The sequence below is a fragment of the Arthrobacter sp. NPDC089319 genome (assembly GCF_040684925.1).
Taxonomy (GTDB): Bacteria; Actinomycetota; Actinomycetes; order Actinomycetales; family Micrococcaceae; genus Crystallibacter.
Map to the genome: position 1 here is coordinate 228,244 of NZ_JBFBGZ010000002.1, position 57,235 is coordinate 285,478.

At 65.0% G+C, this 57,235-nt stretch carries 50 protein-coding genes (2 of these 50 running past the window's edge); 22 read left to right on the plus strand and 28 right to left on the minus strand.

The genetic code is table 11. The features are described 5' to 3' along the window. From AB0N75_RS03870 to AB0N75_RS03890, 5 genes are all read right to left on the minus strand, one after another. A protein-coding gene (locus AB0N75_RS03870) for an iron-containing alcohol dehydrogenase (protein WP_364645366.1) crosses the window boundary here: on the minus strand, positions 1–493 show its 5' portion. It extends 668 nt beyond the left edge of the window; 493 of the gene's 1,161 nt are visible here — the first part of the coding sequence; it begins with the start codon at positions 491–493; the stop codon falls past the left edge of the window. A 242-nt stretch (positions 494–735) separates the two neighbouring features. Continuing rightward, on the minus strand, positions 736–1,350 hold the full coding sequence (locus AB0N75_RS03875) for a flavin reductase family protein (RefSeq protein ID WP_364645369.1): 615 nt from the start codon (positions 1,348–1,350) through the stop codon (positions 736–738). 155 nt (positions 1,351–1,505) lie between these two features. Next, complete coding sequence (locus AB0N75_RS03880) at positions 1,506–2,519, minus strand: ABC transporter substrate-binding protein (protein ID WP_364645372.1); 1,014 nt, start codon at positions 2,517–2,519, stop codon at positions 1,506–1,508. Between the two features lie 55 nt (positions 2,520–2,574). Then, a complete protein-coding gene (locus AB0N75_RS03885) occupies positions 2,575–3,387 on the minus strand; it encodes an ATP-binding cassette domain-containing protein (protein ID WP_364645375.1) in 813 nt (270 codons plus the stop codon). After that, the gene (locus AB0N75_RS03890) at positions 3,384–4,316 is read right to left on the minus strand and encodes an ABC transporter permease (RefSeq protein ID WP_364645378.1); all 933 of its coding nucleotides are present in this window, start codon (positions 4,314–4,316) and stop codon (positions 3,384–3,386) included. Before AB0N75_RS03890 ends, AB0N75_RS03885 begins: the two co-directional genes overlap by 4 nt. Positions 4,317–4,605: 289 nt before the next feature. Here AB0N75_RS03890 and AB0N75_RS03895 point away from each other — a divergent pair, with 289 nt between their 5' ends. The 4 genes from AB0N75_RS03895 to AB0N75_RS03910 are packed head-to-tail and all read left to right on the plus strand — an operon-like array spanning position 4,606 to position 9,914. Then, complete coding sequence (locus tag AB0N75_RS03895) at positions 4,606–6,693, plus strand: FCD domain-containing protein (RefSeq protein ID WP_364645381.1); 2,088 nt, start codon at positions 4,606–4,608, stop codon at positions 6,691–6,693. An 11-nt stretch (positions 6,694–6,704) separates the two neighbouring features. Next, on the plus strand, positions 6,705–7,925 hold the full coding sequence (locus AB0N75_RS03900) for a pyridoxal phosphate-dependent aminotransferase (protein WP_364645384.1): 1,221 nt from the start codon (positions 6,705–6,707) through the stop codon (positions 7,923–7,925). Positions 7,926–7,967: 42 nt separating this feature from the next. Next, positions 7,968–8,489, plus strand: coding sequence for a cupin domain-containing protein (locus AB0N75_RS03905; protein WP_364645387.1), 522 nt, complete (start codon positions 7,968–7,970; stop codon positions 8,487–8,489). 15 nt (positions 8,490–8,504) lie between these two features. Then, complete coding sequence (locus AB0N75_RS03910) at positions 8,505–9,914, plus strand: carboxylesterase family protein (RefSeq protein WP_364645390.1); 1,410 nt, start codon at positions 8,505–8,507, stop codon at positions 9,912–9,914. A gap of 455 nt (positions 9,915–10,369) precedes the next feature. Here AB0N75_RS03910 and AB0N75_RS03915 read toward each other — a convergent pair whose 3' ends face one another. Continuing rightward, positions 10,370–11,533 (minus strand): FAD-dependent oxidoreductase, encoded by a 1,164-nt coding sequence (locus AB0N75_RS03915; RefSeq protein WP_364645393.1) that lies wholly within the window; start codon positions 11,531–11,533, stop codon positions 10,370–10,372. Between the two features lie 8 nt (positions 11,534–11,541). Then, positions 11,542–11,730, minus strand: a complete 189-nt coding sequence (locus AB0N75_RS03920; protein ID WP_364645397.1) for a ferredoxin — start codon at positions 11,728–11,730, stop codon at positions 11,542–11,544. A gap of 183 nt (positions 11,731–11,913) precedes the next feature. Here AB0N75_RS03920 and AB0N75_RS03925 point away from each other — a divergent pair, with 183 nt between their 5' ends. Beyond that, positions 11,914–12,888, plus strand: coding sequence for a LysR family transcriptional regulator (locus tag AB0N75_RS03925; RefSeq protein ID WP_364645400.1), 975 nt, complete (start codon positions 11,914–11,916; stop codon positions 12,886–12,888). 178 nt (positions 12,889–13,066) lie between these two features. On the opposite strand, the gene AB0N75_RS03930 is transcribed toward AB0N75_RS03925, so the two are convergent. After that, positions 13,067–14,782 carry a CocE/NonD family hydrolase gene (locus tag AB0N75_RS03930; RefSeq protein WP_364645403.1) on the minus strand — a complete coding sequence of 572 codons (1,716 nt, stop codon included), beginning with the start codon at positions 14,780–14,782 and terminating at the stop codon, positions 13,067–13,069. Between the two features lie 162 nt (positions 14,783–14,944). Here AB0N75_RS03930 and AB0N75_RS03935 point away from each other — a divergent pair, with 162 nt between their 5' ends. Continuing rightward, a complete protein-coding gene (locus AB0N75_RS03935; protein ID WP_364645406.1) occupies positions 14,945–15,886 on the plus strand; it encodes an MBL fold metallo-hydrolase in 942 nt (313 codons plus the stop codon). 423 nt (positions 15,887–16,309) lie between these two features. On the opposite strand, the gene AB0N75_RS03940 is transcribed toward AB0N75_RS03935, so the two are convergent. The 5 genes from AB0N75_RS03940 to AB0N75_RS03960 all read right to left on the minus strand — a co-directional run bounded on the left by AB0N75_RS03940 (position 16,310) and on the right by AB0N75_RS03960 (position 21,945). After that, a complete protein-coding gene (locus AB0N75_RS03940) occupies positions 16,310–17,668 on the minus strand; it encodes an aromatic acid/H+ symport family MFS transporter (protein WP_364645409.1) in 1,359 nt (452 codons plus the stop codon). A gap of 124 nt (positions 17,669–17,792) precedes the next feature. Beyond that, a complete protein-coding gene (locus AB0N75_RS03945) occupies positions 17,793–18,719 on the minus strand; it encodes an alpha/beta hydrolase (protein ID WP_364645412.1) in 927 nt (308 codons plus the stop codon). Beyond that, the gene (locus AB0N75_RS03950; RefSeq protein ID WP_364645415.1) at positions 18,716–19,837 is read right to left on the minus strand and encodes an NAD(P)/FAD-dependent oxidoreductase; all 1,122 of its coding nucleotides are present in this window, start codon (positions 19,835–19,837) and stop codon (positions 18,716–18,718) included. Before AB0N75_RS03950 ends, AB0N75_RS03945 begins: the two co-directional genes overlap by 4 nt. 107 nt (positions 19,838–19,944) lie before the next feature. Then, positions 19,945–20,907, minus strand: a complete 963-nt coding sequence (locus tag AB0N75_RS03955; RefSeq protein WP_364645418.1) for a phosphotriesterase — start codon at positions 20,905–20,907, stop codon at positions 19,945–19,947. A 54-nt stretch (positions 20,908–20,961) separates the two neighbouring features. Next, positions 20,962–21,945, minus strand: a complete 984-nt coding sequence (locus AB0N75_RS03960; RefSeq protein WP_364645421.1) for a phosphotriesterase — start codon at positions 21,943–21,945, stop codon at positions 20,962–20,964. 334 nt (positions 21,946–22,279) lie between these two features. Between AB0N75_RS03960 and AB0N75_RS03965 the strand changes: the two genes are divergently transcribed. Further along, a complete protein-coding gene (locus AB0N75_RS03965) occupies positions 22,280–22,639 on the plus strand; it encodes a DUF1801 domain-containing protein (protein WP_364645424.1) in 360 nt (119 codons plus the stop codon). 104 nt (positions 22,640–22,743) lie between these two features. Here the strand turns inward: AB0N75_RS03965 and AB0N75_RS03970 are convergent, their stop codons facing one another. Together AB0N75_RS03970 and AB0N75_RS03975 are read right to left on the minus strand one after the other, a co-directional pair. Then, on the minus strand, positions 22,744–23,481 hold the full coding sequence (locus AB0N75_RS03970) for a GntR family transcriptional regulator (protein ID WP_364645427.1): 738 nt from the start codon (positions 23,479–23,481) through the stop codon (positions 22,744–22,746). Positions 23,482–23,583: 102 nt separating this feature from the next. Then, positions 23,584–25,659, minus strand: a complete 2,076-nt coding sequence (locus AB0N75_RS03975; RefSeq protein ID WP_364645430.1) for a transglycosylase domain-containing protein — start codon at positions 25,657–25,659, stop codon at positions 23,584–23,586. Between the two features lie 237 nt (positions 25,660–25,896). Between AB0N75_RS03975 and AB0N75_RS03980 the strand changes: the two genes are divergently transcribed. Further along, the gene (locus AB0N75_RS03980) at positions 25,897–26,778 is read left to right on the plus strand and encodes a DNA-formamidopyrimidine glycosylase family protein (RefSeq protein WP_364645433.1); all 882 of its coding nucleotides are present in this window, start codon (positions 25,897–25,899) and stop codon (positions 26,776–26,778) included. A gap of 108 nt (positions 26,779–26,886) precedes the next feature. Here AB0N75_RS03980 and AB0N75_RS03985 read toward each other — a convergent pair whose 3' ends face one another. The 4 genes from AB0N75_RS03985 to AB0N75_RS04000 all read right to left on the minus strand — a co-directional run bounded on the left by AB0N75_RS03985 (position 26,887) and on the right by AB0N75_RS04000 (position 30,702). Next, a complete protein-coding gene (locus AB0N75_RS03985) occupies positions 26,887–27,525 on the minus strand; it encodes a hypothetical protein (RefSeq protein ID WP_364645436.1) in 639 nt (212 codons plus the stop codon). Continuing rightward, entirely contained in the window at positions 27,522–29,519 is a 1,998-nt protein-coding gene (locus AB0N75_RS03990) for a hypothetical protein (RefSeq protein ID WP_364645439.1), read from the minus strand. Before AB0N75_RS03990 ends, AB0N75_RS03985 begins: the two co-directional genes overlap by 4 nt. Then, on the minus strand, positions 29,516–29,923 hold the full coding sequence (locus AB0N75_RS03995) for a hypothetical protein (protein ID WP_364645442.1): 408 nt from the start codon (positions 29,921–29,923) through the stop codon (positions 29,516–29,518). The genes AB0N75_RS03990 and AB0N75_RS03995 overlap by 4 nt, the downstream gene beginning before the upstream one ends. Before the next feature lie 164 nt (positions 29,924–30,087). After that, complete coding sequence (locus AB0N75_RS04000) at positions 30,088–30,702, minus strand: thymidylate kinase (RefSeq protein WP_364645445.1); 615 nt, start codon at positions 30,700–30,702, stop codon at positions 30,088–30,090. 192 nt (positions 30,703–30,894) lie between these two features. Between AB0N75_RS04000 and AB0N75_RS04005 the strand changes: the two genes are divergently transcribed. The 4 genes from AB0N75_RS04005 to AB0N75_RS04020 all read left to right on the plus strand — a co-directional run bounded on the left by AB0N75_RS04005 (position 30,895) and on the right by AB0N75_RS04020 (position 34,586). Next, a complete protein-coding gene (locus AB0N75_RS04005; protein ID WP_364645448.1) occupies positions 30,895–31,947 on the plus strand; it encodes an LLM class flavin-dependent oxidoreductase in 1,053 nt (350 codons plus the stop codon). 171 nt (positions 31,948–32,118) lie between these two features. Continuing rightward, positions 32,119–33,150 (plus strand): nuclease-related domain-containing protein, encoded by a 1,032-nt coding sequence (locus tag AB0N75_RS04010; RefSeq protein ID WP_364645451.1) that lies wholly within the window; start codon positions 32,119–32,121, stop codon positions 33,148–33,150. A 98-nt stretch (positions 33,151–33,248) separates the two neighbouring features. Beyond that, positions 33,249–33,917 (plus strand): DNA alkylation repair protein, encoded by a 669-nt coding sequence (locus AB0N75_RS04015; RefSeq protein WP_364645984.1) that lies wholly within the window; start codon positions 33,249–33,251, stop codon positions 33,915–33,917. Positions 33,918–34,013: 96 nt separating this feature from the next. Beyond that, positions 34,014–34,586 carry a GNAT family N-acetyltransferase gene (locus tag AB0N75_RS04020; protein WP_364645454.1) on the plus strand — a complete coding sequence of 191 codons (573 nt, stop codon included), beginning with the start codon at positions 34,014–34,016 and terminating at the stop codon, positions 34,584–34,586. A gap of 36 nt (positions 34,587–34,622) precedes the next feature. On the opposite strand, the gene AB0N75_RS04025 is transcribed toward AB0N75_RS04020, so the two are convergent. The 5 genes from AB0N75_RS04025 to AB0N75_RS04045 all read right to left on the minus strand — a co-directional run bounded on the left by AB0N75_RS04025 (position 34,623) and on the right by AB0N75_RS04045 (position 41,170). Continuing rightward, positions 34,623–35,198, minus strand: coding sequence for a CueP family metal-binding protein (locus tag AB0N75_RS04025; protein WP_364645457.1), 576 nt, complete (start codon positions 35,196–35,198; stop codon positions 34,623–34,625). A gap of 118 nt (positions 35,199–35,316) precedes the next feature. Beyond that, the gene (locus tag AB0N75_RS04030) at positions 35,317–37,215 is read right to left on the minus strand and encodes an FAD-binding monooxygenase (RefSeq protein ID WP_364645460.1); all 1,899 of its coding nucleotides are present in this window, start codon (positions 37,213–37,215) and stop codon (positions 35,317–35,319) included. A gap of 460 nt (positions 37,216–37,675) precedes the next feature. Continuing rightward, positions 37,676–38,890, minus strand: coding sequence for an MFS transporter (locus AB0N75_RS04035; protein ID WP_364645462.1), 1,215 nt, complete (start codon positions 38,888–38,890; stop codon positions 37,676–37,678). A 139-nt stretch (positions 38,891–39,029) separates the two neighbouring features. After that, positions 39,030–40,250 carry an MFS transporter gene (locus AB0N75_RS04040; protein WP_364645465.1) on the minus strand — a complete coding sequence of 407 codons (1,221 nt, stop codon included), beginning with the start codon at positions 40,248–40,250 and terminating at the stop codon, positions 39,030–39,032. A 161-nt stretch (positions 40,251–40,411) separates the two neighbouring features. Then, positions 40,412–41,170 (minus strand): IclR family transcriptional regulator, encoded by a 759-nt coding sequence (locus AB0N75_RS04045; protein ID WP_364645468.1) that lies wholly within the window; start codon positions 41,168–41,170, stop codon positions 40,412–40,414. 117 nt (positions 41,171–41,287) lie between these two features. On the opposite strand from AB0N75_RS04045, the gene AB0N75_RS04050 reads away from it, so the two are divergent. The 4 genes from AB0N75_RS04050 to AB0N75_RS04065 all read left to right on the plus strand — a co-directional run bounded on the left by AB0N75_RS04050 (position 41,288) and on the right by AB0N75_RS04065 (position 46,262). Next, positions 41,288–42,487, plus strand: a complete 1,200-nt coding sequence (locus tag AB0N75_RS04050) for a cytochrome P450 (RefSeq protein ID WP_364645471.1) — start codon at positions 41,288–41,290, stop codon at positions 42,485–42,487. A gap of 45 nt (positions 42,488–42,532) precedes the next feature. Continuing rightward, a complete protein-coding gene (locus AB0N75_RS04055; RefSeq protein WP_364645474.1) occupies positions 42,533–43,927 on the plus strand; it encodes an MFS transporter in 1,395 nt (464 codons plus the stop codon). A gap of 22 nt (positions 43,928–43,949) precedes the next feature. Then, the gene (locus tag AB0N75_RS04060) at positions 43,950–44,276 is read left to right on the plus strand and encodes a 2Fe-2S iron-sulfur cluster-binding protein (protein ID WP_364645477.1); all 327 of its coding nucleotides are present in this window, start codon (positions 43,950–43,952) and stop codon (positions 44,274–44,276) included. Positions 44,277–44,588: 312 nt separating this feature from the next. Then, complete coding sequence (locus AB0N75_RS04065; RefSeq protein WP_364645480.1) at positions 44,589–46,262, plus strand: ribonuclease J; 1,674 nt, start codon at positions 44,589–44,591, stop codon at positions 46,260–46,262. A gap of 63 nt (positions 46,263–46,325) precedes the next feature. Here the strand turns inward: AB0N75_RS04065 and AB0N75_RS04070 are convergent, their stop codons facing one another. Beyond that, positions 46,326–47,522: a M14 family zinc carboxypeptidase gene (locus AB0N75_RS04070; protein ID WP_364645483.1), complete on the minus strand. Its 1,197-nt coding sequence runs from the start codon at positions 47,520–47,522 to the stop codon at positions 46,326–46,328. Between the two features lie 210 nt (positions 47,523–47,732). Next, positions 47,733–48,455 (minus strand): TMEM175 family protein, encoded by a 723-nt coding sequence (locus tag AB0N75_RS04075; protein ID WP_364645486.1) that lies wholly within the window; start codon positions 48,453–48,455, stop codon positions 47,733–47,735. Positions 48,456–48,565: 110 nt separating this feature from the next. Here AB0N75_RS04075 and AB0N75_RS04080 point away from each other — a divergent pair, with 110 nt between their 5' ends. Further along, positions 48,566–49,006 carry an AraC family transcriptional regulator gene (locus AB0N75_RS04080; RefSeq protein WP_364645489.1) on the plus strand — a complete coding sequence of 147 codons (441 nt, stop codon included), beginning with the start codon at positions 48,566–48,568 and terminating at the stop codon, positions 49,004–49,006. Positions 49,007–49,015: 9 nt separating this feature from the next. After that, positions 49,016–49,420: a VOC family protein gene (locus AB0N75_RS04085; protein ID WP_364645492.1), complete on the plus strand. Its 405-nt coding sequence runs from the start codon at positions 49,016–49,018 to the stop codon at positions 49,418–49,420. A gap of 82 nt (positions 49,421–49,502) precedes the next feature. Here the strand turns inward: AB0N75_RS04085 and AB0N75_RS04090 are convergent, their stop codons facing one another. Next, a complete protein-coding gene (locus tag AB0N75_RS04090; RefSeq protein ID WP_364645495.1) occupies positions 49,503–50,150 on the minus strand; it encodes a TetR family transcriptional regulator C-terminal domain-containing protein in 648 nt (215 codons plus the stop codon). A gap of 102 nt (positions 50,151–50,252) precedes the next feature. Here AB0N75_RS04090 and AB0N75_RS04095 point away from each other — a divergent pair, with 102 nt between their 5' ends. Further along, positions 50,253–51,296 carry an agmatine deiminase family protein gene (locus AB0N75_RS04095; protein ID WP_364645498.1) on the plus strand — a complete coding sequence of 348 codons (1,044 nt, stop codon included), beginning with the start codon at positions 50,253–50,255 and terminating at the stop codon, positions 51,294–51,296. Further along, a complete protein-coding gene (locus tag AB0N75_RS04100) occupies positions 51,296–53,017 on the plus strand; it encodes an amidase (RefSeq protein WP_364645501.1) in 1,722 nt (573 codons plus the stop codon). The genes AB0N75_RS04095 and AB0N75_RS04100 overlap by 1 nt, the downstream gene beginning before the upstream one ends. A 40-nt stretch (positions 53,018–53,057) precedes the next feature. Here the strand turns inward: AB0N75_RS04100 and AB0N75_RS04105 are convergent, their stop codons facing one another. After that, complete coding sequence (locus AB0N75_RS04105) at positions 53,058–53,972, minus strand: LysR substrate-binding domain-containing protein (protein WP_364645504.1); 915 nt, start codon at positions 53,970–53,972, stop codon at positions 53,058–53,060. 104 nt (positions 53,973–54,076) lie between these two features. On the opposite strand from AB0N75_RS04105, the gene AB0N75_RS04110 reads away from it, so the two are divergent. Then, positions 54,077–55,417: an MFS transporter gene (locus tag AB0N75_RS04110; protein WP_364645507.1), complete on the plus strand. Its 1,341-nt coding sequence runs from the start codon at positions 54,077–54,079 to the stop codon at positions 55,415–55,417. 90 nt (positions 55,418–55,507) lie between these two features. Beyond that, on the plus strand, positions 55,508–57,235 hold the 5' portion of the coding sequence (locus tag AB0N75_RS04115; protein ID WP_364645510.1) for an arylsulfatase. Its footprint extends 609 nt past the window's final position; the window shows 1,728 of its 2,337 coding nt (coding positions 1–1,728); it begins with the start codon at positions 55,508–55,510; its stop codon lies off the right edge, out of view.

Below are 57,235 nucleotides of genomic sequence, written 5' to 3' on the forward strand. Positions count from 1 at the left end.
TACCCGCGCACAACATTTTCTCGTCGCTTTCGGAGTCCGTAATGATCGTAAATTGCGTCGCTTCGGAGCCACTACCCGCAGTGGTGGGAACGGCCACAACCGGAATAGCATCCCCATTGTTAATTCGGGGAGCTTTGTAGTCGCGCATCTGCCCGCCTTGACGGCTGAGTATCCCCAAAGCCTTAGCCGTGTCGATCGCGCTTCCGCCCCCGACTCCGATAAGCACGTCCGCCTGATGGTCCTGTATAGCGCTGACACCCTGCTTCAGGGAATGAGTTGTCGGATCCGGAACAGTCCCCGTGAAAACGGCAGGTTCCAGTCCGCTGTCACGTATGGACTGGGCGATGACGTCCACGACGCCGGTTGATAGCATAAACGAGTCGGTAACGATCATCGGCCGTTGGCGCATGAGCTCGCTGATGAGTTTCCCGGTCTGATGGACGGCGCCTCCTCCGACTTTCATGATTCTTGGCAGAGCGATATTGGCAACCATGGATACTTTTTCTCCTTCTAAAGTATGATCAGCGGACTGCGGTCATGTCGCTCGGTATCAGTTTTTTGGAGCCCAGAGCCGCCGGAGCGGCGAAGCAGCGCAAGCCCGAGACGCCTCGGCGTCTCCTACGGCTCCTCCCCGCGCCGCCAAGAGTCCGCAGCGTCCCTGGAAGGCTTACCATCTGCTGCTACTCACAACTATGGGAAATACGAATTGATATCTTCGGAATGCATGGAGAATGCTCACTGCAGTTTGGACTGCTCGCCGAGAGCATGCCATGAGCGATTGTGGTACACGAGCGGCGGGATTTGTTCTGCAGATTCGGGGCCATGTGGGTTGCTTTGGAGAGCTTCGACCACGACAAGGTGCGATCCACCAACTGGTACGACCCGGCTCACGCGCCCGCGAATCAATGAAGGTACATTCAAATAGTAGGGTTCACCGCTCGGCAAGCGACTCCAGCCTATTTTCTCACCAAAGCGCTCAACGCCGCTTGTTGCTCCTAATTTTGCAAGTTCGAGCTGTTCGGCGCCAAGGAGGTGCACGACAACCGTTTTAGCCTTGAGTATGCTCGGTGCTGCTGAAGAGATCCCGGAAGCTGAGAAGACCAAAGTTGGCGGCTCGATCCCGACCGAGATGAGCGAACTTACGGTCATAGCGACAGGCCCTTCTCCGATGTCGGCGGTGACCACTCCAACACCAGCGGGATGCCCACGAAACGCAAACTTAAAATCTTCGGCCGACAGAGCCTTTTCTGCCTGTAGGGTCATCATTGACTTTTCCTTCCAAGATATTGATTGCCACGTCTGAATTTCTGCTTCGAGTACTGCCTCTTTGTGCAGGATGAAGCGATGCACGTTGTTAGGGTTACGTGGCAGCGTCTCTCGCAGCCGATCTGGCGTGGGAACTCGTCGAGTGGCAGAAAGTCTCTCATTGAGACGAGGATCGAGCCCGTCAGACCCTGGACTGACTCGACTCGTACGGTTCCCGGCACCCGAACGGAGTTCTCGTACTACTTTGCGATTTGAGCGGAGTTCAGAATCGAAGCCGGAACCGTGACCCCCATTGAGTCGGCTGCCGTCGTGTTCACCCACGTGGTCACCTGACCAGCCGGTTCTGGAGTGATGTCGTTAGCTGACTTGCCTTGGAGGATGCCCGCGATCATAGTCGCGGTTTGCTTACCCTGCTCATAGGTGTTAGTTGCTACGGTGGCGAGAGCACCATCCTCCACTGAACTAGTGTCAGATGTGTAGAGAGGCAGCTTCTTTTCAGAAGCGGTCTTGATCAGTGTCTGTAGGCCAGTCATCACGGTGTTGTCCTGAGGGAGGAGAACAGCATCGACCTTGCCGACCAGCGCATCCATTGCTGTGGAGACATAGTTACTTGAAGCTACTGTTCCGTCGACGATGGTCCAGCCGCGTTTTTTGGCAGCTGCCTCGACTAGGTCTCGTGATTGAACGGAGTTAGGTTCTCCGGGGTTGTACAGGAAGCCGAGGCGTTCGAGGCTCGGCGTCAGTTCTGCGAAGAGGTCGAGCTGGTCTTCGATGGTGTCAGGTGTATACACGCCGGTCACCAAACGCCCCAACGACTCATTGCCGGGCTTGGCGAGCCCCGCAGAGGACGGGTCCGCGGATACGCCGCTGAAAACAACTGGGATAGAGCTGTTCTCGGTGGCCTTGACGGCAGCTTGCGAGCTGGGAGTGCTGACGCCGACGATGACGTCGACCTTGTCTTCCACGAACTTCTGCGCGATGGTGGTCGTCAACGAAATATTACCCTGGGCGTTCTGGACCTCCACATTGACGTCCTCACCCTCGACATATCCTTGTTCTTCCAGCCCATCCTTGATGCCGTCGATAAGTGCGTCCAAGTCGGGGTGCGAAACGATAGTACTGATGCCGATAGTCGGCACCTTTGCCGAATCTTCAGCACTGCCGGACGCGGGCTGTCCACAAGCCGACATTGTGGCAGTCAACGCGAACGCGAGTGCTGCAATTGACACCGTGGGCAACATGGATTTCTTCATGGTTTTCCAATCTTGTGAATAGTTGTCGGTGCGGGAATTTCATAGAGCCGATGAGTTAGGGGGCGAGGAGGCTGCGGTCGTTCGAGAAAGACTCGCCAGAGACCTCATGAAACCGTTCGACGAGTTTCGATACGGTGAGTTGAGCTTTCGCGGGGTTCCTAACATCGAGCACAATCTCGCCGCGGTGCATCATCACGAGGCGATCCCCGTAGTCGATCGCATGCTGCATATTGTGAGTGACCATTAGTGTTGCTAGGCGACGCTCTCGCACCTGGCGTGCAGTTATCTCCATCACCTGTGCCGCAGCCTTTGGGTCGAGCGCGGCCGTGTGCTCGTCAAGCAGTAGGACCTTTGGCGTGTTGAGCGTGGCCATGACGAGGCCGAGAGCTTGGCGCTGCCCGCCCGAGAGATTGCCGACCGGTGACTGGAGGCGATCTTCGAGCCCCAGTCCGCAAACCGCCAGGGCATCACGGAAAGTGCGGCTGCGAGCGGGGGTTACACCGAGCCTGAGAAAGCGGCGCTTGCCGCGCATGTACGCGATTGCGAGATTCTCTTCGATGGACAGTGTGGGAGCGGTGCTTGCGCCAGGGTCTTGGTCGATTCGCGCGACGATGCTTGCCCTACGGTATTCAGGCCAGGACGTGACGTCGCGCCCATCGAGCTCTACGCGACCCCGCGCTGGACGCTCGAGCCCGGCTACTGTGCGCAGAAGCGTCGATTTGCCGGCGCCATTGCTGCCGATCACCGCCACCCACTCAGTGGGGGCGATAGTCAACGTCAGATTGCGAAGAGCTCGAACTTGGTTCGCCGTGCCAGGGAAATAGATCTGAGAGGCATTGTCGACGTGGACAGCTGTGACTTGCTTCACTGGACGCTCGCTTTCATGGGACGGGAATCAAGATCCTCCTCGCGGAAGGGGCGATTCCGCTCACGGTACTGAGCGATCGCTGTTGGGACGTAGAGAGCAAGCACCATGAGGACTGCCGTGGCTCCCTTGAAGTAGAACGCGGGCATACCGAGTCGGAGGGCAACGTTCAGTAGACCCTGGTAAATCAACGCGCCGGCCACTGCACCGGAGCACCAGATCAGCAAGCTCCGTCTGCCGAAGATTGTCTCGCCGATAATTACTGCTGCTGCTGCGGCAACCAGTGTTCCAACGCCCATATTCACATCGGCGTAACCTTGAGCCTGCGAGAGCAGCGCGCCGGAAGCTGCGACGAAGCCGTTGCCGATCATCATCCCGACCATGAGGCTGATACTGGTGTTCATGCCGAGTGCGCGCACCATGCGCTGATTGGCGCCTGCGGCCCTGATAGTCAGTCCAAGATCCGTGCGGAGGAACCAAATGAGCACGACTACCGAGATTGCCAGCAGGATGAAAGTAACTGCTGCGCGACTGAGGCTACCCTCGGTGATCCCGAGTGATCCGAGAACGACGCTGTAGATCGTGTCGTGCCCGAGGAGGTTCTTGTTCGGTGCCCCCATTATTACTAGGTTGACCGAATACATTCCAGCGGCGACAACGATGCCGGCGATAATTTCATTTATTCGTAACGCGGTTATGAGGAAGCTGGTCACCGCACCTGCGACAGCGCCGGCAAGGACCGCGACGATCAAGCTCATCCACGGGTTCATGTTCGCAACGAGGAACGTTGATAGGGCAGCCGCTCCCAGAGGGAATGAGCCCTCAACAGTGAGGTCCGGGAAGTCGAGAATTCGAAACGTAAGGAGCACGCCTATGACGGCAAAGGCCAAAATGAGGCCTTGGTCGAGCGTGTTCAGTAGAGCACTATCCATGTGAGTTGACCACCATTCGTAGAAGCGGTTTAAGACGTCATCATTTGGACGGAGATGAGAAGCGAAAGGGCATGCAATTAACTCGGGTTAAAAGAAGCATGAGGGGATTTATCGTTCAGATCCTTGGCGGTGCGGCGGTTTGTGGTGGGCAACTCCTTTGTCTCCCTTGCGCCACAGTAGCGGTGAATACGATGACGATAATGCAAGTGGTCCAGTAGTGCAACCACTTTGGTTGAAACTGGTTGAAACTGGTTGACATTGACTTGAACCTGCTGCAATCATTTCGGGCATGCAGAAAGATACGAGTGAACTTCTCGGAGAAGCCGCGAGCGATCTCTTGCTGAGCCCGATGGTTCGACGGCCGTTGTATAAGCAGGTAAATGATCGAATTACCCAGTTGATCAAAGAAGGCGTTCTGAACGTTGGCGACCGTCTCCCATCAGAGCGCGCACTGTCGGCGAGCTTGGGGGTAAGCCGTCACTCGTTACGTCAGGCCTTGTCGGCCTTGCAAACCCGAGGTCTGATTGAAATTCGACACGGATCCGGGGCGTATTTGATTGACCGTGAACCGGGACAGGTTGCGTCGAACCTGGCGGAGGCCCTCATCGATTCTACTGAGGACCTTCCCTACGTGATGGAAACCCGGTTCGCAATCGAACCGTTCATCACTGGCCTCGCAGCGGAGCGAAGTACTCCGGCTGACCTTCGGGCCATCCGCGATGCATTGAACATGATGGAGCGAGAGATCGCTGATGGCGAGTCGGGGGAGCAAGGCGACATTGCTTTCCACGCCGCGGTGCTCGCAGCCGCCCATAACCCGACGCTCGCAGACTTCATGACTCGTCTCCAGCCGGACATGGCTCGACTGCGAGAGGAAGCTCTCGCACAGCCGACCACGCCGCAGCTCGCGCTCGACGCCCACCACGCCATTCTCGCTGCAATCGAGGCGGGTGATCGAGAACGAGCAGTCCGTGCCGCACACGATCATCTCGTCGATGCAGCAGAGGCGCTTCTGGTCTCGGAGTTCGGTACACCGTCACATGATTTCCTCGCAGAGGTGCTCGTGAACGCAACGAACAGTCAGGACAGTACGTCGTCTACTGGGTCGGCCGTTGAGATGCGCGGATTTTCTCCAGCTGTGTTGGACTGCCCAACCAGTTACCATCACCAAACTGAAGGAAATCACATGAATCAAGCTGTTTCCGTTTCCCTCCCTACCCACTCTGAGATCGTGGCGTCGGCCCGGGCCATTGTTGAACGACTCCGGGCTAATGCCCGGGAGTCTGATCAGCTCAAACACCTGAGTGATGATTCCTTCCAGGCGCTCCAAGAGGCAGGCCTCCTGCAGATTCTGGTGCCGCGCCGTTGCGGGGGCTGGGAAGGTCAGCTCACTTCTGTACTCGAGGCCGCAACTATTGTGGCCGAAGGCTGCCCCGCAGCAGCTTGGTACGTAATGCTCGCGAACGGAAACGCCTGGCAACTCGGTGGTCTCGACGAAGAGATTCAAGATGAACTGTTCCAGCACCATCCGGGGACGTTTATCGCCGGCGCCATCATGCCGAACGGGACTGCACGAAAGGTCTCCGGTGGCTGGTTAGTTTCTGGCAGGTTCAACTTTGTGAGCGGCATCCGACATGCTTCCTGGTTGACGTTCCGCACCTTTGTTGTAGACGAAGAGGGAAATCGTGGTCAAATGCTTGCGATGTACTGCCCCGGATCTGACGTGACTTCGCTAAATAACTGGAATACGCTCGGAATGCGCGGATCCGGATCCCCCGACGTCGAACTAAAAGAAATCTTCGTCCCAGATAGCCGCGTATCGGTTCCAATGGACCAGGAAGTTCCCTCCGACGCCGCATTGCGTCAGGCTACTAACCTGTACCGGATGCCGACTGTCGCTGCATTTCCGGTGCTCATTGCGAGCACCATTCTCGGGGCCGCGAGGCGCTCTCTCGAGCTGTACGTCGCCCGCATTCGCGAGCGCACCGAGCGCTACACAGAGCGCGCAAAGTCTGAATCGCAAGCGCAGCTGATCCGGATCGCGAGCGTTTCCGCTGCCATAAAGGCAAGTGAGATGCTGCTCTTCGATTCGGCTCAACGTTTCGACGCAATTGTCGAGCGTGACGGCTTGCCGGCGCTGGAGGACCGCGCCGCGATCAAGTGGCAGGCGGTGTATGCGATTGATTCGCTCCGTCGCGCCGTCACGACTTTGTACGATGCAGCTGGAGGAAGCGCCATCTACGAAGAAAGCGAGTTTCTTTCGACTTTCCGCAACGTCCACGTTGCCTCCCACCACGCCGCCTGCGATTTCGACCCCGCCGCCGAGATGTATGGACGTCTGCTGGTTGGTCTTGATCTGGATTTGAGGGCTGTCTAGTGCGGCCGGATATGCTCAATACTCGTCTGAGTAGGTTTACCGGTGGACTTTTTGCGCCTCACAGGAAGTCAGATATCGGGGAAACTGCCGACCGTCTGCGACGGGACGGCATTGACATCCTGGCGTGGGCAGACCCATTCGCTCCGGATCGGAGCCTCCCAAAGAACTTCCGGAAGGCTCTTCACGCGGAAATTGAGGGGGGAGCACCCGAGCACTACACAGTTCCCGTGGGGTCACTGGAACTCCGGCAAGCGCTCGCGCGCAAACTGGAGTCGCAGAACGGCATTATCGCAGATCCTTCCCGCAATATCGTGGTCACTCCAGGGGCTGACTCTGGCCTGTTGATGTGCATGATGGCGCTGCTCAATCCGGGTGACGAAGTGCTGGTTCCTGAACCCGGCTTTCCGGCGGCCTTCTCGAACTGCGAGATTTTAGGTGCTGTCCCTGTTCCCCTCAAGATGACGGCCGAGAGCGGTTATCAGCTCGATTTCGATGAGCTTGAGCGCGCGGTGACACCGATGACCAAGATGGTTTTCATCGCTCATCCGAATAATCCGACCGGTACAGTCTTTCGCAAGTCCGTGCTGCAGGAGCTGGCACGATTTGTGGTGAAACACGATCTCCTGCTGTTGTGTGACCAGGCCTTTGAAGACCATATCTTCGACGGCATTGAGTTCGTATCGCCCGCAGCGCTGCCGGGAATGGCAGATCGGACCGTGACGGTGTTCTCATTCTCAAAGGGGTACGGGCTCAGTGGATTCCGCGTCGCCTACATCCATGCCTGCGCAGAGATCATGGATGTGTTCTACGGCAACGTCACCACCGTCTGTGGCGCGACATCGAGCCTCGCGCAACGGCTTGCTCTCGCCGCGCTTGAGGACGAAGAAGTGTTGACCTCTTACTACCGAAAGCTCGAGTACCGACGGAACTTGCTATTCGATACGCTTTCGACCGTTCCCGGAGTACGGATGCAACGTTCAGAAAGCGGGATTTTGAGCTGGATCGACGTCTCCGATTTGGGCACTTCAGCAGAGGTCGTTGACCACCTGCTTCGCACCGCAAAAGTCTTGGTTAACGACGGAACCGCATACGGACCGCACGGCGCAGGGCACCTTCGACTCGTTCATGGCTGCATACTCGACGACGATCGTGCGGCCGAAGTATTCCAGCGGATCCGGACCTCGCTCCTGCAATTGCCGGTGCGTGGACTGGCGACCGCAACAGCTTCCTAAAATCATGAAATTCACACCTGACGCAGAAATTGAAGGGAAATCATGTCCATCGAAGCATCTGCACCCACGACAAACCGAATCAAAGTGGTGCGAGAATCTGAACGAGAATCACTCTGGTTTCTGGGCGATAACGTACAACTTATTGTCGACAGCGACGACACCGAGGGCCGCCTCGTGATGGCCGTCCACCATGCGGCTGCGAGCTCCCAACCACCCCTGCACGAACACGACAGTGAGGATGAGATCTTCTTCATTCTCCAGGGGGAGATCAAGTTTTGGTCAGAAGATACGGTTGCGAACGCGGGTGTAGGCGATTGCGTCCTGTTGCCGAAGGACGTGCCGCACACATTCCAGGTGTCGCCGAACAGCGAGGCGAAGTGGCTCGTGATCCTGTCTCCAGGAGGTTTTGACCGCTTTTTCCGTGCCGTGGGCACCCCTGCGGGTTACCCGGGACCGCAGCGCGGATGGAGCATGGATCGTGACACCGAAAAGCGTCTTGGGCAAGCAGCTGCAGATTGTGGAATCCGACTGTTGGGCCCTCCCGGCACACTGCCCGAGGCCTAAGCAGATTCCTCTCGTATGATGAAAATAGTTGCGCGGTCTGGACTTACCGGGTACGCCGATGGCGGGGTTGAGTGTTACTACGGCATTCAGTACGCTGCGTTGCATTTAGGAGAACGATTCAGTGCTTCTTCGCTGATCGAAGGTGATCGTCAGATTGCCGTGAGCGCACTCTCAGAAGTTCCGGTCTTTCCCCAGCTGCCGAGCCGACTTGCATCGTCGATGGGGAGCGGCCTTGACCGAAACCCGCAGTCGGAGTCGGCGTTCTTTCTGAACGTTTGGACTCCGATCCAAAGTTTAGGGTGTCCGGTATTATTTTTCATCCATGGAGGTGCTTGGATGACAGGGGGCGGATCCGCACCCTGGTACGACGGTGCATCGATGAGTGCGCGCGGGGTCGTTGTCGTCACCTTCAACTACCGGCTCGGACCGTTTGCGCATCTCAGGGATGACTACAGCAACGATGACCGAAACCCCGCCTTTTCAGACGTTCTCGCTGCACTGCAATGGGTCCACAAGAACATTGCGCGTTTCGGTGGTGACCCCAAGAGGGTCACTGTTGCAGGCCAATCTGCAGGAAGCTGGTACGCGCATCTCCTGAGCACCTCTGATTCTGCTCGCGGAATGCTCGCCCGCGTGGCGCACCTGAGTCATGCGAGCAATCGACCATGGGCTCCCGCATACCAAGACCAGCTCAGCGACGAAGTTCGGCGAGAGCTGGGCACCAGCTCATTGCGGAGCGTTGACCGCACTGAGTTGCTCGAGGCTGCGAAACGTGTCGTACTGCGTCGCCCGTTGGAACTCGGGGCTGTTCCCACTCCCTATCTTCCGACGACGAACGAAGGCACTGCCGACCTCTTCTGTAGCGCCACAGAGAGTGCACGGGTTTCTCATGTTGAAGCGGTTTACATTCGAACCACAGGCACCGAGACCTCTACGTTCTTCTTCGACTCACCTCAACTGCGTCAGATTGACGCCGAAGCGGTCGCAGCGCTTCGGGTTTCTTTAGCGAGCAGACCCACAATAGGCGATACTGACGGTGTGGTCGCAAATATGGAGAATCCATACGAAGATCTCGTTGCTGTCACCTCTGAATACCACTTCGGCGGCCCTTCAAGAGACCTTGCCGATGCGTACGCTTTACAAGGGATACCCACCTATTTGCGTGTTTTTGAAAAGCAAAGCAGCCTTGACGGGTTCCTGAGTGGTCATTGTTTTGACCTGCCTTTTCAATTCGGACAGATGGGGCCCTGGACTGATGCGCCGATGCTGAGTGGAGTGAGCCCTGACGAGTTCCAGCGGGTTTCCGACGTTCTGATGAGTGAACTCGTCACTTTTGTGAGTTCCCAAGACCAAATATGTGAGCTGAAGAGTCACATACAAGGTGCGAATCCCGTGCCGATTATGAAAGGTATCGAGAGGATCTAAGACTAATGACCGTTCTGGCGCCCGAAGCAATGATAGCGGCGAACTGGCACGGGGACTCGCGGGTTGGTTATCTGTCGAGCGCATTCAGGGGCCCGTGTCTGCTTGCAGGCGAAGTGCTGGTGAAACTGGCGGCGTGCAATGTTTGAAATACGGACCTTCATGTACTAGAAGTTGCGTTGCCTGCACTTTAAGGTATCGGACTTGGGATCAGCCGTACCCTCGTCAAACAGCGGGTCAGTTTCCACTTTCGCGCTGGCAGCTCCTGCAGAAGGATTCCACGCACACCGGCCCCGTTCCCTAGTGCGCCTAAAAGTCGGCACGCAACTGGTGGAACACGGGATAAGTCAAGTCGCATCCAATGCGAACATCACAGAGTTTCATCTACGTAATAGATTATCGGCGCTAAAACATCGAGACATGTCGGCGATGGTTGGGTTGTGTCCGCCAGCGCGCCCTCAGGCCGGCGACGGGACCTGCGCCGGGGCGGGATTGGCCAGGCGGCGCAGCTTTGGGATGGGGATGCGGTAATTGAGTGCGACGGCGGTGCCGCGGCCGTCCTCATGCGTCCAGCGCATCAGCGCGGGGCCGCCGTCCGCGCCGCCTTCGAGGAACTCGGGTGCGGCGTCGAGGGGCAGAAGGCCGATGGCTTTGAGGTTGAGCCCGAACTGCTCGGTCCAGAAGTAGGGGCTGAAGTTGAGTTCCGGGGCGTCGTCACCGTGCAGCAGCGCCAGGGCGGCGGCCTTGCTTTGCTCGATCGCGCTGGTCCAGAGCGGGATCCGGGCGACGCCGCGGCCGGTCGGGAAGGCCGCCACGTCGCCGGCGGCAACGATGTTCGGACGCACACGGCCCCGGCTGTCCACCTCCAGCCGGCCGCCGGTGAGGAGCCCGCTGTCCGCCAGCCACCCGGTGTTAGGGATGTCGCCGATGGCGCTGACCACCAGGTCGGCTGCAAGCGTGGAGCCGTCGGCCAGCTCCACCAACGGGTGGTCATCCGCTTCGCGCAGGCCTACGGCCTTGGACGGGGCGAGCTTGAGGCCGCGGCTCAGGCCCGCGGCGAGGAAGACCTCGGAAAGATGCGGGCCCAGCTGCTGGGTCATCGGCTTCAGGTGCGAGACGAGAGTGACGTCGCAGCCGGCGGCCAGGCAGCCGGAGGCGATTTCCATGCCGAGGGCGCCACCGCCGACCACCACCACCGAGGGCCTGCTGGCGAGCCGGCGCCGTAGTTCCAGTGCGTCCTCCAGCGTGCGCAGCGTCAGTTCATGCCGGCTGGCCGCCGGGTCGGTGTTGGCCAGGCGGCGTGCCCGTGAACCGGTGGCAATTACCAGGCCGTCGTACGGAAGGATGCTGCCGTCGTCGAGCACTACCGACTTGAGGTCCGGATCCAGCTGCAGGGCCCGGACGCCCAGGAGTTCGCGGGCCCCGTGCGTCGAAGCGGGCAGCTGGTGGGAGGTCATCTCCTCTGCGTCCAGCAATGCCGCCTTGGAGAGCGCCGGCCGGCTGTAGGGCGCGTGAAGCTCGTCGCCGACGACGGTCAGTTCGCCGTCGAACCCCGCGGCGCGCAGCGAATCGCTGGCCGTCAGCCCGGCAATGCCATTGCCGACGACGATGATGCGTTCCATCCGCACGGTCAGGCCAGGCGGAGAGCGGCGACCGGGCACACCCGGGCGGCCTGCTTGGCTTCGTCGAGCTGGTCCTCGCTGACGTGCACCACGTCCAGCACCAGTTCGCCTTCATCGTCCAGATGCATCAGCTGCGGTGCGACTTCCTCGCACAGGCCGTGCCCTTCGCAGCGCGGCCGGTCCAGGATGATTTCCATTGTGTCCTCCACTCGAATCCGTGTGTGGCTTGCTTCACAAACCGGGTTATTGAAAGCTTGGCAGCGCCACTGATGTTCGGCAAATGAATAGTTTTTATCGGTGATGTGCATGTGGTGAATAGATTGCTAGGCTAGGGCGAACAGCGCCGGAGGTGCCCGGGCTCACGCCGATGGAGGTTTGCCATGTCGTCACTCGATCCGCTGGCCGATGTCCGGCCCGAGACCGCGATCGACGCAGATCTGGCGCGGCTGGCCTCCATCGACCTCAACCTGCTGGTGCCACTGCTGGCGCTGCTGGAGGAGCGGTCCGTGACCAAGGCTGCCGGCAAGGTGGGGCTGTCCCAGCCGGCGATGAGCCACGGGCTGAACCGGACTCGGCGACTGCTGAATGACGAGCTGCTGGTGCGGCAGGGACGGGGGATGGTGCTCACGCCGCGTGCCGCGGAACTGATCGCTCCGCTGCGGCAGGCCCTGCACCAGACGGCGCGCATTGTCAGCGCCTCGTCCTTCGATCCCGCCGTGGACACCCGGCAGATCACCGTGGCGATGACCAACAGCACCGCCTTCGTGATCGGCAGTGAGCTCAGCCGGCTCTTGGCGGAGCGCGCGCCGAACACCGTGCTGCAGCTCCGCACCACCAGCGTGGCGACCAGCGCGCCGTTCGTGGAGGACGCCGCCGACGTGGTGCTGTTGCCGGAGGCGTTCCCCTCGCCGCATCCCCGCGAACGGCTGTACGACGACCGGTGGGTGGTGGTGGCGTCATGGAACGAGCCCCGGGACGCCGACGCCCTGCAGCTACTGGAGCAGGTACCCCACGTGTTTCCGGACTCGCCCTCGGAGCGGCTGCGCCCGTACGAAATCCTGGACGAGAAGAGCATTCCGTACCGGGTGCGCCAGCGGGTGTCCGACCACCTGTTCGTGCCGCACCTGATTGCCCAGTCCGGCAGGGGCGTGGCGGTCCACCGCTACCAGGTGGGGCTGGAGTTCGAGGGCCGGTTCGACCTGCGGGTGGAGGAGTTCCCGTTCCCGGTGGAGCCGCTGGGCATCGACATGGTGTGGAACCCGTGGCTGGCCGACGGCGCCTTCAAGACCTGGCTGCGGGAAATCCTGCTCGAGGCGGCCGAGCCGCTGCAGGCCCGCTACAAGCTGCCCAGCTAGCCCCTTCCTGCCCCGGGTTCAGACAACGACGACGGCGGTGCTCGCCTGCGCAGAAACGGCCGACGGCGGGGCCCACTTCCATACCCGAAAAGCGGACGGCGGTGCTCGCCTCGGGGCGCAGAAACGGACGACGGCGATGCCCGCCAAGGCGAGCGCCGCCGTCGTTGTCCCTGTGGGGTTAGCGCGTGGTGAAGGGCAGCACCAGCCGGGACGGGTGCTCGGCGTCGCGGTAGATCTTGTGCGTGACGGGGCGGCCCACCGGCAGGTGGAAGGCGTCCGGCGGCAGCAGCGCGTTGTGCTCGTCGGCCAGCGGTTCGGCGTTGGACAGTTCAACGGTCAGCTTGTGGCCCGGCATGAACGTGTTGGCGAACGGGTAGAGCCGCACCACGTACTCCTCGATCTGGCCCGGTTCCACCGGGACGGAGCGGGTGTGCGGGTGGTACGGGTTGCCCTCGGTGGTGCGCTCGTCGAGCTCGCGGTGCGAGGCCTTGAGGTAGCCGGTGGTGATCAACTGGCGCTTGCCGTTGGGCGCGGCATCCCAGAGGCGCAGGATGAAGTTGGTGTCCGGCTGGTCGATCTCGGCGAAGATGTGCGCCGCACCGGTGCCGACCATCTCGGTGGCCTCTTCGAAGGTCTCGGTGCTCCAGTTGATGATCTGGACCTTGTCCGTCACCGTCAGCGGGGCCTGGTAGAAACCGTCCGGCGCGGCGTACTCGGCGCCCATCAGCTCCCGCTCGGCGGAGAGCTTGTGCCGCGGGCGCAGGTACAGCGGCTTGTACTCGATCTCCTTCGGCGGCCACGCCTCGGCGGTCACCACCTCGCGGGAGCCCTCGACAAAGACGCTGACGGCGGGCTCGTCCATCACGCCGTTGTCGATGCCCTTGATCCAGTAGTCGTACCAGCGGAACATCTTGTCGTGTTCTTCGATGAAGGGGCGCGACTGCATGGGCGGGTAGGGGCCGATGTCCAGCTTCTTGGGGCCCTTCAGCGCGTTGTACAACTCGATGGTGCCGTCCAGCGTCCAGCCGCGGCCCTGGTCCAGCTGCAGCCAGACCGGGATGTCGATGTTCGGGGCCAGCGTGATCGGGTTGCGCTCCTCGTACCACTCGCCGTCGAGTTCGTTCATCACGATGTCGAACCAGGCTTCGTGGTTCTTCGGGTAGTTCAGCACGTGCACCAGGTTGGGCCAGGCGGCCACGTCCGGGTCCTGCAGGCGCTTGGCGACGAGCTTCTTCAGCTCTTCGGGGGAGTACTTCTCGATCATCCGGGACTTGACGCCGTCGGTGAACGCCCAGCCGGAGTCGCCGCCGCGGCCTTCGCGGGCGGCGCGCGGCATGAACCACATGACGCCGCCGTGGTAGGTGGTCTCGTAGAAGTCGTAGTGGCCGCCGGAGACGAAGATGGCCTTCAGGTGCGGCGGACGCTCGGCGGCGGCCAGCACCTGCATGGAGCCGAAGTAGGAGATGCCCACCATGCCGACGTTGCCGTCGCACCAGGGCTGCTCGGCGACCCACTCGATGAAGTCGTAGGCGTCCTGGCCCAGCGAGACGCCGCCGGCGTTGTAGTTGCCGATGTGCTCGCCGCCGGAGGCGCCGGAACCGCGCAGGTCGCCGATGACGTGGACGTAGTCTTCCTTGACGATCCGGGCGATGTCGCCGGCCTCGATGCAGCCGTCCCACATCGGGCTGGGGCGGCGCTGCGGCGGAGTGGTCAGCGCCAGCGCCTGCAGCTCCTTGCCGTAGGGGCTCAGGGCCACCAGTGCCGGGCGCGGCTTCTCATCCATGCCCTGGTACGCGTCCGCGGCGAGCTCCACGCCGTCGCGCATCGGCACCCGGAGGTCCTTGCGGATGGCGATCTTTTCCCCACCGGCATTCCACGTCGTGAAATCAGTCATGTGTGCAACTCCTTGTCAGCGGCCGAGTGCCCCGAGCCGTTACAGGCGGGCATTCGCTCCAGACATATTATTATAATAAAGTTCATGTGGGCAAGGCCGCAGCGGCTCGGGCCCACAATGGTTGAGGGCTATCCAGCCGGTTCCGGAGTTGAGGAGAGCAGCATGACGCACGACGTGAAAGTCCATCCGCTGGTGTCGCCGTGGGGCCGGTTCGGCCTCTACAGCTTCTTCATCGATGCCCCGGAGCGGGCCATTGTGGACACCGGAATCACCACTTCGCCGGTGGAGGGCATGATCCCCGAGCTGGAGAAGCTGGGCCGCCGGATCGAGGACGTGCGCTGGATCCTGCTGACGCACGGCCACATCGACCACCTCGGCGGTGCGCACGCGCTGTGGGAGCTCACCGGACGCAAGGCGCAGGTGGTGATCCACCAGGGCGACGCGCCGCTGCTGCGCTCCCGCCGCGCGCACGTGGACAACTACGTCCAGGTACGCCAGCAGTACTTGGACAACCCGAACGCCATCGAGGAGCAGACGCAGGCCGCCAACAAGGTGATCTCCGGCGAGATGGAGCCCACGCTGCTGGTGCAGGGCGGCGAGAAGTTGGACCTCGGCGGCGGCGTGACCGTTTCCGTGCACCACATTCCCGGCCATACCGCCGGCTCCGTGGCCTACGTGATCGACGGGCAGAACGACGTCTTCGTCGGCGACGCGGTCCAGGCCCACGGTGCCGCCAACGGCTTCCCCGGCTACGAGGAGCCGGCCGCGTACCGCAAGAGTCTGGAATACCTGCGCGACGAGGTCCGGCCCAACCGCCTGTTCCTGGGCCACCCGTACCGCGACGCGAACGGGGTTCCCTACGAGATTGGCCTCGATGCCGAGGGCGCCAGGGAGGCCCTGCAGTTCAGCATTGATCTCGAAGGCCGCATCGCCGGCGCCGCCCGGCAGTGCTTGCAGGACGGGCTGCAGGCCACGGACTCCGCGTACTCCCCGTTCGAGCCGGTTGCCGAAGCCATCGGCTACACCGGGAACCCGGCGCTGGAGCCCTCCCCGTTCTTCATCACGCTGCACGGCTACCGCCAGGAGTTTGAAGCGCAGCAGTGACCCTCCGTTGATCGACCAAGGGCCGCTAGGCCCGCGTGGAGATCCGAGGCGCACGGTGATCGTGTCTCCACGCGGCCGCAAGCGGCCTTGGTCGACCACCGGTGATCGTGTCTCCACGCGCTGCGCTTGGTCGACAACCGGGGCCGTTAGGCCCGCGTGGCGATCCGAGGCGTTCCCACACCTCCCGCTACAACAGCCCGCGACCCTAAACGACTCCGCGGATGTGGCCCCTTTTCACTTCGAAGAGGGGCCATATCCGCGGAGTCGTTTCGGTTGAGGGCGGCGATGAGGAGGGCGACGGCGGCACCCACGACGGCGCGCATACGACGGGCGTTCACGACGGCGGCGCGCACCCTTCGTGGGGTGCGCGCCGCCGTGGTGAGCGGGGCCCGAAAGGCGGCACCGCCGTCGTGCTCAGTCTGATCAGGAAGCGGAGGCCTGAGCTTCCTCCGGTGCAGCTTCGCTGCTGATTCCATCCCGGCGCTTCTTGGCGGTCAGCGGGACGAACAGGAACGCCAGCGCCGCAACGACGCCCGGGATGGCGAAGAACAGGAAGTTCATCTGAACCGGGAGGCTGAGCGTGAGCAGGATGCCGCCGAACGTCGGACCGACGATGGCGCCCATCCGGCCGACGCCCGACGCCAGGCCGATGGCCGTGGAGCGCATGAACGACGGGTAGTACTGGGACACGAAAGCGTAGGAAATGTTCTGCGCTCCCATGGTGGTTGCGCCGGTGATGGCCACCAGCACCAGCAGAATCGCCATGTTGGTGCCGAAGCCCAGCAGCGTCAGCGAGACGGCAGATACCACGAACATGGGAACCAGCACCCGCTTCACGCCCCACTTGTCGGACAGCTTGCCCAACACCAGCGTGCCGACAATGGCGCCCACATTGAGCACGATCATGAAGGTCAGGCTGGAGCCAAGCGGGTATCCAACTTCCACCATCAGCTTGGGCAGCCAGATGGTCAGGCCATTGATCATCAGCAGGCACATGAAGAAGGCCACCCAGATCATCAGCGTGCCCAGCGCGCGGCGGTTCTTGAAGAGTGCGCCCACTGGGCTGCCCTCTTCCTTGCCCTGGACCGCGGTGAACCGGGCGTCCGCGGGGATCTGCGCCTGGCCGTTGACCTTGGCCAGCACGGACCGCAGGGCGTCGAACCGCTTCTGCTCCAGCAGCGACTCCGGGGAGTCCACGAAGTACTTGACCATGACCGGCAGGAACAGCAGCGGCACCACGGCCACCACATAGACGCTCTGCCAGCCGAACGCGGGCAGCAGGACCATGGCGACAAAAGCGGCCAGGATACCGCCGACCGAGAAGAAGCACATCACCACGGCCACCAAGGTGTTGGCCCGGTTCTTCGGCGCGTAGTCGGTCAGCATGGCAATGACGCTGGGCAGGATGCCGCCGATGCCCAGACCGCCCAAGGCGCGGAGAACCGAGAAGACGGCCGGTCCGGGGGCAACGGCACAAAGGGCCGTCGCGACGCTGAAGAGGATGATGCTGATGGTCAGCATCCGCTTCCGGCCGAACTTGTCGGCCAGGATTCCGAACAGGATGGCGCCCACCATCATGCCGACGAGCCCATAGCTGCCGATGGCGCCGGCCTCCACGGGACCCATGGACCATTCCTGCATGAGGACCGGCAGGACCGACCCGTAGACCACGAGGTCGTACATGTCGAAAGTGATGATGAAGCAGGCCCAGAACAACATTCCGGCGTGGAAGCGGCTGAAACCGGACTCGCTGATGAAGTCCCTGATGTTGATTGTTGTCATAGCAATGGTTTCTGGTGAAGGCCCGGGAACGGGCATGGGTAGATGAAATCTCCGGACACAGAACGGCGGCACGGTCAAGAGACTCGTGCCGCCGTTTCGTGAGGCCGGAGGGTCCTGAGGTGGCTTAGCCCTGGTTCAGGAACTCCGCTGTCTCCTGGAAGGCCCGGTAGAACTCCGGAATCCAGAAGAAGTTCTGGACGAAACCGTGGTTCGCCCCGGTGTAGCGGCTCACCGTGGTGTCCACGCCGGCGTCCTTCAATCGCTGGCCGTAGAGTTCGCCCTCGTCGCGCAACGGGTCGTACTCGGCGGTGATGACCAGGGCTTTGGGCAGGCCGGAGAGGTCCTCGCGCTTGATCGGCGAGACCAGCGGATCGGCCGGATCCGCACCGCTCTCGACGTAGAAGGAGTTCCACGGCTTCAGGGCCGGGGTTTCCAGGCCGTAGCCGGTGGCGTTCTCGCGAAGCGAGGCGTAGCGGTCCTCGTCGAAGTCCAGGTCCACGGACGGGTAGTAGAGGACTTGGTGCGTGATCCGGTCGAAGCCGTCGTCGTGCGCCGTCGCCGTCACCGCTGCCACGAAGTTGGCCCCCGAGCTGTCGCCCGCCAGCGCCAGGCGGGTGCCGTCCCAGGCCAGGCTGTCGCCCTGCTCGGCGGCCCAGCGGACCACGGCGTAGCACTCCTGCAGGCTGGTGGGGAAGGGCACCTCGGGTGCCAGCTGGAAGCCGACGGAGATGACCTTGTAACCGCTCTCCTTCGCCAGCGCGCGCGCCACGTGGTCGTGCGTTTCCAAGCTGCCGGAGAAGAACGCGCCGCCGTGGAAGTAGACCAGCAGGCCGTAGGAATCTGCTTCGGCCGGGGTGTAGATCCGCACCGGAACGTCGCCCACCGCGGTGTCCGCCACGGTGTCTTCGACGGCGTGGAGCGGCAGCCGGTCCTCGAGCGGAGCGACGAACTGCAGGTCGCCGGCGCGCTTGCCCGCAGGGTCCGGCCGGACGCTGTGGTCGAACGGCGGCAGCGTGGCGAGGAGCTTGCCGATCTCGGGGTGGATGGTCACTCGACACCAGCTCCCTTCTTGAAGGACGTGGTCTCCGGGAAGGAATCACCGATGTCGAACGGCTTGCGGGAGATGTCCTGCAGCACGTCGGTGATCGGCTTGCGCTTGGCCTGGTAGGTGCGCAGCGCGTCCTGCAGGTCGGCGCCGTCCTTGATGGCGTCGGCCAGCCAGGCAGCGTCCTGCATCGCGGAGTTGGCGCCCTGGCCCTGGTGGTGCAGCATGGCGTGCGCGGCGTCGCCCACCAGCGCCACGCTGTTGGTATGCCAGTTCGGCTGCTTCTCGATGTCGTAGACGCCACGGTTGGTCATCGCGGCGATGTCCAGCTCCTGGCCGATCTTCTGCAGCCGCTCGTCGAAGCCTTCCAGCAGTTGGCCGATGTACTCGTGCGTGACCTCCGGCGCCCAGGCGGTGTCGTCGCTCGGGGCGGTGATGTCGAAGGACACCTGGTTGCGGTGGCGCAGCGGCAGGAAGTACACGGTGGTGCCGTTCAGGCCCACGTAGACGCGGAAGTTGTCGTTCTCCACCAGGCCGTAGGCGTCGTCGGCGGAGATCACCGCGCGCATGGCGATGGTGTGGGAGAACACCGGCTGCACTTCGCCGAAGATCTGGTTGCGGACGCTGGAGCGGATGCCATCGGCGCCCAGCACCAGGTCGGCGGTGACCTCCACGCCGTTCTCAAACTTCACGGTGGCGGAGTCGCCGTTGTCGGTGACGGTGATCATCTTGTGGCCGATGTGCACGCGCTCGGCCGGCAGCAGCCGCAGCAGGGTCTCGATGACGTCGCCGCGGTGCACCATGCGGCAGTGGTTGGTCTGGGCGTATTCGTTGATGCCCGGCCACGGGTCGCGGGCGATGAGCTCGCCGTTGGCCTGGTAGACCTCGATGGCCTCGGACGGGGCGGAAACCTTGGCGAACTCCTCGAACACGCCCCACTTGCGCAGCACCTCGACGGTCGGCGGGCGCAGGCCGATGCCGGCACCCACTTCGCCGAGCTCGGGGGCCTGCTCGTAGACGTGCACATCGGCGCCGAGCTGCAGCAGCGCCAGGGCAGCGGAAGCGCCGGCGTAGCCGCCACCGACGATGGCAACCTTCAGGTTCTGGATTTCGGAAGTCTTCATGATTCTGTGTTCCTTCACTGGACGCCGCAGTGGCGACCTCGGGGATGGATGGTGAGCCCCGCCGTCGTCGTCTGTGGCGCGGCGGGGTGCGGATCAATGGTCGGTGCTTAGGCCTTGATGGACAGGAAGTCCGCCGGGTTGTCTTCCAGCAGGAGCTTGATGGTGGCGTCGTCGATGCCGGCGGCGCGCATGTCGGGCAGCATGTCCTCAAAGATGTAGTTGATGGTGTGGCCCTTCACGCCCGGCCAGCCCAGCGGGCTGCAGTTGGCGTCGGCCGAGACCAGCAGCTTGTCCGCGTAGCCCTTGTTCACCAGGTTGACGAAGTGCTCCATCCGCTCGGCACGCTTGCGGCCCCAGAACGGTGGGTCCGGCAGTTCGAGGTCGTAGCCGAAGGTGTCGAAGCCGATGCGGCCGCCCTGCTCGTAAATCCAGTCGTGCGGGGTGATAGGGGCGTTCAGGCCGTCGTCGGCGTGGCCGAAGAGCACCCGGTCCAGCGGCAGGCCCTCTTCGTTGAAGATGTTCACGGCCGGTTCGGGGTCGATGGCCAGGTGGGTCAGGATCGGCACACCGGTGACCACGGCGGCCCGAGCCGCGGCACGGTAGATGCGCTTGTCCAGTTCGGTCATCTTGCCGCCGCGGCTGACGCCGACCTTGATCACCCCGGCCTTGGCGCCGGTGTCGCCGATGCCCACGGTGATCTCGTGGATGAACACCTTCGTCAGGTAGTCCACCGACGCCCGCGAGAAGTGCGGCAGCGCGGTGTCGCCGCCCACAAAGCCGGTGCAGGCCACAATGTGGACGCCGGTCTTGCGGGACAGCGACCGGTAGTAGTCGATGTCGCGGCCGTTGCAGATGCCGGTGGCGTCCACAAAGGTGCCGCCGCCGTACTCGCGGAACTTCCGCAGCTTCGGCACGGTTTCCTCGTACGCCTGCTCCGGCGACTTCCACCACTTGGTGTCCAGCTCCGAGCCGGGCATGCCGTAGCCGATGTGTTCGTGGACCGCCACGATTTCCAGTTCTGCAGCCGGGATGGTTCCCAGCACGGTGTTTACTTTGGTCAAGACCCTCACCTCGTGATTAGAAAAGCTTTGTTGATGTACGACGGCGGTGCTCGCCTGGGGCGGTCAGCGCACCGTCAGCAGGCGGCGGGGGTTGTCCACCAGGATGGTCTGCGCGTCGTCGTCGCTCAGGCCCTGGCCCTTGAGGAAAGGTACGAAGCTGGCCAGCACGTGGCTGTACGGCAGGTTGTACTCCGGCAGTCCCTTGGCGACGCCGATGGAGTTGCCGGAAAGGATGACCTTGTCCGCATGCCCGGCCTTGACGAGTTCAAGCACCAGGTCGGCACGTTCGCGGTCAGTCAGGTAATCCCCGTCGTCGTCCAGGCCCACGTGGTCGATGCCGACGAAAGCTCCGCGGCCCGCAATCTCCAGGGCGAACTTGGCGGCGTCCTTGCGGTCCACATCCCCGACGAGCACGCGGTCCGCACCGATCTGCTCGTCGAGGACCACGTCCAGGTCGTGCAGGACGTCCGCGCCGAAGCGGATGGAAACCGGCACGCCGGTGTTCTTGGCGGCGCGGGCGGAGCCACGGAACAGCGACTCTTCGGTGGGGGTCATGCCGGAGCGGTCGGCCGTGGTGGTGACGATACCGGCAGCGGCGCGTCGTTCAACGCGGGGGACCACCATGCCTTCGATGACCTCCTTGCCGAAGAGGTCCTCGAACTTTTCGGCCGGCCACGGTGTGGGCGGGTTGGTCTGCGGGGTCAGGAAGTAGCCGCCGAGTTCTTCCTCCGGGCCCAGGCCGGTGGAAGCAACAATGTGCACCCCGGTGGAGCGGGACAGTGCCTCGTAGAGCTTGAGGTCGCGGCCATGGAACATGCCGGTGCTGTCCACGATGGTCTTACCGCCCTTGTCGCGGAAGTCGGCGAGTTTCGTTGCCAGGGCCTCAAAGATCTCGGCCCGGTCCATGGAAATGTCCGGGGCATACTGCGCGCCCGGCAGGACGGAGAGCAGCGATTCGTGGACCGCGACCACGCCCAACTCGTGAGCAGGAACGGGGCCAAGGACCGTGTTGACGGTTTCGGGGGTGGAAGTCGTTGTATCCGTCATCGGCACAACCTTTCGTTGTACGTCACGCCGTGGCGTCACGCGCTGGGAAGGATCATGCACCGCGACCTCTGGATGGATTCCTCGCCGAACTCGGTGCAGGCGTCGGTAAGCGAAGGGAACGAGCGTGGCCGGATGGCTGCCGACGGCCCGAAGATGTGACCCCGATTACCTGTAAACTAGGTTTACACGATGTCGGGTGAAAGTCAACGCCATTACCGCCGGTTGTTCTGGGGCCGTCAGGAGGTGCCTGGTGCGGCTGTAATAGGATCGGCATGCAGCATCGCTCAAGCTGCGACCGTCGCCCCACCTGACGTCGGCTACAAGGGAGACCGCCATGACTGCCAGTTCGATCATCGAGTACATCGACCAGTACGACGGCGATATTCGGGATCGGCTGCTGCCCGTGTACGAATTGATCCGGACGGCTGTGCCCGAGGAAGCGGAAGAATCGATCAGTTGGCGTATGCCGACGTTCAAGCTCGGCACCGAGCCGTTGTTCTTCTTCACCGGAACAAAGCGCCACATCGGGTTCTATCCAACCCCAGACGCGATCGCGCATTTCTCCACAGAGCTGGCCGACTTTGGAACCACCGAGCACCTGATCCAGTTGCGCCATGACGCCCCGCTCCCGACAGAGCTCATGCGCGAGATCATCGCGTGGCGGCTACAGCAGCTGCCTTCGGGCAAGGTGTGAGTCGGTCGCCTCGGCGCACCGCACCGCTCCGCTTGCACCGCGCCGCTCCGGCGGCGCACCGCATCGTTCCGCCGCCGGGCACACCCGAGCAGGCCGTAGCGGAGCTACTGGGTAAACCGGTACTTGAAGTTTTCGGCGTGGTGCAGGGCCGTGCGCCAGCCGATGGGACGGCCGCCCGCGGTGCGGAAAACCGTGTCGATGACCAGCAGCGGGCTTCCCACCCCGACGCCCAAGGTGGCGGCGTTGTCGGCGGTCGCCGCCGTCGCCCACGCCTCGTGTTCCGACCGGCCCAGCGTGATGCCGTAGCCCTGCTCCAGCAGTTCGAAGGCCGAACCGCTCTCTTCCAGTTCCTGCACCGTGGGGTTGAAGTCGCGCGGCGCGCGGATGTACACGGTCGCCTCGGCCAGCGGTGCGCCCTCGACTGAAATCAAGCGGGTGAAATGCAGGAGCCTCTCGTGTTCGTCGGTGCCCAGCAGCTGGCCGACCTCGGCGGGCGGTTCCACCCAGTCAGGGGTGGAGACTTTCGACGACGGATGCATCCCGCTTTCCACCAGGAACTGATAAAAACGTCCGGACTGGACATCGGCCGGCCGGTGCACCCGGAGACCCCTGGCCGGGAAGGTCCCTTTGCCCTGTTTCCGGTAGACGTACCCGTCACTGGTTAGCTCCATGAGGGCTTGCCTGATGGGCGCGCGGCTGACCTCGAACCGGCTGAGCAGTTGCGCCTCCGTCATCGGCTTCTGCGGATCCGCCACCCCGTCCGCGATCTCCCGGCGCAGGATCTCCTTGATCTGCCGGTACAGCGGAACCCCGGACGAGAAGTCGAGTTCGCCAGAAGCCATCGGTGGTCGGTCCTCCAGTTCAGGTGATGATCACATCAACCCTATGTGCTGGACCAGCCGAACGGCGGCAACCGTGCGGGCAGGCGCGGGCGGGCGGTAGGTCTATTTGGTCAACGAGCGGCGGGCCTCGGGCAGCTCCAGCTTCTTTTCGCCCTTGAGCGCGCCGTCCATGGTCTCCTTCCAGACCGGTGCGGCCACTTCGGACCCGGTCAGGTCTTCGTAGGTCTTGCCGTAGGCGGTGAGTTTGGTGAGCGGGTGCTGTGCTCCACCTCGGGGGTCACCGAGCCAGACGGCAGCCGTGAGCTGTGGCGTGCCGCCGACAATCCAGTTCGCTGCGAAGTCGTTGGTGGTCCCGGTTTTGGCCCCGGCCTCCCGGTTGCCGGCAAGTTCGATCCGCGGTCCCAGGGTTCCCCTCGGATTGAAGGGTTCCTGGAGCACATTCGCCACGGTGTCCGCGACGGCGGGCTTGATGGCGCGGTGGCAGTCGGGGTCCGGCACGGGCAGCTTCTTTTTGGTGTCGGTGCTGACTGCCTTGATCACCATGACCGGTTTGCAGACCGTGCCGTTGCTCATGAAGGCGGCATAGGCGCTGGCCATTTGCAGCGGCGTCACTTCGTAGGCACCGAGCGCAAGGGAGCCCTCCCTGCCGCTCAGCTTGTCCGGGTCGATGGAGGTGATGCCGAGCTTGTTGGCCATCTTGGCCGCGTTGATGACACCGACACGCTCGATGAGTTTGATGAAATAGATGTTCACCGAGGCGCGGACGGCTTGGCGGGCGTTGATGACTCCATAGTCCACGTTGTCGTAGTTGATGTAGCCGCCCTTCGGGTTGTCCAGTTTCTTCGAGCGGTAGGGGCCGTCGGCACGGAACTTGGTGGAGGTGCGAATGCCCTGCGTGAGCGCGGTGGCGAGCACGATCGGCTTCATGGCCGACCCGACCTGGAACGCGTTGCGAACGTAGACCACCTGGGTCTTGCCCTTGCCTTTGCCCCATTCGCGGTTCTGCGCGATGGCGACTACATGGCCGGTTCCCGGCTGCACGACGGCGGTGCCCAAAGCCCCCCGATTGCCATTGCCCAGCGCCTTCTCGACGGCTTTTTGTGCTGCGTTGGCAGCCTTCCGGTCCAACGCGGTGGTCAGGGTCAGCCCGCCCAAGTTGAAGCGCTGCTCGCGGATTTTTGCGGTTTTCCCGAAGGCCGGGTTGGAGAGTATTTCTTCCCGGACTGCCTCACAGTAGAACGGGTACTTGGACCCGCCGCAGCCGGAGGGCTCGGAACCGCGCTTTACCCCCAGTGGTGCCTTGCGGGCGGCCTGCGCCTGGTCCGCCGACAACACCCCCCTGCTTTCCAGCACCTCCAGTACGGTGTTGCGCCGTTCGGTGGCGGCCTCGGGGTGGGTGAAGGGGTCGAAGGCGGTCGGCGCCTTGAGCAGCCCCACCAGCAGGGCCGATTGTTCATAATTGAGTTCCGACGCCGACGTGCTGAAGTAGTAGCGGGCCGCGGCCTCCACCCCATAAGCGCGGTTCCCGAAATAGACCGCGTTCATGTAACGCAGCAGGATCTCATCTTTGGGCAGCTGTTTTTCCAGCGCGACGGCGTACTTCATTTCGCGGATCTTGGCGTTGTAGGTGTCGCCGACCGCCACCTTGTCTTCCTCCGCGTTCCGCGCATGGTTGACCAGAATGTTCTGGACCAGTTGCTGGGTGAGGGTGGAAGCGCCCTGGACATCAGTACTGGTGATGTTGTGGAACAGGGCCCGGGTGATACCGAGGGGATCCACCCCGCCGTGTTCGTAGAAGCGGGCGTCCTCGGTGCTGACCAGGGTCTTCTTGAAGGCCTCCGACACCTGGTCCAGCTCAACATCAACCCGGTTCTCGCTGTAGAACCGGGCGAATTCCTTGCCGTCCTTGTCCAGCAGGACGGTACGCTGCGCCAAGGGGCGGTCCACCGGCAGATCGGTGGGCAGGGTTTGCCACATGTCGAGGACGGAATTTCCGACGGCGGACACCCCCACCGCCGCCGGCGCGACGAGCGCCCCCGCGGCAAAGGCCGCTACGGCGACACTCACCAGCCACAGGTCCAAGCGCCGACGCCGCCGCTTCTTCTTCGGGCGCCGGGCAGTCTCCATCAGGTCGTCGAACTCGACCTCTTCAGGCCTGTTGCGTCGAAAGGGCCACATGATCCGTTGTGCGAAAACCGGCCGACGGTCCCGGGTGAAATCCTCCGGCGGAGCGTCGGGCAGGCAGGCCCCGACGCCGGCGGTTCCCGCACCCCTCCTTCCCGACAGACGGAGCAGTATAGAAAAGGGTAGAAGCTCCAACGGCGCTGCGGTAGAGGTTTCGGGCACCTTATTTGCCCGGTTTGCTGCTTCGCCACAACCCGCGCCCAGCCGCGCTTTTTGCGCTACCGTGAGGGCATGCCGGAGATGCCTGAAGTGCAGGGACTGGTCGATTTCCTGCGGTCGAAGCTGCTTCCGCCGGAGGGGCCAGCAGCCCGGATCGCGGACGTTGAGGTGCTGTCCTTCTCGGTCCTCAAAACGGCGGATGTGCCGCTCGAAGCTTTGAGCACCCAGCCGGTCACGGATCTGGCGCGCCGGGGCAAGTTCATCATCATCACGGCCGGCGATGCGCACCTGGTGATGCACCTGGCCAAGGCCGGTTGGCTCCGCTGGTCCGATGCGCTGAAGCCGGGACGCCTGCGGCCGGGCAAGGGAGCCATGGCGCTGCGGGTGCGGTTCGCAGCCGACGGCGAGGAAGCGCCCGGATTCGACCTGACCGAGGCCGGAACCAAGAAATCGCTGGCGGTCTACGTGGTCAAGGATCCGCTCGATGTGCCGGGCATTGCCCGGCTGGGACCTGACGCGCTCGACGTCGATGCCCCGGCTTTCGCGCAGATGCTCGCCTCGCACAGCGGGCAGATCAAGGGGCTGCTGCGCGACCAGTCGGCCATCGCCGGCATCGGCAACGCCTACAGCGACGAGATCCTGCACGCCGCCAAGCTCTCCCCGTTCGCCAACGCCGCGAAGCTCGACCCCGAGGACGTGGACCGGCTGTATTGGGCGATGCACCAGGTGCTGGAGTCGGCGATCGAGCAAGCCTCCGGCCGCCCGGCGAAAGAACTGAAGGACTCCAAGCGCAAGGCCATGCACGTGCACGGCCGTACCGGCGAGCCCTGCCCCGTCTGCGGCGACACCGTCCGCGAAGTGTCCTTCGCCGACTCATCGCTCCAGTACTGCCCCACCTGCCAGACCGGCGGCAAACTGCTCGCGGACCGCCGCATGTCCAAGTTCCTCAAGTAAGCCGACTCGACTCAGGCTGACCGGCGTCTGAGCTGTTGCTTTGCCCTTGACACGAAGCGCGACATTCCCCGCTGCAGGGGAGCGCCGCCGTCGTTCCCCGAGCCCGACTTACGCGCCGTCGTCGTAGTACTGGCTGTTCTTGCCGTACTCCGGGTCCTGTTCGGAACGGACCATGCGGTGGTCCTCGGGGTGGTCCAGACAGGGGCTGCTGAAGGAGAGGACAACGGTACCGGGGCCGCCGAGGGTGTGGTGGGCGGCGGTGGCACCGAGGTCGCCGTTGCGGAAGTAGAGTTTGCGCACGTCCCCGGTCTGCGCGGTCGTTTCGTTCTTCTGCTCCCAGCCCTGCGCGGTCAGGTAACCGGCGGCCGCGTCGAGGGTCGCGTTGGCCTGCTCGGTGTCCGCCACGTCGCCGGTGGCGCGGGCAACCCAGGCGGTTTGGGTCTGCGGCTGTTCGTTCTCGGGGCGCAGGCAGGTCTCTTCGCGGAGGACGTTTACCTTCAGGTCGGCGGCAGAGGAGGCCTCCGCCATGGTTTGGGCCAGCAGTTGCTCCAGCTGGCGGCCGTAGTCCTGCGAGGTTGCTTGGCTCTCCTGCGGTTGGTTCTCCTGCGGCATCGCGCAGCCTCCTAGGATGATGGCGGACAGGGCAGCAGCGGTGGTGAGGGACGCGGCGAAGGCGGGCGGACGCCGTCGTGCTCTGCCGCGCAGACGGGACGGCCGGTGCGCTGGGAAGGACTCCCGCATGGTCATTTCTCCAGACTTTCAACCGTCACGGTCTCAAGGTTGCCATAGGCGTAGTCCTCGGGATTCTGCTCCAGCGGGTTGACGATGAGCGGGCCGTAGGGGGAGTAGGTCTGGTGGATCTGGTCCTCGACGTAGGGGCTGACCTCGGTGCCTTCGATGATGCCCTGGATATTGGTGGCCGAGGTGGAGTCCCGCCGGAAGTAGTCGGTGTGCCCGCCCATCAGCGAGCCGGGGTCTTCGGGCGCGAGGAAGCCGGTCTCCAGCCGGACCGGATCCATGGCGGTGGGGCTGCCGCCGCGCCAGAAGGACGGGCCGTGGTAGCCGCCGCCGAGAAGCTGCGCGGCGGAGATCGGGTCGTCGCGGGTTTGCAACCAGTAGCGGTTCGCGTCCGGGTTGGCCGTGTCCGCGGGACTGCCCACGTTGTGTCCGGTGCCGGCGGGCGCCACGTAGACAATGTTGGTGGAATCCAGGCCTTCGCGCTCGCCGGTGCCCAGCAGCGAGCCGCCGGCGCTGTAGCCGATGTACGTGGTCCGGGCGTCGGTCCGGGCTTCCAGGTCCAGCGCATGGTCAAACGCCGCGAGCAACGGGCCGCCGTCCTCGTTAAACGAGGCGGTGATGTTGTCGCTGATCTCATCCGGCAGGTCGGTGCCTTGCCAGTAGAAGGAGACAGTGTCCGCCGAGGGCTCGCCGTTCACCGCATCCAACCGGTGTGTATAGGCTTCCAGCTGGCCAAGGTCCGCGCCGGTCCCCGGCACGAGGGTGGCGATGGTCCGGGTCCCCGGTCCCAGCGCGCCTTCCATGGTGACGATCCGTCCATCGCCTTCCAGCCCGAGCATCACCACCTGCAGCTGATGTTCGACGGCGAAGTCCAGTCCCGTGCGCAGCGTCGCCAGCCGGTTGTGTTCCGCCTGCCAATCCTCGAGATCCGCCGTGTAGCGGTTGTATGCCTGTTGGTACACGGCCCGCGGATGCCCGTGCGTATTCCGTGCGTCAGCAAGGTAGTCGTTGAGGTCTGGCTTGGCGCCGAGCTGCTCCTGCTGGGTCGCCACCGTTTCGCGGTAGCCAGCGGCGGTGAGGGTGTTGGCGCGAATCCGGTTGGCGAACGGAACCCCGTTCAGCACGCCGAACACCGCCGGGTAGAGCAGCAGCAGGCGTTCCTGGTCATCCGGCGCCAGCCCCTTCCAAGCGTCTCGGATGGCGCTGATCCCGGCTTCGGTGAGCGCGGCGTCATTGGCCATGGCCTGGGCCATCACCGCCTCGGCCGAGCCAGGCAGCCGCCAGGCCGGCAGTGTGTTGGCGGCCAGCACGGCAGCGCCTTCGGGGTTGGCCGCCGCCCAGTCGCGCAGTTCCTGATCGGTGAGCCCGGTCAGCGAGGCCAGGTACGATTCCGGAGCCAGTGGGCCGAAACGCTCGTTCAGGCTGCTGGTAAAACTGGCCCACGGCGGTGCCGCCGGGAGCGAAGCGGAGGCGGCCAGCAGCGGGGTGGCCGGCAGCGAATCGAGGGTGCCGCCGCTGATGCCCTTGAGCGCTGCGGAGGTCTCGGAGCTCAGCGCCTGCCAGTCAGCCCGCAGCGCGGCTATCCGGCCATTGAACGCTTCCGCTCGGCGTAGGGCGCGCTCCGCCTGGTTGTCGCCCTGCGCGTCGTCGCCGTCCAGCGCGGTGGCCAGTTGCGCGGCGAGTGCGGGCCGTGCGGCAGCCAATTCCTCCGCCTCCGCCTGCAATGGACGTCCCGCGGAAACAAACGCTGCCAAGGCATCGCGGGCCGCGGCCAACGCCGCAGTCCACTCCTGCATCGGACCATCCAGCTCGGCCAGCGCGGCGTGGACCTCCAGTTCGGTGTCCGGCTGCCGGTAGGCGTCCTTCAGCCCCGACCACGCAGCGCCTGCATCCACCAAGTAGCTGCCTGCGGAGGCTGCGCGCCGCGACATCTCCTCCACAGCGTCCGACAGCTGGTCCCAGGGCACATCGAGTTCAGGGACAGTGCCCAGCCTGGTAGTCACGGCTGCGGCACCGGGCCGAAGCCGCGCGCTGCAAGTACCGGGGCGTCACCGGCATTCAGCGATTCGGCGAAGTCAGCCGCGGCAGCGGACATTTGCCCGTCGACGTCGACGAACAGTTCGGCCGTTTCTGCCACCACGCGGGACTTGCCGTAGACCAGGCCGGCGATCCGCTGGCCGACTTCGCTCCGCGGCGACCAGAACCCGGCGAATGCCTCCGCCACATCGGCGGCGCTGCCAAACAACGACGCCGCCTGCTCGCCGGCCGCTGCGGCGTCGCCTGCCGCCTTGTCCAGCGACTGGCCGTCGGCGGCCACATCCACCAGGACCACGTGGAGCTGCCTCGGATTGATCCGCCAGCTGCCCATGCCCGTCCCGCCCTCCGTGGTTAACCGTTCTTCGGCCACTGTTCCATGAAGCCTCTATGAACTGAATGGGGAGCACTCCCCATGGTGGGGACGTGCCCGGCGGACGTGCCGCTGCCGGGCGGGAGGGGCGTTGTCGGCGGGCGGGTGGGCGTAGCTATCGCCGGGCAGACACCCAGTGCAGCCTTCGTTCAGCTTGTCTCCAGTTACTTGCCTGGCGGAGCCACTGCGGCCAGGACGCGATCCAGCACTTCGCTGCGCGACCCGGACGCGTCGACCACGTGCCAGCCCGAGGACCTGGCCATCCGCAGGTACGCCTCTCGTGCCGCCCGCAGATAGTCCGTTGACTCGGAATCCTCACCCCGTGCGTTGATCCGCGCCTGAGCCGCCCCGGCAGGCAGGTCCAGCAGCACCACCGAATCCGCCTGTGGCAATACCTGGACCAGCCAGGGCAGAAAGCGTCCCCGGGGCAGCCCGCGCACTGCGCGCAGCACCTGTTGGCACGGCAAGTGCCGGTCCATCACTGTGGTGCCAGGGAACACGGCCGCCCGCAGTTGGGCGGTCAGCACGTTGATCAGGCGCACCATTGACTCGAACCGGTCAGCCCAGCGCGGTGCAACGCTGATGCCACAACGTGCAGCAACCCGGGACAGCCAACGCCGTCCGGCCGGATTGCGAACCAACTGGGCAGCCCTGCCCGCCGCCTGCTCGGCCGTGACCAGCGCCGCCGCCGTCGTTGTTTTGCCTGCACCGTCTATGCCGAGGACGACGACGGTCCTGCGCGCGTGCAGACGTGGGCGGTGTCTGGTTTCGGTTGGCAAGGGTCCCTGCTCTCGTCTGGTCTCCCCGTTCTGGTCTCCCCGTGACAACGAATTCCTGGACAGGATCAATCCCCCGTCGACTGTGACGTAAGTCCGACCATGACGTAGCGAAACGTAACGCCGGGGTGCGGCAGGACCGCACGCATAATTGACTGGAAGACCAGCGCCCAGCCACCGAAAAGGACCAACTCCATGACCGATGCCGCCCCGCAGCCCTTCCGCTTGGGTTTCCTGGCCTTTGTTGAGCATTCCGGAATTGGTGGCGGCCGGTCCCGGGGCTTGGATGAGGGGCTGGAGCTTTTCGAACTGGCAGAGGACCTTGGCTACGACGTCGGCTACGTCCGGCATCGCCATCTGGAGCACTACCTCTCGGCTCCGCTGCCGTTCCTGGCCGCGGCCGCCCAACGAACCAGCAGGATCCGGGTGGGCACGTCGGTCACTCCGATCCGTTTCGAGGATCCCGTCCGGCTGGCTGAAGAAGCCGGCACAGTGGACCTGTTGACCGGCGGCCGGTTGGAACTGGGGCTGAGTTCCGGCTACTCCAACAACGAGGCAACGTTCGCGCAGGCCTACGGCTCCATCGACGGCAGCTTGCGGGCCGTGGTGGACGAGCGCGTCCAGCGGTTCCTGCACGCGGTGGAAGGCCGGTCGGTTGCCGTTGCCGATGAGCAGGTGCCGTTCGCCAAGGCCGGCGCCGAGCTGCCGGTGCAACCGGTCAGTCCGGGTTTGCGCGGCCGGATCGCCTACGGTGCAGGGTCGCTGGCCAGCGCCGAACGCACCGGACGGCAGGGGTTGGGCCTGCAGCTCTCCACGCTCAACACCGAGGTCACCGAGCTGAGCTTTGAGGAGGCCCAGCTGGCGTGCATCGAGGCCTACCGGGCAGAGCATGCCAAGGTGGCCGGCTGGCGCTGGCACGCATCGGTGAGCCGGCAGATTGCGCCCTACACCAATGCGCAGGAGCAAGCGGAACTGCAGTGGCTGCTGGACCGCGACGCGCAGCGCCAAGGCGGCAACCCGGACCTGCCGTTCCAGTTCGGCCGGGTGGCCGCCGGTTCCGGCGAGCAGATCGCGGCAGCGCTCGCCGGCGACGTAGCGCTCGCGGCAGCGGACGAGCTGGTCATCGCGTTGCCTTTCGACTACCCGGCCTGCGTGGTGCGCCGAATCCTGACCGTCGCGGCCCGGGAGGTCGCGCCGGCGCTCGGCTGGCAGCGCGCAGGCCGGGAAGTACTGAGCCAAGACGTCTAGGACCATCACGACTGCGAAGAAACCGCCTCAGCTTTGCCACAGCCCGAAGTGTGAGTGAACGGGCCCTCCCGTCGATACCACTGGTAGAAATCTTTACCGGATCTTTCGGGCCGCCCTGAGCAGCGTGAGGCATACTGTCGGTCTCTGCTTCACGTGGTTTGGGGGAACTGCATGAAACTTCCGGGAGAGCTGGGGGCCAATCCGGATCCAATGCCGGCCGAGACGGTGTATTCGCCGTTCATGGAATTCGATCCGAGCAAGCTGTCGTGGTTGGCCGCGCCGAGGCCAGCAGCGGAACGTATCGGTGGCAGCTACGGCGCACTACGCGTTCTGGTAATCATCGTGGTGATGCTGCTGGGCCTTGTCCTGACATTGGTTCTGGTGGCCGCGATGCCGGGTGCAGCGTTCGGCCGCGCACCCGAGTTTTTGACGGTCGCACTCGTTCTGGTGCTGATTCTGTGGTTGTGCATCGGTGCCGTCGCCCGTTATTGGCGCCAGGCGGTGTCCAAGAAAACTGCCCGGCAACTGGTCTTCGGCGCACCTGGCGACGCGTTGATCAGTGGGTGGACCCGCTTTCGGCGGGAGGACATCGCCAAAGGTCTGGAGGGCGAGCGGTGGACAGCGCATGCGCTGGAAACGTTGCTGGCCATTCCCGGGACGCGCATCCTCCACGGGTTGCGGTTCCCGGGCAGTCATGTGGCGGACGTTGATCACGCAGTAATCAATGGGGACCGGGTTGTGTATATCGACTCCAAGTTCTGGAAGCCCGGGCAATATCAATGGGTCGATAGCGAGACACTGGCTTCCGTCCATCCGCGCGGGCTGAGGCGGAGGACCATTCACATGGATGTTCTCCAGACCCATCCGCTGACCGCCAAGGTCGGGGCTGAAATGAGCTGCCATGTCATCGTCCATGCGAACGCCCCGGGGGATGTCACGTTCACGCCGGGGTGCCAGATTTCCCCGACTGGAATTCCCGTTACCGGGGTGCAGGAAGGGATCGACATGATCGGCCATTGGTTGCTGCAGGGTAAGAAGGCAGGAACGGTGGACCGTTACGCTCTGGCCAGGCTGCTATCGCTGCGGAAGCGTGCCCGCACTAACGGCACACGGCGGGGCAGTGGCTCCTTACTAACGGTCCCGCGCCGGCCAGCCGCCAATTTCCGACCGCGCAGGTCCGCCCGCGGCTTCCGGCCGTACTGAGGTGCAGGCTTCGGGAACTCTTCTGTCTCCCCGGACTGCAAGCGTGAGCAGTTGCTCCAGTAGGCTGAATCTCAGACGTGAGTGACCGGGAGGGTGAGATGTCCGAGGCGACGGTGGCCGAGGTGATGGCCGAGCTGGCCACGCTGGAGGATCCGAAGATGCGCGAGGCGAACGAGAAGCGCGGCGACGATCATGGCGTGAACCTGTCCAAGCTGCGTGCGGTGGCGAAGCGGCTGAAGACCCAGCAGGAACTGGCCCGCGAACTGTGGGCAACGGACAACACCGCGGCCCGGCTACTGGCGCTGCTGATCTGCCGGCCGAAGGCCTTCGAACGCGATGAACTGGATGCCATGCTGCGCGAGTCGCGTGCTCCCAAGGTGCATGACTGGCTGGTGAACTATGTGGTCAAGAAAAGCCCGCACGCCGAAGAGCTGCGCGTGGCCTGGACCGCTGATCCGGATCCGGTGGTTGCCAGCGCCGGCTGGGCCTTGACCACCGAACGGGTGGCAAAGAAACCCGAGGGGCTGGACCTGCCGGGGCTGCTGGACACCGTCGAGGCGGAGATGAAGGACGCACCGGACCGGCTGCAGTGGGCCATGAACCACACCTTGGCCCAGATCGGAATCGAGCACGCCGAGCACCGCGCCCGTGCGCTCGACATCGGCGAACGCCTCGAGGTGCTGAAGGACTATCCCACGCCGCCGAACTGCACCTCCCCGTTCGCGCCCATCTGGATCAACGAAATGGTGAGCCGCGAGGGCGGCTGAGGGAGCACATGGCCGGACCGCGGCGCCGACCCGCAGCCTAACAGGCCGGCAGCCGGGGCCATTGCCGGGGCCGGTTGATGGTGCCAGTGTGGGTGCATGGCGGTGGAGATTCGGGCAGCTGACGTCTTCGAGGACGTTAAAGCCATGGTGGGGCCGCGGCGTGCCGACGCGACGGTGTGTTGGTGCCTGAGCTATCGACTCCCGGCGAAGGACAATGTGGCGCTGCGCGGACCTGAGCGCGGCGACGTGGTGCAACGCCTGTGCCGGGAAGATCCGCCGCCAGGCGTGCTGGCCTACGACGGCGGCGAGGTGGTGGGCTGGGCGGCAGTGCACCCGCGGGCCGACACCAGCTTTGCGACCAGCCGGAAAATCCCGCGGGTGGACGACCTCGACGTGTGGTCGGTGTGGTGTATCCGAGTGCGGCCCGGGCATCGAGGCAAGGGCATTTCGCACCACCTGCTGGCGGGAGCGGTGGAGTTCGCACGCGGATACGGTGCCCCCGCTATTGAGGGGTACCCGGTGGACAACCGCGGCGGAAAGGTGGACCTGACCATGGCCTATGTGGGCACACGGAGACTTTTCGAGCAGGCCGGCTTCAGCAAAGCGGCGAACACCGGCTCGGTATTGAATGGGTTTCCCCGCGTCCTCATGCGGCTGGACCTGCGCTGACAGCACCGGATCGGCCGAGGCGCAGGGTGGTTAGTGCTACGTCAACCGGAGATCGGTGATGCAGGTGGCACCGTCGTCGCTGGTGGAAAAGTCCGTGCTGCTGCTGTGGCCGGCGTAGCTGATTTCAATGGTCCCTTGGACGTTGTCCGGAATCCAATAGCCGGCAAATCCGTTGCTGAAGGTTTCGGTCTGTTCCTCGACCAAGGTCTCCCCGGTGGCGCCGTCGGTGATCTTGACACTGATGCTCTTATTGCCCAGTTCGCCCAGGCAAGTGGTCAGGCTGTGGAAGAAGCACTCGTGGGTCTGGCTCAGGTACGGTGCGATCGACAGGTAGGAACGATCCTCAGGCAGGTCCAGGGTCAGCTCTTGGGCCCCGTCGCTGAGCAGCAGCTCGTCCTGTCGGACCGAGGCCATCAGATCGGTGGGCCGCTGGGCCGTATCCAGCCGGTCGAGGTGGTCAATGATTCCGGCCGTGTCCATGCCGTCGAGACCGAAATCGACCAGTAAGCCGGCATCGGTGGCTGTCGCTGAACTTTGGATCGGGGGGTCGGCGGGCGCGCACGATGTCAACATCAGGGCCACGGCTGCTGCGGCGGTGACAGCGCGTTTCATTTCCATCTCCTCGTTCCCGCGCCGGGCAAGGCGGTGGCGCGGTATATCGGTGAATTGTCTATAAACAGGAGGACGACGACGGTGCTTGCGCGCCGCCGTCGTCCTCCTGATCTGCTGGTTAGTGCTGCGGCTGGCGGGCCGGCAGCAGCGGGGCGAAGAACTCGCCCAGTTCGGCCGTCGCGGTCAGCGGCAGGACGTTTGCCACGTACTGGTCCGGGCGAACCACCACGACGGCGCCGTCACGCGAGAGGCCGCGGACGTCGAAGATGTCCTCGTCCTTGGCGGTGCCGAAGACCTTCTCCAGGTTAGTCAACTGGAACGGGCCGACCTGGGGCTTGAACACGGCGGGCACGGCGTTGATGTCAACGTCCTCGTGGTTCTGCTGGTAGATGACCTTCACATCGAACCACGCGTCCAGGTCAGCGCCCTCCGGGGTGGCGGCCAGCGGCGAATCCTGTGCGGTTGCCAGCCATTCGCCCAGGTTCGCAACAGCTGCGGACTCCCCGGCCTTGGCCTGGTCGGCGAAGACGTAGATGCGCCAGCGGCCGTCCGCCTCGGCAAGGTGGCCCAGGTGCAGCGGGTTGGTGTCGCAGACGCGGGAGACCTTGGCGGACTTGAAGCGCTTACCCACCGGGAAGCCGGCGGCCAGGTCCTGGTGCTTGGCCTCGGCGGTAAGCATCGAGGAGGTGTACTCGGTCATGAAGCCGGCCGGGAACTCGGCGGTGCGCACGTAGAAGTCCTCAAGCTCCGAGGGGTCGTTGAACTCCTCGGGCTTCTTCGCCATCATCGTCGACCATTCCTTGTCGAAGTCGATGAGGTTCTTGGCCACCACCTGGCGCTCGGCGGAGTAGGTGGAGAGCAGGCTCTCCGGGCTGCGGCCCTCCAGCACGTGCCCCAGCTTCCAGGCGATGTTGAAGCCGTCCTGCATGGAGACGTTCATGCCCTGGCCGGCCTTGGCGGAGTGCGTGTGGCAGGCGTCGCCGGTGATGAAGACGCGCGGCGTGCGGGCGCCGACGTCCTCCGGCAGCAGGTCATCGAACCGGTCGGTGAGCCGGTGGCCCACCTCGTACACGCTGTGCCAGGCCACGCTGCGCACGTCCACGGTGTACGGGGTCATGATCTCGTTCGCCTTGGCGATGATCTGCTCGATGGTGGTCTGGCGGACCTTGCCGTTGTCGTCGTCGGGGACCACGCCGAGGTCCACGTACATGCGGAACAGGTAGCCGCCTTCGCGCGGGATCAGCAGGATGGAGCCGCCGTCGTGCGACTGGATGGCGCACTTGGTACGGATGTCCGGGAAGTCGGTGTTGGCCAGCACGTCCATGACGCCCCAGGCATGGTTGGCGCTGTCGCCGGCCAAGGTGCTGCCGATCGAGGCGCGGACCTTGCTGCGGGCTCCGTCGCAGCCCACCACGTACTTGGCGTGGACAATTCGTTCGGTGCCTTCGTCCGGACCGGCGCTGCGGACCAGGGTCACCTTCACCGGGTAGTCGCCCTCATCGGTCACTTCGAGGGTGCTGAAATCCCAGCCGTAGTCAGGCGTCAGGCGGGTGGGGGAGTTGGCGGCGACCTCGGCGAAGTAGTCCAGTACGCGGGCCTGGTTGACGATCAGGTGCGGGAACTCGCTGATGCCCATCTCGTCGTCGACGGCGCGGCCGCCGCGGACAATGTTCCGGGGGTTCTCCGTGTCCGGGCGCCAGAAGTTCATCTCGGTGAGCCAGAACGCCTCGGCCGTGATCTGCTCGGCGAAGCCGAAGGCCTGGAAGGTTTCCACGCTGCGGGCCTGAATGCCGTCGGCCTGGCCCAGCACCAGCCGTCCATCGCGGCGCTCCACCAGGCGGGTGGTGACGTTCGGGAACTGGGCCAGCTGGGCGGCGGCGAGCATGCCGGCCGGACCGGAGCCGACAATGAGGACGTCGACCTCGTCGGGAAGTTCCTCGGGGCGGTCGATGCCGACGCCTGCGGCGGGCTTGACCCGGGGGTCGCCTGATACGTAACCGTGGTGGTGGAACTGCACGGGATGTCCTCACTTCGTTGTGCCGTTGGCGGCTGGCCTGTTCTATATTTGAACACCGGGTTCTATAACTGAATAACCGGTCGGTTTAGCTACTGTACGACAAACATGACGCAGCTAACAAGTAATTCAAGTAACAGGGCGAGCTGGTGTACGGCGCCCGCGGGCGCCGGTGGAGAGGGCTGGCCAAGCCTGGCCGCCCGTACACTATGCGCCACATTGCTCCTCGGAGGAGAAGGCTTCCTGATGCTGGGGGTGCAGCGCACCTGGCCGTGAGAGGTGACAGTGGTCTGGAGGATCAGTTCTTCTTGGGCTGCTGCGACCAATGTGGCGCATCCTTTACCGCGCCCCGAGGGCTCAAGAAGCCCTGCGCATCCTGTGCCGCACCCCCGAGGGCTCAAGAAGCCCTGACGCATCGTGGACTGCGCCCCGAGGCCTCAAGAAGCCTTGGCCCAGACCAGTGTCAGGACACCGCCACTCTCGCTCGGCCGTGCACCAGGTAATACAACGGGATGCAGGCAACCATCAGCCCGCCCAGCCAGGCGTACATGCCGTCGAAGCCGGTCAGCGGCACTAGTAGGCCCAGCAGCACCGGGCCCAGGCCGGTGCCGATGTCCAGCATCAGGTAGTAGGTGGCCAGCGCGGTGCCGAACCTGCGCTCCGGAACCAGTCCGACGGTGATGGCCTGTGTGCCCGGAAGCAGGGTGCCGAAGCCCAGCCCGCTCAGCACAGCGGAGGCGACCACCACCCAGACCGTCGGCCCCAGTGCCAGCAGCGCCAGCCCGGCGGCGAACAGCGCCATGGCCGGGTAGATCACCGCGTTGTCGCCGCGGCGGTCCTGGATCCTGCCGGCGGTCAGCCGGGACACCAGCACGGCGGCGGCGAACACGCCAAAGTACAGTGCGGCGGCATCCGCGGCGCCGGCTGCGGCCGCGTACGAGGCCAAGAAGGAGAGCACTCCGGAGTAGGTCAGGCCGGCGACCAGCACCACCGTGGTGATCGGCAGGACCGCCGGCTCGAAGACTTTCGACAGCAGGGCGGCGGGCCTCCGTCGCGGTTTCTCCGGCCCGCCGCCAAGGTCGCGTTGATTGACGACGGCGGTGGGTGCCGGCGGTGCCTCGGGCAACCGCAGGGCGAGGGTCACCAGCATCGCGGCCACCGAACAGACCGCACAGAAGAGGAAGACGCCGTCGTAATTGCCGTCCGTCACCAGCAGCACCGCCATCAGCGGGCCGACCGCGGTGGCCAGCGTGGTGGAAACCGCGAAATAGCCGGTGCCTTCACTGCGCCGGGTGGGCGGGATCAGTGCCTGCGCACCGGCTGTCACCGCCGTGTTCGCCAGACCGAATGCCACACCGTGGACCAACCGCAGCGCCAGCAGCACCGTCAGCGAACCTGCCGGAACGTACAGCAGGGACACGGCCACGAAGGCTGCCAGGCTGATCAGCAAGATCCGCCGCCGGCCCACGTTGTCAATCAGCGGCCCGGCGAAGAACCGTGAGATCAACGCCCCGACGATGAATGCACTGGAAGCGAAGCCCGCCCCGGCGTCGGAGGCCAGAAACCGCTGCGCCGCATAGAGCGCCATGGACGTCATCAGCAGGTAGAACACGATGTAGATGAACAGGTTGGTGCCGATGGCCAGCACAAAATTCCTGCTCCACAGCTTCTCCTGCACGCGCTCGGCCTCCTTGGCTGCTCGATCCCGGACATCGTTGCCATGGCCGGACGGCACCGATGAACCTAGCTTCCGATTATGCCGTCGGCGGGCAGCGAGCGGTGGGGCATGACGCGCTGAGACGGCACCGCCGTCGTCCTCAGGGACGTGGGTACCGCCGCTCCGAGGCCTGCACCGCGGACAGGCCGGCGACGGTAAACGCCAGCGTCAGGGCCAGGACCAGGAGCAGGGGCGCGGTCCAGCCGCCGGTTAAGGTGTGCAGCCATCCGGCCACCGGCGGGGCGCACGTGGCGGCCAGATATCCGCCGGTCTGGATGCGGGCGGAGGCGGTCGCCGCCTCCTGGTCAGTGCGGGCCACGCGGGGGATGACGGAGAAGATCGCGGTAAATCCACCGCCCTGGGCGATGCCGCCGGTGACGGACCACAGGAGGTAGGCGTCGGGTGCAAGGAGGAGCCCGATGGGCAGCGAAATCCACAGCACGGCAATCCCCGCCGTCGGCACCCAGAGCCGGGTGCGCGCCGCCAGCAGCGGCACTCCTAGCGCTCCGACAATGGCGGCGACCTGGAACAGGGATGCACTGGCACCGGACGCCGTGGCGGACAGTCCCCGCACGTCGGCCAGCAGCAGCGGCAGCCAGGTGGTGGTGGCGTAGTAGGCGGCCGACTGCCCGCAGAACGCCACGGTCAGCACCACGACGATCCACCGGTTGCTTCGTCCGCGGAGCGATGTCGATGCGGTGGCGCGAGGGGCTCCCGGCCCGTCGGTGCCCCGGCCGCTGGCAGCCGCTGGGCGCCCGGACGGCCCTTCTGGCCCCGCGCCGCTGTGGTCGGACGCCAGCGCTGCGCGGCGGCGACGGGCGGTCGGCAGCCAGTAGGCCAAGCCGATGGCCACCACCACGGCCCAGGCCGCCAGCGCCCACCGCCATCCCACCAGCGCAGCCAGCGGGGCGGTGGTTAGCACTGCTGCCATGGATCCGACGTTCATGATGGCCGAGTAGGCGCCGGTGACTGCCGATACCCGGTTCCACGGCACATCGCGGCGGATCAGCACCGGCACCACAATGTTGCCCAGCGTGATGGCGACGGAGATGATCGCCGTGCCGGCAAACACCACCGACGCCGGGCCCAGGGAACGGATCACCGTCCCGGCCAGGACGCCGCCCAGGCACAGCAACACGGTGGCTTCGGGGCCCCACCGGCTGATGGTGCGGGTGGCCAGCGGGGTGGCCAGCGCGAAGATCAGGACCGGAAGTCCGGTGAGCAGTCCCGCGCCGGCAGCGGTCAAACCGATGTCCGCCTGGATCTCGCCAAGGACGGCGGTCGGCGCGATGATCGGGGCCCGCAGGCTGATTGCGAGCATGGCAATGCCCAGAACCACCCACGGCAACAACGGCCGGGAAGCAAACACGCGGTCCGTCGCTGGCTCCTTCACTTGGTCTCGCGGTGGTCCGGAGTCCGGCAGCCACCTTAGCCACCCTACCGAATCGGACGGTCGGGCTTGGGAGGCGCTCGGGCCCGGTGTCAGCCCAGGTAGTTCTGCTTCAGGTCCACGCTCACGGCATGGGCCGCGGGTGCGAGGACCTCGAGAACCGGGGCGGGGCGGAAACCTTCGGTCGGGACGACGACGGCGATGGACGCCACGGCGTGTCCGTAGGGACCCTTGATGGGGACGGCGACGGCGGTGGCGTCCGGATGGATATAGCCGCGGGTCACGGCGTGGCCTTCGCGGCGGACCTTGGCCAGGACCGGCCGCAGATCGGCGCTGCTGGGATGCGGCTCGACCGAGAACCGCGGGCGCGGCAGGCCCAGGACCTCTTCCTGCCGTTCGGGCGGCGCGTCGGCAACCAGCACCAGGCCGCTGGACGTGGCGTACCACGGGATGCGACCGCCCACCTTGGTGAAGTTGACCACCGACTCCGGCGCGGACAGGCGCTCGAGGTACAGGATCTCGCCGCCCTGCAGGATGCCGAGCTGGGCGTGCTGCTTCAGCCGATCGCGGACTCGCTCGAGATGCGGCAGGGCGATTTCTCGCAGGCCCACAACACCCGGGGCGCGCACCGCCAGCTCCCACAGCCGGACACCGAGGATAACTTCCCGGCCGCGCCGCTCCAGCAGCCCGAGGGTGACCAGCTCTGTGACGATGCCGTGCGCAGTGGCCATCGGCAGGCCGGTGCGGGCAGCGATCTGGGTCAGCGTCAGCTCATTGCTGGAGGGGTCGAATGCTTCCAGAACATCCACTGCACGCGAGATGGCAGACCTGCCGCCGGAAGACCTGGCCACGTCACCACCCGCTACTTATTCGCATGATACGAATTCTACGCATGAGTCCTTGTGATCCACACCATACTTTCGGCAGGGCCCGGCGAAGGACGGGCCTGACTGACCGAAAGGCGGATCATGACGATCGCACCGACTGCCACCGCGCAGACCTTGCCGGAGGCCTCTTGGCTGGAGCCGGCCGAGCTGGCGCGCGACCCGTATCCGAGCTACGCCCGGCTGCGCGAGGAGACGCCGGTGGTTTGGTCTCCCGCGGTGAAGAAGGTCCTCATTTCCAGCTACGAGGGCTGCAGCTTCGGTGAGCGGCATCCGGAGATCTTCTCCTCCAACGTTTCCGGCGGCACCATGGTCCGGGCTATGGGCGGGCAGCCGATGATCCGCAAGGACGACCCGGAACATGCAGCGGAGCGGGCACCGATGAACCGCACGCTGCGGCCCAAGCAAATCATGGAGATCTGGGCCGCGAAGTTCGAGGCGAACGCCCGCCACTACCTGAACCGCATGCTGGACGCGGGCAACGGCAAAGCCGACCTAAATCTCGACTTTGCCAAACCGCTGGCCGCCAAGAACCTGTGCGACATGCTGGGCATGACCAGCGTGGAGCCGCTGGATCTGGCCCGCTGGTCCCGCGACTTCATCGCCGGCACCGGCAACGTGCTGGATCGGCAGGAGATCTGGGACCGCTGCGAGGTCTCGCGGATGGAATGCGATGCCGCCTTGGACGAGACGATTGCCCGGCTGCGCCGCACCCCGGACGCCTCCATTACCTCGATGCTGCTGGAATCCGGCATGGACGAGGACAAAGTCCGCAACAACGTGAAGCTGGCCATCTCCGGCGGAGTGAACGAACCGCAGCACATGATCACCAACCTGGTCTGGCTGCTGGACCGCGCGCCGGGGCAGAAGGCCGAACTGCTGGCCGACCCCGGATTGTGGAAGCAGGCCTTCACCGAGGGCACCCGCTATTTCTCCCCGATCGGCATGATCACCCGGGAAACGGTGTCCGACGTCGTTGTTTCAGGAGTTGCCATCCCCGCCGGGACGCAGGTGGGGATGATCCTGGCCTCTGCGAACCGGGACCGGAACCAGTTCACCCGCCCGGATGAGTTCGATATCCACCGCAGTGGCGGGCCGAACTTGGCTTTCGGCAGCGGCGTGCACCAGTGCGCCGGTAAGTGGGCCGCGCAGAAAGCGGTCGGCGAGATCGCCGTGCCGATGCTGTACCGGGAACTGCCGGCGCTGCGCCAGGACCCGGACCGGAGCGAGACCTGGGACGGCTGGGTCTTCCGCGGCATGACCAGCCTTCCGGTCGCCTGGTAATCCAACCACCCGCACCACCCTCACCCACCCACCAGAAGGACGATGATGTCTACGAATACACAGTCACGCATGGCTCCCGGCTCCGCCACCGTACGCGAACGGCGGCGCGTCATATTCTCCAGCTACCTGGGCACCACCATCGAGTTCTACGACTTCCTGCTCTACGCCACAGCTTCCGCCGTGGTCTTCGGGCCGGTGTTCTTCGCGAACCTGGATCCCTGGGCCGGCGTGGTCGCCTCCTACGGAACCTTCGCCGCAGGCTATGTAGCGCGGCCGCTGGGCGGCATCATATTCGGCCACTTCGGTGACCGGCTGGGCCGGAAGAAACTGCTGGTCATTTCGATGATGCTGATGGGGCTCGCCTCGACGGCGATTGGCCTGGTCCCCACGCCGGAGCTGATCGGGCCGTGGGCCGCCGTGATGCTGGTGTTCCTGCGGGTGCTCCAGGGCATCGCCGTGGGCGGGGAATGGGGCGGCGCCGCGCTGATGGCGCTGGAGCATGCGGACCCCAAGGCCCGCGGGTTCGCCGCATCGTTCACCAACGCCGGGGCGCCGACCGGTTCGGTGCTGGGTCTGTTGATGATGAGCATGTTCTCGGCACTGCCGCAGGACCAGTTCCTGAGCTGGGGCTGGCGTGTGCCGTTCCTGCTGTCCTTCGTCCTCCTGCTGCTCGGGCTGTACGTTCGCACGCGGGTGTCGGAGAGCCCGGTCTTCCAGCAGGCGCTGGAGCGTGAAGCTGCCGAACGCGCCGCAGCGCCGACGGCCCGTCGCCCCATTCCGCTGCTGCAGGTGCTGCGCCGGCCGGGCCTGCTGGTGACGGTAATCCTCGCGGCGACGTCCGCTTTTGCCCTGCAGACGCTGCTGTCCACCTTCTCCATCACCTACACCGTCTCGCTGGGCGTGCCGCGCTCCGACGTGATGCTCGCGTTCGCCGGCGCCGGGGTGATCAGCATCGGCACCACGCTGCTGATGGGCCGGATTTCCGACCGGGTGGGCCGCAAGCCGCTGATGATCGCCGGCAACATCCTGTTCATTGCGGTCACGCCCGCGGTCTTCGCGCTGCTCTCCACCGGAAACATGGCCTCGATCTTCCTGGCTTTCACGCTCGGCATCGTCACCCAAACAGTGCTGTACGGGCCAATGGCGGCGTTCATCGCCGAGCGGTTCGGCACATCGTCCCGCTACACCGGTGCCTCCGTCGGTTACCAGATCGCCACGCTGCTCGGTGCAGGCTTCACCCCGCTGGTGCTGGCCAACCTCTACGGCGGCAGCGGCGCCTCGCTGACCCCAGTGATCGTCTACCTGTCCATCATCGCCGCGGTCAGCCTGGTCACCGTGATCTTCATGCCCGAGTCCAAAGACCGCAGCCTGGGGGACGAACCCGGACAGGAATCCGGGCTCGGAACAGTGCCGGCAACTGCCACCCAGCCCGCGCAGTAGAACGCGCCAGGAAGGAAACCCCATGGCCAAGATCAGCTTCCACCAGCCCGGCGGCGGAGTGGACATAGTCGACGCCGACCCCGGCACCTCATTGATGCGCGCCGCAGTCAGCAACGGCGTGGCCGGCATTGTGGGCGAGTGCGGCGGCCAGGCGATGTGCGCCACCTGCCATGTCTACGTCCGCGAGGAGTATCTGGATGGGCTGCCCCAGATCGGCGAGGACGAGGACGAGATGCTGGACTGCACAGCCTCCCCGCGGGACGATGCCCGCAGCCGGCTGGGCTGCCAGTTAAAGGCAGGCGACGACTTCGCGGAAATCGAGGTGGACCTCCCGGCGGAGCAAAGCTAAGGATTCACCGAGGCGCCCGTGGTGCCGCAACTGTCCGTGCCGGGGGTGACCGGCACGGACAGTTGGCGTTTCGGACGAAAAGGCGAGCACCGTCGTCGTCGTCTGGGTTGTAGGCCTTGTGGGGCCGGATTGGCGGTGATCCGGGAACGTGCGCGATGGTAAAGTCAGGGCAAGTATGCTTTCCGTCCACAGTGCTGCGCGGAACGCTGTCGAAGCGCCTCGGTGTGTCGGCCAACCAAGACTTCAGTGCCGGCTAATCCGGCGTAGGGCGTCGTAGCCCGCAAATAAATAGCACCACAGAGATCGGGATTCATGAACACCAAGCCGCTGCAAACCCCTCCGAAACTTGCCAAGGGCGCCATGCGCATTGTGCCACTGGGCGGGCTCGGTGAGATCGGCCGGAACATGACGGTGTTCGAGTACGGCGGCAAGCTGCTGATTGTGGACTGCGGCGTGCTGTTCCCGGAGGAGCAGCACCCCGGCGTGGACCTGATCCTGCCCGATTTCTCCTACATCCGTGAGCGGCTGAACGACGTCGTCGGCATTGTCCTCACCCACGGCCACGAGGACCACATTGGCGGTGTGCCGTACCTGCTGAAGGAACGCGGCGACATTCCGGTGATCTCCGCGAAGCTGACGCTGGCATTCGTGAAGACCAAGCTGCAGGAGCACCGGATCAGCGCCAAGATGGTGCAGGTCAAGGAAGGCGACCGGAAGAAGTTCGGCCCGTTCGACCTGGAATTCCTGGCCGTGAACCACTCGATTCCGGACGGCCTGGCCGTGGCCATCCGCAGTGGCGCCGGCCTGGTGCTGGCCACCGGCGACTTCAAGATGGACCAGTTCCCACTGGACCGCCGGATCACCGACCTGGCCGGGTTCGCGCGGCTGGGCGAGGAAGGCGTGGACCTGTTCCTGCCGGATTCCACCAACGCCGAAGTCCCCGGTTTCCTCGCTGCCGAGGCCGATCTGGTGCCGGCAATCGACACGGTCATGCGCACCGCCCCGCGCCGCGTGATCGTCTCCAGTTTCGCCAGCCATGTGCACCGCATCCAGCAGGTCATCGACGTGGCCCACAAGTACGGTCGCAAGGTCGCGTTCGTGGGCCGGTCCATGGTGCGCAATATGACGACGGCGCGCGAGCTCGGCTACCTGAACATCCCGCGCAACGTGCTGGTGGACTTCAAGGAACTGGAGAAGCTGCCGCCTACCAAGGCCGTGCTGATCTGCACCGGCTCCCAAGGCGAGCCGATGGCGGCGCTGGCACGGATGGCCGGCGGCGACCACATGATCGACCTGACCGAGGGCGACACCGTGCTGCTGGCGTCCTCGCTGGTGCCCGGCAACGAATCGTCGATTTACCGGCTGATCAACGACCTGACCAAGCGCGGCGCCAACGTAGTGCACAAGGGCAACGCCAAGGTCCACGTCTCCGGCCACGCCTCGGCCGGCGAACTGGTCTACTGCTATAACCTGGTCCGCCCGAAGAACGTGATGCCGGTCCACGGCGAGCACCGGCACCTGAAGGCCAACGCCGAACTGGCCATCCGCACCGGCGTGGACCCGAAGCGCGCGCTGATCGTCGAAGACGGCACCACCATCGACCTGAAGGACGGCGTGGCCCGGGTCTCCGGCCAGATCGCTGCCGACTATGTCTACGTGGAAAACATGGTCCCGGGCGCAGCCACCGAAGCCTCCCTGCAGGACCGGCTGCGGCTGGCCGAAGACGGCGCGGTCACGGTGTTGCTGATCGTCAACCCGGACACCGGCCGGCTGGAAGAAGAAGCGGAATTCTTCCCGGTGGGCTTCGCCCCGGCGGTGGAACAATTGGAGAAGGCCACCGGCATCGTGGAGAAGACCCTGATGGGCCTGCGCGGGGACAAGACCGGCCCGGAGGCCGAAAAGGCGATTGCCCAGGCCCTGATCCGCTGGTCCGACCGGGCCCTCCGCCGCAAGCCGGTGGTCACGGTCATCATCGTGGAGGCGTAGCCCCTCTTAGCGCACAAGCAGCGGCCCCTGCCCGGACTGGGCAGGGGCGCTGCTGTGTTCGAGCTACGGGACCGGGATGGTTCCGGCGTAGTCGGTGTTGTAACCGGTGACCGGCTGGTGCGGAATGTCTTCCCAGCGGTCGGCGTCCTCTTGCTGGACATCGCCGGTGGCCAGGCCCAGCAGCAGCTCCTTCATGGCGAGCAGGTTCTGCTTGATGCTCTTGCCGCGGGCCTTCTGGCCCAGGCTGCCGTCCGAGGTGTTGCCGGAGGTTTCGAAGAAGACCACCGGGTTGGAGTGACCCTCCGGGTTCATCCCCTGGTAGTTCAGGCCCAGCATCATGGCCGAGACCACGCCGCCCTTGATGTCGATCTCCTGGCCGTTGCCCACCTGGTAGCGGTCCATGTTGATGGATCCGTACTTGGACAGTTCGTCATACACGTACACGTGCATCTGGCGGGTCAGCTCGTCGTAGGCGCCGTCCTTGATCCCCGGCAGGGTCGGCCCGCCCGGGGCCAGCGAGATGCCCAGCGACAGCGTGACGTCGTCGCCGGTGCCCCATTCCTTCTTCAGGCCCTGGTGGTGGATGTCGATGCCGTAGGCCGGCTTCACATCGGTCCAGTATTCGTAGAACGCCAGCGATTCGTTCGCCACGAATCCGTTGGGCGTCCAATCCCGGTTCAGGTCGATCCGCTGCTCGCGCCCGTTGGAACCGAACTCCGGAAGGCCGTTGGCCTGGTCCCAGAGGATGGTGTGCCGGATGTTCGCCTCCGCGCCGTCCGGGTTGTACATCGGGATGAAGTGGAAGGTGAACTTGTCGCGCAGCAGCTGGTATTCGGACGAGCCGTTGGTCCCCAGGTCCTTCAGCAGTGTCAGAATTGAGTCGGTGCCGTAGGGTTCGTTGCCGTGGATGCGCCCCTGGATCCACACGTGTTCGGCGCCGTTGCCGACCGTGGCCACCCAGAGATCGCGGCCCTGTTCCGACTTGTTGACCTGCGTGCCCGCTTCTTCCAGCGTGAAGGCGTCCACGCCAAAGCGGCTGGTCTTCTCCAGTTTGCGTAGTTCCTTCACCACATCGTCGTAGGTCAGGATGCTGGAGATATTAGTGTTGCCCTCGGTGGAGGGGAAGTTGGCGTCGGCCAGCACCGGCGTCGCGGCGCTGAAGGGAAGAACGACGGCGAGGGCCGCCGCCGCTGCCAGGCTGCGGTAGCGCTTGGGTTTGGCCGCAGGCTGGTTGGTGCTGCTCTTGGGCTGGTGCTTCACTGCATGTCCTCCAAAGGTTGAGCGATTCATCCCCGAACGCGGCCGACTGGGACGCCGGCGAACAATGGGACCGGCAGCTCGCGCGAGCTGCCGGTATCGGAGAGGCTAGCTGTACATCTGGGATAAGCACAGAGTCCGCGGCCCAATCTGGACCTCTGGCCCGGTAATTTCCCTCAGCCGTGCCGCATCAACGGCCTGTATGCGCCGGGATCAAGGGCCTGTTGTCGATTGCTGGACCCGGGTGGCGAGGATACCCGAGACCGGTCCCAGCACGATGAGCGCGGCCCAAGTGATCTTGCCCGCCGTGCCGCCGGCTACCAAAGCGATGGGTATTGACACCGCGAACACCAGGGGTGGAACGAGGAAATCGAGCACAAAGGCTGCGTGGTGCCTAGGAGTCATCGGGTCGATTTCGAGACCGTGCCGACGGGCAATCTCAAACATCAGCAGTTGGGCCAAGGACGCCAGGATGATGTTCGCGGCGTAAAGCACTGTGGTCAGCTCCAGCAAAGTTGTCTCCGGGTCGCTCACGCCCTGGGTGGTGAACGGAATCAGGATGACGAACGCGGCAGCCAGGAGGTTGGCCGTCGTCGTCGCCGAATCGAGTGCGGAGAGCCGTTTGATCAATCGGAGGTTTATCCGCCAGAACACGGCGATCACGCCGAAGCTCAGGGCGAAGCCGGCGAGTTGGTGCACCACGCCTGATTCGAGCAGTGCCCGCGGGTCTTGCCAGGCTTCCGCGGAGGGAGCATCGATGTTGGTGACCAGCAGCGTGATGGCGAATCCGTAAATGACGTCGTAGAAGCTGAGCCCGCGGTCGAACTCGCTGGATTCACGTGCCAGCACTGCGGCGCCGCGTGCCGCAGCCTTCGGACGGGAAGCGTCAGGGCCAGCCGCGCGGGCAGCCTGCTGGCGATCAGGTCGCTGTTCCACGTGATTAGCGTGGCGCAACCGAGGTGGCAGTGCAATGGTTGCGGATCCGGGTGGAGCGGATGCACTCCGCAGAACTTCCGCCAGGTTCCCTAGCGCGGTAACCTCAAGCTGTGAATCCTGAGGAGCTGGCCAACCTGGCCCATCTGCGGCGCGCGCGGGACCTGATTGACCGGGATTACGCCCAGCCGCTGGATGTGCCGACGATGGCGGCCAAGGCGCTGATGTCGCCTGCGCATTTCTCCCGCCGGTTCAAGGCAACCTATGGCGAAACACCGTACAACTACTTGATGACCCGGCGGGTCGAGCGGGCCATGGCGCTGCTGCGCGCCGGCTGGAGCGTCACGGATGCCTGCATGGAAGTGGGCAGCACGTCGCTGGGTTCCTTCAGCGCCCGGTTCAGCCAACTCACCGGCGAGAGCCCCAGTTCCTACCGCGGCCGGAGCCACGAAGCGGCCGAAGCGATGCCGCCCTGCATCGCGAAGCTGCTGACGCGGCCCATCGACCCGCGATCGAGCAGGATTCGAGAAGCGGCGGCGCCGGCCCCTGCGTAGGTTGGGCGCATGAGCATTTCACTTCAGTACTGCAATATCACCGTCAACGACCCCGCGGAGTCCATCCCGTTCTACCGGGACGGACTCGGCCTGGAAGTCCGCAACGACGTCGCCAACGAGGGCTTCCACTGGATCACCATGGGCAGTCCGGACCAGCCGGAGCTGGAGTTGGTGCTGTCCGCTCCGCACGCCGGCCGCTCCCAGGCCGACGGTGACCAGCTCCAGGAGCTGCTGGTCAAGGGCGTGCTTCCCATGCTGGTCTTCCGCACCGACGACCTGGACGCACTCTTCGAGCGGCTGGTCTCCTTCGGGGCGGAAGTCCTGCAGGAACCGATGGACCAGCCGTGGGGTCCGCGCGACTGCGCCGTCCGCGACCCATCGGGCAACATGATCCGGATCAACCAGAACAAGTAACCCCACCAGAACGACGTCGGCCGCTCACCTCCCGAAGGCGAGCGGCCGATACCGTGCCTCAACAAATGACCACGCTTGGCCTTCAGCGGTCGCTGCCGGGCGCCGCCGCGGGCAGCAGGGACGACGGCGCCGCACCGACGATCGCCTCGACGGCGCGGGCGAGGTGGGTGTGCCGGTCGGCGACACCGTTCCAGCGCACCAGAGCCTGCGCGTTCAACCCGTCGACCATGCCCAGGATCTGCCACGCTACGGATTCCGCATCCGGAGCGCTGAAATCGCCGGATGCAACGCCGGCCGCCACCAGATCCCGGATCACCGCCTGCCAGGCGTCCATCTGCTCCCGCACGCTGCTGGCCAGCGTTTCGTTGCGGCGGCCCAGCGACCACGCTTCCACCCACACCGCCGTCACATCGAGGCGGCGGTCGTCCAGGAGGGTCTCGAGCAGCAGGCTGAGGCCCTGCTGCGGCGTGCCCGTCCCGGCGACCAGGGCGGCAACCTCTTCGGTTTCCGCCGCGACAATGCTGGAGAAGGTGCCGGCCACCAGCATCTCCACGGAGGGGTGGTAATGCGCCACCAGTCCCGGGGCAACACCGGCACGCCGGGCGACGTTGCGCAGCGTGATGGCGGAAAGCCCCTGCTCCAGGGCAATGCTTCGGGTCGCTTGGGCGAGCTCCGCGGAGCGTTCGGCCGGGGCCTTGCGCGGGGCCCGTCGCGGTTTGGTGTTTGACATCACGGGCAAGCCTAAAGTACTTTGCACGTTATTGGCCAGTTGATCAATAACGGCGCAGGCGGCGGAGACGACGCGTCCCGCCCGGTGACAGCAGGAGGTTCCATGGCCTGGCGCATGCTGGCGGAAACCGCACCGCACGAGCGGACCTGGATGGCGTTTCCCAGGGCGGGGCTGACGCTGGGCAACGACGCCGCCTCGGCTGAGGAAGCCTATGACACTTGGACCGCCGTGGCCCACGCCGTCGCCGAGTTTGAGCCGGTGGCCATGGTGGTGGATCCAACCGAACGGGAACGTGCCCGGCGCATGCTGGGCAGGGAGATCGAGCATGCCGAAGCGCCGCTGGATGAGTTCTGGATGCGCGACATCGGACCGACCTTCGTGGTCGACGACGAACGGCCGGACGTGCTCGGTGCGGTGGACTGGACCTTCAACGGCTGGGGCGCGCCGGCCTGGGCGGAGTGGGAGAAGAGCCGAGGCATCGGCCGTTTCGTCACCGAGCAAGCTGGCGCCGAGCTGGTCAGCTCCCTCCTGGTCAACGAGGGCGGCGCCATCCACGTTGACGGTCAGGGTACGGTGCTGGTGACGGAAACGGTCCAGCTCGATCCTGGCCGGAACCCTTACGCGGACAAGGAAAGGATCGAAGCGGAACTGGCCCGCACCCTGGGCTCCACGCACACAGTGTGGGTGCCGCGGGGGCTGACCCGGGACTACGAGGAGCTGGGCACGCGCGGCCATATCGACATGGTGGCCACGTTTCCTTCGCCCGGCCGCACCCTGCTGCACAGGCAGAACAACCCGGCACATCCGGACTTTGAGGTGAGCCGGCAGCTGCGGGACTTCTTCGGGACCCAGGTGGATGCCGCGGGCAAACCTTTCGACATCGTTGAGCTGCCAGCTCCGGAAACTCTCAAGGACGACGGCGGCTTCGTCGACTGGAGCTACGTCAACCACCTGGTGGTCAACGGCGGAGTGATTGCCTGCGGTTACGGCGAGGACCGGGCGGATGCGCTGGCCGCCGAGATCCTCGCGGAAGCCTATCCCGGCCGGCGCGTGGTCACGGTGGACGCGCGGCCCATCCTGGCCCGCGGCGGCGGGATCCATTGCATCACCCAGCAGCAGCCCGCACTCGGCGCAGCGGCGGCCTGATGGGCACGTTTGACGTGGTGGAAGCCTCGATCGCGCAGCTGCGCGAGGCGCTGCGGACCGGACAGGCCACCAGCGAGGAACTAACCCAGATCTACCTGGACCGCATTGCCGCCTACGACCAGTCCGGCCCCCGGCTGAACGCCGTCGTCGTCATGAATGATGAGGCGCTGGCCGATGCCCGCGCTTCGGACCAACGGCGCTCGCGCGGCGAGACGCTCGGTCCGTTGGACGGGATTCCGTATACGGCCAAGGACAGTTATCTGGCCAAAGGCCTCACCGCCGCGGCAGGCTCGCCCGCCTTCGAGCACCTGGCGGCCCAGCGCGACGCGTTCGCGATCGAACGGCTGCGCGCATCAGGAGCGGTGCTGATCGGGCTGACCAACATGCCGCCGATGGCCAACGGGGGCATGCAACGCGGTCTCTACGGGCGTGCCGAAAGCCCCTACAGCGCAGACTTCCTCGCCGCCGCCTTCGGATCCGGCTCGTCCAACGGATCCGGCACCGCGACGGCGGCCAGCTTCGCGGCCTTCGGGCTCGCCGAGGAGACCTGGTCCAGCGGACGCGCACCGGCGTCGAACAATGGACTCTGCGCCTACACCCCCTCGCGCGGCATCATCTCCGTGCGCGGCAACTGGCCGCTGGTGCCCACCATGGACGTGGTGGTGCCGCACACCCGCTGCATGGCCGACCTGCTCGAAGTGCTGGACGTCATCGTGGCCGACGACCCGGACACCCGCGGCGACTTCTGGCGCGCACAGCCGTGGGTGCACATCCCCGCCGCCTCTTCGGTCCGGCCCGAATCCTATTCCGCACTGGCTCCCCGCGGGATGCAACGGGCTTGGGAGGCGCTCAAGGGAAAGCGCTTCGGCGTGCCGCGGATGTACATCAACGCCGACCCCGAGGCCGGCACCGGCGAACAGCCCGGGATCGGCGGTGCTACCGGGCAGCGGATCGAGACCCGGGCCTCGATCATCGAACTCTGGGAGGCGGCACGGCGGGACCTTGAGGCAGCGGGCGCCGAGGTGGTCTTGATGGACTTCCCTGTCGTTTCCAACTACGAGGGCGACCGGCCCGGCGCCGCCACGGTCCGCACCCGCGGATTGGTCAGCCCCGAATATCTGCGGCGAGAGATCCTGGATTTATCGGCATGGGCCTGGGAGGACTTCCTCGCCGCCAATGGGGATCCCGCGCTCTCGTCCCTGGCCGGCGTGGACGGCGCGTGCATCTTTCCGCACCCCGAGGGCGCTCTGCCGGACCGCTACAACGGGTTCGATGACGACATCGCGGCGTACCCCGCGCACATCCGGGAACACGCTGTCTCCTCCTTCACTGACATTCCCCATCTGGCGGACGGCGTGCGTGGACTCGAGGAAACGCGCCGGGTGGATCTGGAATTGTGGATGGACCAGCACGGGCTGAACGCCGTAGTCTTCCCTGCCGTTGCTGACGTCGGCGCCGTGGACATGGACACCAACAAGGCCGCCGCCGACCACGGATGGCGCAACGGCATCTGGGTGGCCAACGGCAACCTGGTCCCGCGCCACCTGGGTATTCCCACCGTTACGGTGCCGATGGGCACGACGACGGACATCGGCATGCCTGTAGGCCTCACCTTCGCCGGGCGCGCCTATGACGACAACGCCTTGCTGGCCCTGGCTGCCGCCTTCGAAGCCACCGGGTCCCGCCGCACCGAGCCGCCGCGGACCCCGCGGCTCGGCTGAAGCGCGGAGTCAGCCCAGTCGGCTGGGCATCGGAGCGGCGTCACGGCGCCTCCGGCCGGGCGGCTTCGGCCTGGCGCAACACCTCGACGGCGGCGGCGACCCGGCGCGGGGGAGCGTGGCCGGCCGGCAGCAGGGCAACGATGGCGTTGCGGGCATGCTTATCGGCGACCGGCCGGTGCACCACCTGGAGCCCGTCAAAGGTGGTGCCATCGACTGGCGGGCTGTTGGCGAAGGAGTAGCCGAGGCCGCGGGCCACCATGCAGCGGATGGTCTCCATGTTGGCGCTGGTCCAGCGCACATTGAGCTCCTGGCCGGCCTGTCGGGCCACGGTGGTCAACCGCTCAATGGTCGGCGGAACGTCCAGCAGGATCGCGGGTTCGGCGGCAATATCTTTCAACTGCACCGCGGACCGCTTGGCCAGGCGGTGGTCTTGCGGCAGCACCAGCTGGAGTTGGATGTCCTTGACGATCTCTCGGTCCAGATCCTCGTCCGCTTGGAGCGCATAGACCAGCGCGACGTCCAAGCGGCCCTCCCGCAGGCCTTCCTGGACGGCTCCGGCCGAGCTTTCGGTGAAGCGCAGGTCCACCTCCGGGTGGTGCTTGGTGAAGTACTCGGCGAGCGGCGGCACCAGCCGCGGCGAGAGCGTCTGGCTGCAACCAACGCGTAGCGGACCGCGAATCTGCCCCAGATTGTCGGAGATGGAGGCGGCTGCTTCGGTCACCCGCTCGAGAACCGCCCGGGCGTGCGAGGCGAACTCGATTCCTGCCGGCGTCAAGGCAATCTGGCGTGACCGACTGCGCACCAGCAGGTCAGCCCCCAAGGACTTCTCGAGTTGTGCAATGGCCATGGACGCAGCAGCTTGCGAGGCGTGGCAGGCTGCGGCCGCGGCCGTGACCGACCCGTGGTCCACCACCGCCACAAAGTACTCCATCTGCCGCAGGGTGAGCTCTGTCATAAGTCCTCTTGATGGGTCGCATCGAAACAATTGATTTTCCATATTATGTGGCCTGCAGCACACTTGAAGCAATCAGTCCGCCCCCAACCTTCGAGGAGCTCCACGTGCAGAGAACCAGCAACACCGGCACGGCGGTAGAGACTCCGGCGACGCTGCCGGAAGCAAACGATTCGCTGAACACGCGGGAGATGCGCCGCATCCTTTCGTCAAGCTTCATCGGCAGCGCCATCGAGTACTACGACTTCATCCTGTATGCCACGGCCGCATCGCTGGTCTTCGGCCACGTGTTCTTCGCCAACCTAGGCGACGGTTTCGCACTCTTCGCTTCCTTTGCCACGCTGGCCGCCGGCTACGTGGCCCGGCCGCTCGGCGGCGTGGTCTTCGGACACTTCGGCGACCGGATCGGTCGCAAGAAGATGCTGGTGCTCTCCATGCTGATCATGGGCGTGGCCACCATGATCATCGGGATGCTTCCACCGACCGCACAGATCGGGATCGCGGCCCCGGTCGCCCTGGTCATCCTCCGCCTGGTCCAAGGTGTCGCCGTCGGCGGTGAATGGGGCGGCGCCGCACTGATGGCGCTCGAGCACGCGCCGAAGTCCAAGCGCGGCTTCGCCACCTCCTTCGCCAATGCCGGCGGACCAGCCGGCGCCATTCTGGCCACGCTGGTGGTCTCCGCCGTCTCGGCTGCCACCGGCGACCAGTTCCTTGAGTGGGGCTGGCGTATCCCGTTCCTGCTGAGTGCCGTCCTGATCGTGGTCGGCATGGTGATCCGGCTGAAGGTGACGGAGTCGCCGATGTTCGCCAAACTGGAGGACGCTAGCGAAAAGCGCAAGATGCCGCTCCTGGATGTGCTGCGGAACCACCCGAAGGCGGTGGTCCTGGCCCTCGTCGCCACCATGAGCTTCTACTGCTGCCAGGGCCTGCTCACCGTCTGGGGCGTCTCGGTGGCCGTGGAGAACGGCGTTGACCGCTCCGGGGTGCTGAACTGGAAGGCCGCCGGCGCGGTCATGACCCTAATCGTAACGTTCTGGGCCGCACGGATGAGCGACCGCGTGGGCCGGCGCAAGATGCTGGTGATCGGCGGCATCACCGGCATTGTCCTCGCCTACCCGCTGATCACGCTGCTGGACAACGGCACGATGTGGGGCTTCGCCGTCGCCATCGTTGTGGGCAACGGACTGGTCCAGGGGCTGCTGTACGGGCCGATCGGCGCCTTCATCGCGGAGCAGTTCCCCACCCACGTCCGCTACACCGGTGCATCGCTCGCCTACCAAGGAGCATCGGTGCTCGGGGCAGGCTTCACACCGATGATCGCCACCGGTCTGGTCCTCGCCGCCGGCGGAGGGACCGGGTTGGTGGCAGCCTTCTGGGCCCTGGTCATCGCCGCGGGCACCGCTGCCGTGCTGATGACCCGCGAAAGCCACCGCGCAGAAATCGGCTGACACACTAACCGGCCAAGGCCGTTGCACTAACCCCAGCCGTCCACCCGTTGCCTTGCGGCGGGTGGACGGCGGCACCACCAAAGGAAAACCATGAACGATCAGCTCCACAACGGCCCGCACCCGGTGCGCGACTACACCGGATTCGAAGGAACCGTTGCCGAGAAAGCCAGTGAATCCATCGCGGCTTGGAAGCCGGCCGCGCGCGCCCGGGAAGGTGCGCCGAACGTCGTCGTGATGTTGATGGATGACATGGGGTACAGCGACATCGCCCCGTTTGGCAGCGAGATCGACACCCCGGCGCTGGCCGACATCGCCGCGGACGGGTACCGGCTGGGGAATTACCAGACGCCGCCGATGTGCGCTCCGGCGCGGGCCGCGCTGCTGACCGGGATGAACCCGCACCGGGCCGGGTTTGCTTATGTGCCGCACATGGATCCAGGCTTCCCGAATTCGGCCATGGAACTGCCGGCGGACGCGCCCACACTGGCCGAGAACTTCCGGGCGGCAGGGTACGCCACGTTCATGGTGGGCAAATGGCATCTGACGGTGGAGTCCAAGATGCACGATGCCGCCGAGAAGTCCTCGTGGCCGGTGCAGCGCGGCTTCGACCGCTACTACGGCTGCATGGACGGCTTCACCTCGCTGTTCCACCCGCACCGGCTGGTGCGGGACAACAGCCAGGTGGTGGTGGACGAATATCCGGAGGACTACTACCTCACCGATGACCTGACCGATCAGGCGCTGGGGATGATTTCCGAGTTGCGCAGCAGCGACGCGGGCAAGCCCTTCTTCCTCTACTTTGCCCACACCGCGGTGCACGGACCGGTCCAGGCCAAGGCGGCGGACATGGAGAAATACCGCGGCCGGTACGAGTCCGGCTGGGACCACATCCGGTCGGAGCGGTTCGCCCGGCAGGTCGAGCTGGGGCTGTTTCCGGAGGGCACGGCCTGCGCCCCGCGCAACAGTGAACCCGGTTCAGACGTGGTGCCGTGGGATTCGCTCAGTGTCGAACAACAGGCGCTGTTCGCCCGCTACATGGAGGCCTATGCCGCCGCGGTGGACAACGTGGACCAGAACCTGCGCCGGCTGACGGACCACCTGAAGGCGCTAGGTGAGTATGAGAACACCATCATCGTTTTCACCTCGGACAACGGCGGCACCTCGGAGGGCGGCGACACCGGAACGCGCAGTTACTTCAGCCGTTTCTCCGCACCGCGGTCCGGTCTGCCCATGGACTGGCAGCCGGACGTGCCGCGCGATCCCGAGCTGATCGGCGGGCCGCGGACCTACGTGCACTACCCGCGCGGCTGGGCCTACGCGTCCAACACCCCGTTCCGGATGTACAAGACGTTCCCGCATGCCGGCGGCGTCCGGGTGCCGATGCTGCTGTCCTGGCCGGCCGGCCTGCCCCGGACCGCGGATGACGACGGCGTCCGCCACCAGTTCGCGCATGCCGTGGACATTGGCCCCACCTTGATGCAACTTGCCGGCGTGCAGCCGCTGGCCGAACGCCACGGACTGCCGGCACGGGAAACCGACGGAGTGCCGTTCGGCAACTGGCTGCGGAACGCTGCGGCGACGTCGGAGCACACCACCCAGTACACCGAGCTCAACGGCCGCCGCGGCTACATCGCCGGGACCTGGAAGGCGATTGCCCCGGAACCCAACGGTCCCGGCTGGAAACACGACGGCTGGGAACTGTACGACCTGGCAGCCGACCCCACCGAACTGGTCAATGTGGCCGCCGAACATCCGGAGAAGGTGCGCGAACTCGCCGCGAAATGGCAGGCAGATGCCTGGTGGAACCAGGTCTACCCG

Bases quoted from the DNA above. Each gene is read 5' to 3' on its own strand.
- AB0N75_RS03880 (WP_364645372.1), bottom strand. From the start codon at position 2,519: ATGAAGAAATCCATGTTGCCCACGGTGTCAATTGCAGCACTCGCGTTC.
- AB0N75_RS03890 (WP_364645378.1), bottom strand. From the start codon at position 4,316: ATGGATAGTGCTCTACTGAACACGCTCGACCAAGGCCTCATTTTGGCC.
- AB0N75_RS03895 (WP_364645381.1), top strand. From the start codon at position 4,606: ATGCAGAAAGATACGAGTGAACTTCTCGGAGAAGCCGCGAGCGATCTC.
- AB0N75_RS03900 (WP_364645384.1), top strand. From the start codon at position 6,705: ATGCTCAATACTCGTCTGAGTAGGTTTACCGGTGGACTTTTTGCGCCT.
- AB0N75_RS03905 (WP_364645387.1), top strand. From the start codon at position 7,968: ATGTCCATCGAAGCATCTGCACCCACGACAAACCGAATCAAAGTGGTG.
- AB0N75_RS03910 (WP_364645390.1), top strand. From the start codon at position 8,505: ATGATGAAAATAGTTGCGCGGTCTGGACTTACCGGGTACGCCGATGGC.
- AB0N75_RS03915 (WP_364645393.1), bottom strand. From the start codon at position 11,533: ATGGAACGCATCATCGTCGTCGGCAATGGCATTGCCGGGCTGACGGCC.
- AB0N75_RS03920 (WP_364645397.1), bottom strand. From the start codon at position 11,730: ATGGAAATCATCCTGGACCGGCCGCGCTGCGAAGGGCACGGCCTGTGC.
- AB0N75_RS03925 (WP_364645400.1), top strand. From the start codon at position 11,914: ATGTCGTCACTCGATCCGCTGGCCGATGTCCGGCCCGAGACCGCGATC.
- AB0N75_RS03930 (WP_364645403.1), bottom strand. From the start codon at position 14,782: ATGACTGATTTCACGACGTGGAATGCCGGTGGGGAAAAGATCGCCATC.
- AB0N75_RS03935 (WP_364645406.1), top strand. From the start codon at position 14,945: ATGACGCACGACGTGAAAGTCCATCCGCTGGTGTCGCCGTGGGGCCGG.
- AB0N75_RS03940 (WP_364645409.1), bottom strand. From the start codon at position 17,668: ATGACAACAATCAACATCAGGGACTTCATCAGCGAGTCCGGTTTCAGC.
- AB0N75_RS03950 (WP_364645415.1), bottom strand. From the start codon at position 19,837: ATGAAGACTTCCGAAATCCAGAACCTGAAGGTTGCCATCGTCGGTGGC.
- AB0N75_RS03960 (WP_364645421.1), bottom strand. From the start codon at position 21,945: ATGACGGATACAACGACTTCCACCCCCGAAACCGTCAACACGGTCCTT.
- AB0N75_RS03965 (WP_364645424.1), top strand. From the start codon at position 22,280: ATGACTGCCAGTTCGATCATCGAGTACATCGACCAGTACGACGGCGAT.
- AB0N75_RS03970 (WP_364645427.1), bottom strand. From the start codon at position 23,481: ATGGCTTCTGGCGAACTCGACTTCTCGTCCGGGGTTCCGCTGTACCGG.
- AB0N75_RS03975 (WP_364645430.1), bottom strand. From the start codon at position 25,659: ATGTGGCCCTTTCGACGCAACAGGCCTGAAGAGGTCGAGTTCGACGAC.
- AB0N75_RS03980 (WP_364645433.1), top strand. From the start codon at position 25,897: ATGCCGGAGATGCCTGAAGTGCAGGGACTGGTCGATTTCCTGCGGTCG.
- AB0N75_RS03985 (WP_364645436.1), bottom strand. From the start codon at position 27,525: ATGACCATGCGGGAGTCCTTCCCAGCGCACCGGCCGTCCCGTCTGCGC.
- AB0N75_RS04005 (WP_364645448.1), top strand. From the start codon at position 30,895: ATGACCGATGCCGCCCCGCAGCCCTTCCGCTTGGGTTTCCTGGCCTTT.
- AB0N75_RS04010 (WP_364645451.1), top strand. From the start codon at position 32,119: ATGAAACTTCCGGGAGAGCTGGGGGCCAATCCGGATCCAATGCCGGCC.
- AB0N75_RS04015 (WP_364645984.1), top strand. From the start codon at position 33,249: ATGTCCGAGGCGACGGTGGCCGAGGTGATGGCCGAGCTGGCCACGCTG.
- AB0N75_RS04020 (WP_364645454.1), top strand. From the start codon at position 34,014: ATGGCGGTGGAGATTCGGGCAGCTGACGTCTTCGAGGACGTTAAAGCC.
- AB0N75_RS04025 (WP_364645457.1), bottom strand. From the start codon at position 35,198: ATGAAACGCGCTGTCACCGCCGCAGCAGCCGTGGCCCTGATGTTGACA.
- AB0N75_RS04040 (WP_364645465.1), bottom strand. From the start codon at position 40,250: ATGCTCGCAATCAGCCTGCGGGCCCCGATCATCGCGCCGACCGCCGTC.
- AB0N75_RS04050 (WP_364645471.1), top strand. From the start codon at position 41,288: ATGACGATCGCACCGACTGCCACCGCGCAGACCTTGCCGGAGGCCTCT.
- AB0N75_RS04055 (WP_364645474.1), top strand. From the start codon at position 42,533: ATGTCTACGAATACACAGTCACGCATGGCTCCCGGCTCCGCCACCGTA.
- AB0N75_RS04060 (WP_364645477.1), top strand. From the start codon at position 43,950: ATGGCCAAGATCAGCTTCCACCAGCCCGGCGGCGGAGTGGACATAGTC.
- AB0N75_RS04065 (WP_364645480.1), top strand. From the start codon at position 44,589: ATGAACACCAAGCCGCTGCAAACCCCTCCGAAACTTGCCAAGGGCGCC.
- AB0N75_RS04085 (WP_364645492.1), top strand. From the start codon at position 49,016: ATGAGCATTTCACTTCAGTACTGCAATATCACCGTCAACGACCCCGCG.
- AB0N75_RS04090 (WP_364645495.1), bottom strand. From the start codon at position 50,150: ATGTCAAACACCAAACCGCGACGGGCCCCGCGCAAGGCCCCGGCCGAA.
- AB0N75_RS04095 (WP_364645498.1), top strand. From the start codon at position 50,253: ATGGCCTGGCGCATGCTGGCGGAAACCGCACCGCACGAGCGGACCTGG.
- AB0N75_RS04100 (WP_364645501.1), top strand. From the start codon at position 51,296: ATGGGCACGTTTGACGTGGTGGAAGCCTCGATCGCGCAGCTGCGCGAG.
- AB0N75_RS04105 (WP_364645504.1), bottom strand. From the start codon at position 53,972: ATGACAGAGCTCACCCTGCGGCAGATGGAGTACTTTGTGGCGGTGGTG.